This is a genomic window from Staphylococcus sp. TCBT05, assembly GCF_055179755.1.
Map to the genome: position 1 here is coordinate 461,374 of NZ_JBUQDQ010000005.1, position 57,671 is coordinate 519,044.

Below are 57,671 nucleotides of genomic sequence, written 5' to 3' on the forward strand. Positions count from 1 at the left end.
GAATTTTGTGCTTAGTGCAGCTTTAGCTACGAGCAATGATGGCAAGAACATTTCGATAATAGATATTGCTGAAGCTTTAGCGAGTAGTGCTTGATCTGGCGTTGGGAATATATAGATAAATGGATAGAATATATAACTTAGCCAATCAATCACTGGTGTAAAGTTTGCCAGTATTAATCCTAGGAATCCAATTGATAAAATAGAAGGCAAGATTGCAATCGTCATTTCTAATCCGTCTCGTAAGTTATCCCAAACATTTTTAGCTAACGAAGGTGTCGCAGCATTTTTCTTCAATGCTTCTGCATAAGCAGTTTTCAAACGACTACCCACAATTTCTACCTCTGGTTCACCTTCTTGTCCGTTATAATATTCCGTTGATTCATTGACAATAGGTGGTAACCAGGCAGTAATGGCAGTTACTATGAATGTGATAACTAATGTTCCCCAGAAATATAAATTCCAATGTGGCATTAAACCCAATGTGTTCGCCACAATAATCATAAATGTGGCAGAAACAGTTGAGAATCCAGTGGCAATGATTGTCGCTTCTCTTTTATTATATAATCCTTCTTTATACACTCGATTCGTAATTAATAATCCAAGCGAGTAACTTCCTACAAATGAAGCTACGGCATCTACTGCTGACTTTCCTGGTGTTTTAAAAATAGGACGCATCACTGGTTCCATAAACACACCTACAAATTCTAGCAATCCATAACTCACAAGTAATGAGAGTGCTATAGCACCAACAGGAATTAGCACGCTTAATGGCATCATGAGTTGTTCAAATAGGAACGGACCGTAATCCTTTTTGAATAATAATGCTGGACCAAAATGAAAAACGTACATCACACCAATGATAGCGCCAAGGACTTTAAATACGACAATGACAAAATCGGCAAATGAATTCTTAAAACTTTTCCTAATTAATGGTAAGATAGCACCAGCTAAAATCATAATTAAAGCAATATATGGCATGAGCCCACCAAATAATGCACGAATCGCTAAATGGACATGGTCTACAATTATAGAACTCGTCCCGGCAATTTCAATTGGTACGAAAAAACATAAAATCCCAATAAAACTAAAAACAAAAAATCTCCATGCGTTGTTACTTTGTGACTGAACATACCCCTTATTCATAATCTCACCCCAAAGTTTGAATTAAGATATCTAATTGAGCGTTATTAAAGTACTTGTGTACCATCCCCTATACATAAGTCTTTTAACAAACTCAAAGTATAAAATATTATGAAGATAACTTATTACTAATTATTTTATAGGGGTAAAATGTAAACAACCAATATAAATAAGTTAATTGTTTATAGTTTCAAACTATAATTATTGTTTATAGAAGGTGAAAATTAAAAGATACATAACACAAAAAAGCTAGTGATGAAGATTTTCACCACTAGCTTAATTTATTTATATCTTAAAATTTATCTTTTAAATCTTTCGCTTTGTCAGAAGCTTGGTCTTTTAATTGTTCTTTTTTCTCATCGTCATTTTTAATTTCTTCGGCTTTATCTTTCGCTTGATCTTTGAATTCATCAAATTTACTCATTATAAATGCCTCCTTTAAAAGTTATATTTATGTGATTCCACTTTTAAGAGAAGTTAAACATAATTATCAAAAGATATATTTAATTTAGAAAACCTATTTAGAAAAATAACAACTTAAATCTCAAAATTCATAATCAGTGGGTATAGGTGGTAGTTTTCTTTTTCGAGAATCGGGACAAAAGGTTTACGATATAGAGATGACAAATGTCATATGCAATTTATGACAAATGGGACTAATATATCATCATCTTTCTTGATAAAGTTAAGTCGAGTTAAGAAAGGGTGATTACACATGATTTGTGTTGAGAATATATCTAAGCGTTTTGGTAAGCGAGAAGTCTTGAAAGATATCACGCTCAATATTGAGCAAGGTATCTGTACAGCATTTATTGGTAAGAATGGTGCAGGAAAATCTACGCTAATAGATATAATTATTGGAAATAAACAGTTAGATACTGGAGAAATAGTAGATGAAGATAATTTATTAAATTCACAGCGTATGGCGATACTTTTCCAGAAAACACAGTTTCCAAAAATGTTAAAGGTGAGACAATTGTTGGAGTTACACCAGTCTTTTTATAAACAAGTTATTTCAATTGAGCGATTTCAAGAAATAACGCAATTTGATGAAGGGCAATTAGAACAAATGGCGGATAGTTTATCTGGAGGACAAAAGCGCATTTTAGATTTTGCTTTAACTTTAGTCGGGAGACCTGAGTTTTTGATTATGGATGAACCAACTACTGCAATGGATATAGAAACTCGAGAGCATTTTTGGCAAATAATTGCTGATTTAAAACGTAAAGGTATGACTATTTTATACACTTCACATTATATAGAAGAAGTAGAAAGAATGGCAGATCACGTGATATTACTAGACGAAGGTGTTATTCAAATTAGCGATTCTCCTGAAAATATAAGAACAAATGGTAGTCGTTCAGTAATAAACATTCCGAAATATTTTCATAAGACAATAGAAAGTATTGATATTGATAATGATTGTAAGGTTTTAGAAAAGGGTCATTATTATAAAATTGAAACAAATGATGTAGGTAAAATTGTTGATGATTTAATTCGACTAAATGTAAACCTGAATGAAATTGAAATTCATAAATCGTCACTATTGGATATTATGTTTAATAACAAGGATGGAGTGGTTGAGATATGATGTTAGCGTACTTGCAAACTGAAATAAAAGTATTGTTTCGTAAAAAGATGTATTTAATCATATCGATATTTTTACCGGTAGTATTCTATTTATTATTCACCTCATTGTTAGATTTACCATCAGCAGCTGCACAGAAATTTTATAAAGAGTATATGTATAGTATGACTGTATTTAGTTTAATGAACTTTTGTTTAATGTCATTTCCTTTAGATATGATAGAAGAGAGAACAAGTGGTTGGTTTAGACATTTAATGTCGACACCTTTAACAGCTACTAAATATTTTACAGTTAAAATATTTAGAGCGATGATTCAATTTGCATTAGCAATTATTGTTATTTTTACGGTAGGACACTTTTATAAAAATGTTACTATGGATTTACAAAGTTGGCTATTCTCAGGTTTAATATTATGGCTTGGTGCAAGTCTATTTTTAACTTTTGGTATAGTTATTGCACAATTTAAAGATGCTCAAAAGGCCAGTAGTTTTGCGAATATACTTAATTTAAGTTTAGCAATAATAGGTGGTTTGTGGTTCCCAGTGAATACTTTTCCAGAATGGTTACAAAATATTTCAACTAAAACTCCGACATATCATTTGAAATTAATTGCCTATGATTTAGGTAAGGGCGAAGGTGTTAACCTAGAATCTTTCGGTGTTTTAATTATCTATAGTATAATTTTTCTAGGTATAGCATTATATATAAATAAAAAAAGAGATGTGGAATAACTATGAAAAAAAGAGGTTGGGGTGTTCGTCTAGGTGAAATATCTACGTTAATTTATTTACTATTTCCTTTTCTTTCAATATTTGATGAAAAAAGAGGGTTTCAAGTAGTGTATATAAGTGTGCTATTAATATTTAGTATATCTTATTTAATCTTAGTATTATATCATGACAAATTAAATAGAAATAACATGTATATCATGTTAATTATTCACTATTTAGGAATTATATATTTTGTATATAGTGTCAATACGATGAACAGTTTATTCTTCTTTTTTAGTGCGTTTGCTTTACCTTTTATAATGGGAGTATCTGTGAAATCAAAAGAATTTTATACCTTTATAGCTACAATGATTATTTGTTTAGTTATAACTTATTTTGTAACTCCAACTTATTTTGTCCTAATAATTGTATTTTACTTAGTTATTTTAATAGTTACATTAGGTAATTTTAAAGCGAGAGAAGATCGGAAAGTTAGGGAAGAATTAGAAGAAAAGAACAAATATATTAATGTCTTAATCGCTGAACAAGAACGCAACCGTATAGGGCAAGATTTACACGATACTTTGGGTCATATATTTGCGAGCTTAACTTTAAAATCAGAATTAGCAGAAAAACTTATAGATAAGGACGTTGAAGCGGCCAAAAAAGAAATGAACTCTGTCACGGCACTCTCTAGAGATGCTTTGAAAAAGGTGAGAGCTATAGTTGAAGATTTGAAAGTTCAATCATTTGAGGAAGAAGTGAAATCGGTTGAAACAATTTTAAATAACGCTAATTTAAAATTTACTTTTCATAATAAAGGTGGAGTGAAATCACTTAATCCAGCAAAGCAATCGATATTATCTATGATTCTGAGGGAAGCAATTAATAATATTGTAAAACATGCACAAGCGACTAAAGTTGTTGGTGAATTGCAAGAGGAACAAAATACATTGAAAATGACAATTTCTGACAATGGTATTGGTATAAACACAAAAAAGGTACAAAAGTTACAGAGTATTGAGGAACGAGTGAATTATTTGAACGGGCATTTAGAATTTCACTCCAACAATGGTACAACTTTAGTGATAGAAATTCCTAGGGGTGATTTGAAATGATATCAATCGTAATCGCAGAAGATCAATTAATGCTTAGAGAAGCAATGGTTCAATTACTCAATTTAAATGATGATTTAAACGTACTGGCCGATGTTGATAATGGTAAAGCTGTTATGGAATATGTGGAAGATGAAGTACCGGATGTTATTATTTTGGATGTGGAAATGCCTCAAATGACAGGTCTTGAAGTATTGGCAGAGATTAGAGAACGACAAATTGAAACAAAAGTAATAATTGTCACAACATTTAAACGACCTGGCTACTTTGAAAGAGCTGTGGCGAATGATGTTGATGCATATGTATTAAAGGAGCGCTCGATTGAAGATTTAGCATCTACTATCCATAATGTTGTCGCAGGAGAAAAAGAATATAGTGCTTCGTTGATGACATCATTATTTTCAGATTCTAATCCACTAACACATAAGGAACAAATTGTTTTAAGAGAGATTGGTGAAGGTCTCAGCAGCAAAGAAATTGCAACGAAATTATATTTATCAAACGGAACAGTAAGAAACTATACTTCGATAATCATTGAAAAATTAGTTGCTGAAAATCGCTTTGATGCATGGAAAAAAGCAGTTGATAAAGGTTGGATATAATAATAAATTAAAGAATAAAAAGACTAAAACTTAACTATATATTTATCAGAGAGTACTATTTCGTAATTCATGGATTAGTACTCTTTTTCTATATTGGTTTATGTTTGTTGAATAGATAACATTTTATGTCTAAGCAAAATAATTAGCGAAGTTAAGTTTTGCTACTTTTAATATATTTATTAAAAAATAATGTAGTCATTTTCTGGTGTTAGTATTAAAATATGATTGATGATTTTAAATTTAAGTTTTTGCTAATTATAAGCAAATAATAGGGTGCTAAGATTACAATATTATATTTGATAACGTATTGTGTTCAGAGTCATAGATGGGGAGGTCATATACATATGAAATTTTGTTCGAATTGTGGAAATAAATTAGAGGAAAATCAATCATTTTGCAATAAGTGTGGTAAGCAAGTGAATGTTGGCACTAGTGAAGGTACTGAAAGTAGCAGTAATTCAAATGACAACAGTAGTACAAATAGTGAAAGCAGCATTAATCCTAATTACAGCAGTACTACAAGTAGTGAAAGTAATAGTGACTCAAAGTATGACGCTAGCATAAACAGTGAGTACAGTAAAAGTTCGCATTACAATACTAATTCATATAGTAAAAATAATAACTCAAACTATAGAACAAGTAATTATACACAACGAAATAATGATTATTTATATTCAAGTAAGAAGAAAAAGAAATCTGCAACAGTAATTATATTATCTATTGTTGCAGTACTATTATTGCTAGGTGCTTTGGTTGTTGCAGGGTACTTTTTATTTAAAAATTTGAATATTAATATAAATACCGGCGATAGTTCTGAAAGTAATGCTAACAACCAGAGAATTTCTATTAATGTTTTATCGGATCAATTTAGTTCAGATTTTATGAAGAGTGATAATTCAGATGGTTACGATGGCTTTAATATTGGTATGTCAAAAGATGATATTAAGGAAGAATTTGGAGAGCCAGAAAGTGTCGATAGCATGGACTTTGGCGAAGTAGAAAAGTATGGCGATATTGGTGTTACCTATGATAGTGATGATACCGTATCTAGTGTTTATGTATTACCACAAGATGTGTCCGTTAGTGCCTTCAAACAATTTCATGGTGAGCCAACGATGGAAAGTGATGGTCAGTTAATATATGACGATAATTCAGATAATGGCTTTACCATATTTATAAATGTGAAGGATGGGGAAGTTCAATCTATAGAAAATGGCTATCAAATGGATAGAAATTAAGTCTTAAATCAACTTTCAAAAGAGATAAGATTTATATATAGAGGAATAGCATTTTATTTCACATAAAGCATAATAAGCTGAGACATATTAAATAATGTCTCAGCTTATTTTTATAACTTAGCAAATAGATAACATTGTTTGGCAGTTATTCTGGGTCTCCGTTTTCATCGTATTTCGTTACGTTGCCATCCGAATCTATGATATAAGAACCTGCAAGTTCTCCATCTTTATCTGTGAATGAGAATCCCCAATCTCCGTTATCTTGCTGTTCCGGCTCTTTGTAAGTATATTCTGAGGTATCCAATGTGTGTCCTTCATAATCTTCGACTTTATCGATAACATTTTCTCTAGTTACACTGCCGCTATCGTTATCATCACTCGTTTCATCACTACTATCATCTGAGCTAGAGTTACTGCTCTCATTAGAACTGTTTGATTCTGAAATAACACTAGTCCACTCATTGATTTCATTTTGTGATAAATCTTGAAGTTTAACTGTTTTTGGATTATTTAGAATGCGGTTAGACTCACTTTGAGAATAATCATCTTCATCCCAACGCTTGTCATGGAAATGACTTGGGACATCGTATACATCAACGGTACCATCATTGTTATCTTTGTAAATGACTTGTCCAGATGTAGTTGGTGTACCGTATAAAGCTTGAGTTCCATTTGGATATTTAGCAGATGCACTTTCATTATATGGATTTAAAGCTTCACCAGATACATCATCATGGGTAACTTTCGTTTCTGAAGCATCTAAGTTATAATCTTTATCTTTAAGAACAGATACCCAAACTTTTGCAAAATGTTCTGGAGAGTTTATATTCTCATTACTGTTATTGTTGGTATGTGTTGATTTATTACTAGATGATTGACTACTGTTATTATTCTTTTTGCTATCATTCTTTTGACTTTGCTTGCTATCACTTTTGGAATCATCATTGGATCCTGTATTAATGTTAATGTCACAAGCGCCTAACAAAAGAGAAGCGGACACTGCCCCTATTGCTACATATTTCAATTTCACAAAATATCCCCCTTTAAAGTTTAATTGTCATTTCACTTATGTATTATACACAAAATATTGTGTCATATCTTATTTTTTGAAAAAAGATAAATTACCTTAGTAGCAGAATATTTTAAATTTTATATATGATATAGGGAAAATGCTCAATATTTGCAGTAATAAAGTTTTTCAGAAGTGGTAATGGTAAATGTATAAATAACTAATCATTCGAATTTATTTACGGTAGGTGTATCGATGGTGGAAGCTATAGAAATTTTTATCAAACAAATGAATGATATGGCACAAAAATTAAAAATGCACAATACAATGATTAAAAATCCTTCAGGCTTAAGTGCGAGAGGGCAATTGTCTACTGCATATGATATTGCACTATTAACTTTACATGCGAGCCAAAATCAGTGCATTTCAGAGATTTGGCGTAAGAAGGAATATCAAGTTGATATATTAGGAGAAGACGCCCGACAAACAACGATTAAAACAACAATCGAAAATAAATTTTTGTCGAATTATTATACGCTATTAGGAGGAAAAACAGGAACACTAGGCATTATAAAGAATTTGACTGCAATCGTCTATGAGCAAGGTAAGCCTTATATCGTTGTAACTATAGGGGCACAAGGAAATAGATTTCACCAAACAAGACTGATATTGGATTATGCATTAAAAGGTTCACTTGCAGAAGATATCCAAATTCAAGCTTATACTGTGATGCCATACCCGTCATTCCCGATACATCATTTAAATAATACTAGGTTGCAACAATTATTGGCATATAAAGAGCATGAAAAAGTGAATCCAGCAAGTATTATTAAATTACTCACTATATTAACAGCTTTAACCTATCCGATAACTATGGAAGATTCAATTGTAATAGAAGCAGAAGATATCGTAGAAGATGCATTAAATGCTCTGAAAATAGGTGATATCATTAGCGTGAATGATGCCTTGCACTTGATGTTATTAGCTTCTTCCAATATCGCAGCTCAAGCTTTGGCAAGGTTTGTTGGACAGAAAAGCATAAAATAATCCCCCTTTGTAAAAATCAATTATAGTCCGAGGTGATTTATACAAGGGAGATATGTGTTTAGCGTTTATGTCAAATTGCCAGAAATAGAAATAAAATGATGGATGATTAGTGCCAATGCATTTCCTGGGCAATATTTTTTGAGCTTTATAAAGAATGTCTCCAGTCAATTTCTGATTTAATAATGGTTGGTACATCAATTTTATTAGTAGGCGTGCCTTTTAGAATTAAATCGAGTAACTCTGCTACAGTTGATCCAATTAATTTAGAAGGTTGATTAATACTTGTAATTCCAGGCGAAATAATGTCTGTCACATTAAAATCATCAAATCCTGTTATGCCTATATCATTAGGAATTATTAAATTATTTTTATTAATCAATTTAATTATGTCCAAAAGTACTGTGCCATTTAATGCAAATATTGCAGTTTTCCCAGTCTTAGTGATTTCTGTAATTTGTTTAATATCAATATAATGTGCTTCATCAACCTCAATTAGATGAACATTTAACTTGTTTGCATTACTTATATCGGCAATTGTATTGTAGCGTTTTTCTCTAGTATTAACTTTATGGATAGGTTGTGAAACAACGATGATATTTTTATAACTTTTTTCAACGATTGACTGCATGAGCTTTGCCACAATTGCTTCATTGTCTGTGGTTACCGAGAGCCAAGGGCTATCCTCAATTTCACGGTCTACCAAAATCATAGGGATTTGATTATTTGCAATAAATTGATAATTAGAGGAGTTATCATTCGAAGGTTGAATAATAATCCCTTCAACATTTTGATCAACAAGTTTCTGTAATATCCTCTGTTCTTTTATTTCTGAGTTAGCGGCTTCCACAATTATTAGATGATAATTTGTATGTTCGAAATACTGACTAATACCTTTTAATAATAATGATGAATACATATTAGATATATCTGCAACCACTACACCAATTAAATTACTTTTTCGAGTTGTTAAAAATTGGGCTTGTTTACTCGGGCGATAATTTAACTTTTCAATTGCCTTTTTAATCTTTTCACGCGTATCAGCTGACATTTTTTGATGATTACCATTAATATATTGTGACACCGTTGATTTCGATACACCTACATACTTCGCCACATCAGAAATTGTTACTTTTTTCTCCATTTTATGTTCAATCCTTCCAATGGAATCTATCCTAATCATATTAAAGTTTAACATTGTTATTTATAAAAGACTAAATGTAAGCGTTGACATTTATAGTAAACCGGTTTACTATAATACGCAAGAACTTAGAAAACCGGTTTACCTAATTTGGTTGAAGGGATGATGTTATGAAAAATACTGATTTGGTTTTTAATACGTTAGTTGCACAAGAAAAAATTAATTCTGGATTAACACAATTAGAAATATTTGATTATATAGTCGATTTGGGCTTCAACAGTATAGAAGTAAGAAGAGAATATTTTAAAAATATTGATAGTGAAGTGGAAGCTATTGCGAAATACTCAAAAGAGCAAAACATCACTATTCTTTACAGTGTTCCAGAAGTTATTTTTCTAGAAAATGGAGAACTTAATCCAAATATTGAACATTATTTCACTGAAGCATGCAATCTTCAAGCGACACATGTAAAGATGACAATTGGTAATTACCAAAATAAAGAACAATTACAAAATTTAAAGATTATCAATGAACAACCATTTAGTTTTACGGTTGAAAATGATCAAACTGAACAATCAGGAACAATTAACCATATTCTAAAATTCTTAACTGAAGCTGAACAATCAGGAATTAATATTGGATACACATATGATTTAGGAAACTTTAGATATGTAGGGGAGAGTGAAATTGTTGGAGCAAAAGCGTTGAAGGAATATGTGAGATATATTCATTTGAAAAATGTTACGCGAGAAAATGATTTGTTAAGAGCAACTTCTCTTGAGCAAGGTGATATTAATTGGCGTAAAGTAATAACGCTTTTACCAACTGATGTACCCGTAGCATTAGAGTACCCATCGAATATTAAAGATGAAATTTTAACAGATAAACGAGCTATTGAGGTGTTAGGTTATGGAAATTAAAAAAACGAATGTAGATGCAGAAAAATTTGCGTATAAATTTATGGAATCTATACAAAGAGATATTAACAGTTCTGATGATATACAAAAATCAGCAAAAGAAGCATTGGCAGCGTATTTAACAGCATATTATGTTGCCCTAGATTTTAATAATCTTGAAAATTCATTTTTCTATGAAGAGAAGAAAAAGAAAAATGTATCAACTTATCAAAGAATTTTAAGTGAGCTAAACAAATATTAGGTGGTGAGGTTATGGGTGCAGCTATTACTGGTATATTGCTATTGTTAACATTTATTTTGTTTGTCATTTTTGTCATGCGTGGTGGGAATTTAACTTTAGGATTTTTAATTATGGCTATTCTTTGGACTATTATTGGATTGGTGCCATTAAATGTAGCCATTAAAGAGATCTATACAGAGCCTGTACTTAAGTATGGAAGTACTATTGTGAATATTATATTTGGGTCTTGGTTTGGTCGTGTACTAGTTGATACGGGTATTGCTGGTAGTATTAGTAGACGAACTCAAACAGTAGGTAATCGTTACCCTGTGGTAGCAACAATTCTAATTTCATGTGTACTTGCATTAATATTTTCAAGTTCTTATGGAGTTGGCTCAGCCATAGCGATTGGTGTAATTATTTTCCCAATTATGTATTCCATAGGTGTGCCAAAACACATCGCTGTGTCAGTTTTTACTTTATCGATTGGTGCAGCGATGTACATTAATAATGTCTTGTTTGTGCAGTTTCAAGTGTTTTTCCCGAAAATAGAGTGGGGCTTAAGATATCAAAAATTTGGTTTTACAGCAATGTTAGTACAGATGGGAATTACAATTGCATTTATTTTGTATAATCGCAAAAAAATTCAAAACGGTAAATCGAAATTGGTTGTTACAGAAGATGAAAATACTGAGATTAAAGAGGTTTCACCATGGACTTACATATTACCAATATTACCTGTAGCATTAAATATTATCTTAGGCTGGGATGCAGTTCCAGCACTATTCTTATCAATAATAGTTGCTTTATTTGCAACTGGAAATATGAAAACGTATACAGGACTCATTAAAATGATAAACAATACAGCATATAACGCAATTAGTGATATAGCAGGGTTAATTATTATGCTATTTGTACTGAATATGTTCCAAGCAGCTGCGGTTCATGCAATGGCTGACTTTAATGATGTATTTAAACATATAATTCCAGATAATACATTACTATTAACTGTGATTATGGTTTTTCTAGCTCCATTAGCATATTTTAGAGGACCATTATTCTTATATGGTGCGGGGGCAGCTACGGCAAGTATCTTTGTTAGTACAGGATTATTTGATCAATATTTCTTATATGGATTACTTGTCGTACCTTCCATGGTTGGAATTTCAGCGTGTATCACGCAATCTTGGAATTTATGGGCAGTTCAATATAATGAATTAGATACTAAAACCTTTTTAATAACAGGCCTACCGTGGATTTGGATAGCAACAGCAATTAACTTATTCTTAGCATACTTTATTTTATAAGGAGAGATAGCATATGAGTAAATTTCTAACCATTGGAGAACCAATTGCGTTATTTGGATCAGATGAAGTTGATAAAAGCTTAGTTGAAGCTAAAAAATTCACTAAATATTTAGCAGGTGCAGAAGTTAATGTAGCAGTCGGTGTATCGAGATTAGGGCATAGCACACAATATGTTACAAGACTTGGTGATGATCCATTCGGTAAATTTATTGAAAACGAACTAACTAGAAATAATATAGGTACAGATTATATTGAAAAGACAAATGATTTTTGGACAGCATATCAATTGAAAAATCGTGTCAGTCAAGGAGATCCAGATATTCATTACTTTAGAAAAGGCTCTGCAGCAGCGAACTTTAATGGAGAAATGTTAAACAAAATAGGTTGGGATGATATAGAACTTGTCCATTTATCAGGTATTTTTCCTGCTATTTCACAACAATCATTAGCTACATTTAATAAATTGATAGAGCTAATTAATCGTAAGCAGATCACGTCAACATTTGATCCAAATTTACGACCTCAGTTATGGCAGTCTGAAACAGAAATGAGAGATACACTTAATTACTTGGCTAAGCATGCTGATATAATTTTACCTGGTATTAATGAAGGGAAAATATTAGTAGGTAGTGACAATCCAGAAGAGATAGCAGACTTCTATTTAACTCAAAGTGAGAAAACGAGCATAGTAATTGTTAAATTAGGAGCACAAGGAGCATATATAAAGCAAAAAGGTGAAACAGTTGGAATGACAATTTCAGGACAACGAGTTGACCATGTTGTAGATACAGTAGGTGCTGGCGATGGATTTGCGGTAGGTGTTATTACTGGATTATTAGAAGGTATCGACATCAAGTCCGCAGTAGCAAGAGGTAATATAATTGGAGCGCTTGCAGTACAGTCCTCGGGAGATAATGATGGCTATCCAAACAGAACTGAACTAGAAGCAATAGAAAAGGAGTACGAATGATGAAATTACAAGTTGCGTTAGATCGAATTTCATTAGATGAAGCTATTAAATTATCCACTAAGCTAAATGGTAATGTAGATATTATAGAAATAGGAACATCATTAATCAAAGATTACGGAAATAGCGCTATTGAAAAAATAGCTGAGGTTACACTAGATAGTAAAATTTTGGTTGATAGTAAAACGATTGATGAGGGTGCGTATGAGTTTAATCAAGCATTTCGACACGGTGCAGATATTGTGACAGTAATGGGTGCAGCAAGTTATCAAACGTTAACAGCTTGTTATGAAGTAGCCCAGCAATATAATGGCACGATGATGATTGATTTACTTAATTTAAATCATAAACAAATAGCAGCAATTGATAATTTTTCAGAAGCAGTCTATTTGATTCATCATTCTGTGGATGCAAATGAAAAGGTGTCAGCTATTGCAGAAATAGAAGAATTCAAATCTTTACATGAACATGTTGAACACATAGCTATTGCAGGTGGTATAGATTACAAAGCAATATCAGAAATATCACAGCAAAATTTTGCAGACATTGTTGTAGTGGGTTCTAAAATAACTACATCAAAAAATATCGTTGAGACAGCAAAAAAATTTATGGAGGTATTAAAAGCATGAGTACGATTACTACTGTTATGAATGAAATTCAAGAAGTGATGAATTTAGTAGATGAAAATGAAATAGATAATGTGGTTAAAAAGTTAACAAAAAATCAGAGAATATTCGTTGTTGGTGCTGGAAGAAGTGGTTTCCAAGGTAAAGGATTTGCAATGAGATTAATGCATATCGGATATCAAAGTTATGTAGTTGGAGAAACGATTACACCTTCCGTTCAAGCAGGCGATATTTGGGTAGCTATTTCTGGCTCTGGTACAACTGAGAGTATAGTCACTCAAACAGAGAAAGTTAAGAAACTAGGACTTACCATAATTGCATTAACAAGCGATGAGAATTCTAAATTGGCACAATTAGCAGACGAAACCATAATTGTTCCAGGAGCTACAAAAGTAAATACAGGTGTGAAATCATCACAACTACTATCTTCCTTATTTGATCAAACTGTACACATCACATTAGATGTATTAAATCAAAAATTAGCAGAACGTGACAATACAACAAATCAAAGCGCCAATGCACAACATACAAACGTTGAGTAGACTTTTAAAATAAAAAAATTGGTAGGTGCTATAAATTGAAATCAGTACAAGTTTTGAATGAAATACAAAGTAACAAATTAATCGCAGTTTATAGAACCACAGATAAACAAAAATACATTGATATTGCTCAAATCTTAATTAAAAATGGATTAAAAATTATAGAAGTTACGGCAACAACACCACAAGCAAATGAAATTATTAGAGAATTATCACAATATGAGGGCGTTGTAGTTGGCGCAGGTACTATATTAGATAGTGAGTCGGCAAAATCGGCAATAGAAGCGGGTGCGACATTTATAGTAAGTCCAGGGTTTGATAAGTATACAGCTAAATTAGCAAACAGTTATGATGTGCCTTATATTCCAGGATGTATGACTGTAACAGAAATGATAAATGCGAGTCAGTATGGGTGTAATATCATTAAATTATTTCCAGCGAATCAATTTAGTCCGAAATCAATTAAAGACTTTCAAGGGCCATTACCTCAACTAGAGTTTATCCCAACAGGTGGTGTGGATAGAGCTAATGCACAAGATTGGTTAGATGCAGGTAGCTTTGCAATTGGTATAGGTAGTGAAATTACAAAAATTTATGAAAAAGAAGGTTCTAGCGGATTGAGTAAATATGTACAAGAATTACTAAATTAAAAATAGATTGTGGAATGGGTAGTGATTGATAATTCGGTATGATTTGCAATGCCGTTGAAAAGCTAATAAAATTTTTAAAATAGTAATTTAAGGAGTTATTCGTTTGAAAATATTAAAATCATAAAAGTTATGTTCTTTCTGATTATTTATTGTGTTAAAATATATTTATAAATCATAGACAATAGGGGACAATGTAAATGAATATTGACGAAAGAGCTTATATTGAACAGAGAGTAGCAAATAATTCAAAATCTACAGGTGTAGCATATCTATTGTGGTTCTTTTTAGGTGGTTTTGGCGCCCATAGATTTTATTTAGGCAAAACAGGATCAGCTGTAGGCTTATTAGTATTAACATTATTAACATCTTGGTGGACCTTTGGCATTCCTACTATAATTTGGGTTATTATAGATGCATTTCTTATTCCAAGTATAATTAGAGAGCATGCACAAGCAGAACGAAACCTTGCTACAACAGAAGTTCAACTGATGAAAAATAAGTAACTATCAGCATAGATATATGAATCTATAGTAAGAACTAATATAAACTTTCCTAAACGTTAATTGTTGTGATCAACGATTAACGTTTATTTTTTACAAATAATAAGCGGAATAATTTATAACAACAATATATTCACTATAAAAATATTTAAGTTTTTGTGTTGTAACTTTACTATATAATTGAAAATATAAAAACAGTGGCGTACCATTAAATTATAAAGAATAAGGAGGTAATACGATGAAAGCTGCAGTATGGTATGGTCAAAAGGATGTTCGAGTTGAAGAGCGTGCACAAAATGAATTAAAGGATGGGGAAGTTAAGGTTAAAGTATCTTGGGCTGGTATTTGTGGAACGGATTTGCATGAATACTTAGAAGGACCTATTTTTATTTCAACTGATAAACCTGATCCATTTCTTGGTGGTAAAGCACCTGTAACTTTAGGGCATGAATTTGCTGGTGTCGTTGAAGAAGTAGGCGCAAATGTTAATAAATTTGCTAAAGGTGATAGAGTCGTAGTTAACCCAACTGTTTCAAAGCGTGAAAAGGAAGAAAATATTGATTTGTATGATGGCTATTCATTTGTAGGTTTAGGTTCTGATGGTGGCTTTGCGGAATTTACCAATGTTCCGGAAGAAAATGTTTATAAATTACCGGATAATGTTTCTGACAAAGAGGGCGCATTAGTTGAGCCAACTGCAGTTGCTGTGCAAGCTATCAAAGAAGGGGAAGTATTATTTGGAGATACAGTAGCTATTTTTGGTGCTGGACCAATCGGCTTGCTAACAGTTGTAGCCGCTAAAGCTGCGGGTGCAAGTAAAATATTTGTCGTCGATTTATCACCAGAAAGATTAGCGAAAGCGAAAGATTTAGGTGCTACACATGTCATTAATTCTGGTGAAGATGATCCGGTTGAAATAATTAAAAATAATACTGACAGTGGTGTTGATGTAGCATTTGAAGTTGCAGGAGTAGCGCCAACACTCAAACTTTCTATTGATGTGACTAAAGCACGTGGAACGGTCGTGATTGTCTCAATCTTCGGTCATCCAATTGAGTGGCATCCAATGCAATTAACGAATACAGGTGTTAAATTAACATCTACGATTGCGTATACACCTACTACCTTCCAACAAACAATTGATTTGATTAATGAAGGTAATTTACAAGTAAAAGATGTGATTACTGATGAAATTCAACTAGAGGATATTGTGGAGTCTGGTTTTGAACAATTAGTAAATGATAAATCACAAGCTAAAATTTTAGTGAAGATTTAACAAGTTTAGGTAACTTAATTACCAAATTCAATATATTTAATAGCTCAAGTGTGCTAATCGAATAAGAAGGCAATTTCTGTTGAGATTGCCTTCTTTATTTTAGTTTCCATTGGTAGAGTTAATTGAGACATGTTTAAATTTTTATACACCAGACACCTCGTTAATTTAGTTTAGTGGAAGTTATTAAATGATACGAAAGTGTCTTATTTTTTATAATAATAGTATCAATGCACTTCGTATGGTTTGCTAGACACCTGAGGGAGCAGGATGCGTGTCGAGACCAAGGCTCGACCCAGCCCCCTAGGTAAGCGAGCAATAACAATACTGAGTATCGATAACAATAACAAAGCCCATCAAAAATCTTTGATGAGCTTAATGCAAAGTATTTATGTCCCAGATTCTGTATTTTATACAAATTGACCATTTTCAAAAATAACGCGTTGCTTTTCTCCTTTAATAAAGGCATTATAATTATCATTTTGGAAATCAGCTAATAGCGCTCTGGAAGTTCCAAATTTCAAAGTTTGTTCTCCACTTTTTATATACATCTTTCTAAATAATAAGGCGTCCTTTAATGTGATTTTATCAATCATATCGTAGTCTAATTGTACTGCTTCACGATATTCAAAAGTGTTAAATTTCGTAACTACATTTGCCAAGAAATCTTCGCCTAAATAGAAAATAGATAAGTCAGATCTTCTTTGTTGCCCAATCAACAACCGACCTTTTTCAAATTTTTGTTGTGGGAAATTCAACTCCAAATATTCTAAAATATCCGCTTCTTTCAATTTAAATTGCATAGTAAGCACCCCTATATGTATGATTTTAAGTTAATAAATCTTTATAAATAAAATATACCCAAATATTGTACTATTTGAATATTTACATTTTTTTATATTAAATAAACAAGTGTATAATACTATGTATCATAAATATACATTTAAAAAATTTTAAAAATACAAGGGGATGTACCATTTGTTAGTAGATAGAAAAATACCTGCAAATAGTCAAATATATAAGGAATTTAATAAAAAATATTATCATCAAATTAAGCAATTTAAATACTACTTGGATGAAATAAATAAGAAAGAAAATGGAGAAGAGAGTAAAAGTGGAAAAAATGATTCTTATAGTAGATATTTAATAAGACTAATAATTCTCTATTATGAAGAAAGTAATGAATATATAGAAGACATTAATAATTTCGATTCAGTTAAGAAGATAGAAACAGTTGTTAATAATAGTAATTTCAAAGAATTAAACAAAAGAGAAAATCATTTTTACAGTGCAACATTTAATTGTTATAAAGCATATGTGGCATATAAATCCAAGACATCAAAAGTAAGTATAGAAAACACACTTGATTTAATTAAACCTGTTGATAAAAATTTGTCTTTCACTACATTTAAAAAACCCATAGAAATACAAACGAGTATTACTAAATACAAAAGGAGTTCACAAGAAGTTTTAACTGCAAAGAAAAAAAGTTTATGGCGTTGTGAATATAACCCAAATCATGAAACTTTTATAAGTGAAACTAATCAAAAACCATATGTGGAAGCACACCATTTAATACCAATGCAGGTACAAAGTTACTATAAACAATCAATTGATTTTGCGGATAATATAGTGGTACTGTGTCCCAATTGTCACAGAAAAATTCATAATGGTTTATCAAAAGAGAGAAAAGAAATGTTAGAAGTACTTTATTATAAAAGAGAGCATGTTTATAGAAATCATGAAATTGATTTAAATTTGAAGGAACTTCTATTATATTATTCTATTTTTGATTAAATAATATAATATTTAATGAATCAGCCTATATTTAGAATGAAAAAGCATAAAATCCAATTCCTAAAATCAATTTTATACTATACAATTTAAATACATTTTAGATTGGGTGATAATTGTGGAATTTATAAAAATATTTGGAATGCTTATTTTAGGGTTATTGATTATGGGGATAACTCAAGGCTTAGCTTCGATTTTTGAGGACTTAATACCGTTTTGGGGAATTGGAGTTATTGTATTTGCGGTAATTTATATTCTTTTAGCGTATTTCGTAGTGAAGTGGGTTATTGTAAACCTATTTAAAGAAAGTTTATATGTTTATAGGATTACTAAACCACTATTTAATAAATTGTTCGTTTTATGTGCGATATTATTACCTGTTTTAGTTTATGGTGTTTATATATTATGTATACCCGGTGAATTTTTCACTCCAAATTTCACTTCTCAAAATGAATATTTTAGAAGTGTTTTTTGGGTAGTATTTGTGAATGGAGTTGCAGCAGCAATTGTTGAGGAAATGATTTGTCGTGGTTTACTTATGCGTTATATTCAGCGAAAGACTAATATTTTTGTAGCAATATCAATAACGTCAATATTTTTTGCAGTTATACATATCTTTAATGGTGCGCTTTCTATGTGGAGTTTGGTCATGTTATTAGTCAGTGGCATATTAGTTGGAATCATGTTTGGTTTGGCAACATATATATTTAATTCGATTTGGGCAAGCATTTCTATACATTTATGTTGGAATGTTAGCCAATTAATATGGATAACTGACCATAAGGTAGATGATCAACCGTTACAATATGTTTTAACTTCGAATAATATGTTGATAACGGGTGGTGAATTTGGTTTTGAATCATCACTGATTAGTATAATAGGATATAGTGTGATTATATTGATATTAATAGTAATACATAAACAGAAACTAAAGGATTTAAAGATAAATTGAACTAATTTGCCGTGAAAATACTCAATTTGAATCAATCGGTGTTTTGGTGATGATTTTGAGAGAGATGCATATTGAATTCGAAGGTGGAAGAAGTACTTAATTAAAATGAATCAAGAATTCGAAATTATAGTAAATAAAAAGCTAGTAAATGAATTTGTAGAAACTCATTTACTAGCTATATTTATAGCTTTATTTTTGTCATCATTGCTTATTCTTTACGATTTTTGGATTTTTTTAAGTCTATTTGTGCGACGAGTGGGTCATGGTCACTTGCGCGTCCAGACATGTCGGTGAAGTCGCTATTTACATGTACTGGGTCAAGTTTTGTACTATCTACTAAATTATTTGATACTAGTACATGATCAAGTGCTTGAGAATTCCCTTGATAAACATATGAGTAACGGTATTTTTCAGGAACTTTATTCATCATATCTGTCATGTTAAAGCTTTCTAGTGTTTTGATTGGTTTTGACCATTGGAAATCATTGTAATCACCAACGGATATAATGTTTGCTTGTGGATTATCTTTTTGTACTTGTTCTACGAAGCGGCCAACTGCTTTAGCGATTTCTACTCGTTGGTTTTCACTTTGTAATACGGGTGGTTGTTGACTACCAAATAACGGCATATCGCCATTTTTTGAATTCCAATGATTTGCTAGCATAATAACTTGTTCACCATGAAATTTAAATTGAGCTGCTAATGGTTTCCTTGAATCATCAAATGCTGGATTATGTGGGTCTATACGTCCAGGATTATGTGAGAGGTTGCCATCTTTATATGATACGGCTGTATCCGCGTCCCCTGGCTTAATTGATTTATCATAATGTACACGTTTTGGATTATATAGGAATCCAACTCTAATGTTGGCGTTAGGCTGACCGCCGTCTTCATTCATATCTGGATCAATATTTAAATATTTGTACGTAGGGCCTCCAGCTTCTTCGATTTTTTTAATCAAGCGTTCATATGATTCGTTGGCTTCTGGTCCGCCGGCATTGGGGCCGTCATTATCTTGAACTTCTGTCACTCCGATAATATCTGGATTCTTCATATTTGTTGTAATGCCTTTAGCAATTTTTTCTGCTTTATCTTCGGTAGTGGATTGTTGATTATTAGAAAAATTTTCTAGATTGTAAGATGCAACATTTAGTTTTTGTTTGTTTGCATCTAACGTTGTGGGCTTTGGTTGAGTGTTGCCTTTAACGTGTGCTTTTTTCATATTATCCAAGTCTACATTAATTTTATAATTAGAGTACCCGTAGTTTACATAACCAATAATTGGTCCTTTAAAATAATCTCCTGTGGCAACATCAAAATCACGTGCAGTATCATTATCATACATTTTAAAAGGGATGCGCTCCCCATGTGAATTATTTTCGGTCAATCGTACGCCACCATTTTTAGTTTCAGCAGGTTGATTGTCTAATACGGTAAAGAGTTCTCCGTGTTCCTGTGGTCCAACGCTTCTAACATCTCCAGTTTCTACACGCATACCTTCTAACGATTCCCAGTAATCTATTGCATATTGATTACGATCAAATGTATTGAACTGGTCATTTGCTGAGACTTTCGTTGGTACATTTTTTATTTTATAAGGTTTTGGTAATGATTGGTTTGAAGATTTTACAGTAATTTTACCGCCTTTATCATCACGCGCATTAATTTGTGTTACAGGTAAGTCAGTTTTCTTCTTTTCACTATAACCATCGATATAATATTCGTCGACTGTACCGTTCACTTTTACTAAATCTCCAATTTTTGTATTGTAATCTTGATTACCTGTATAAACGATAAGACCTTCAGAAGTGTTTGGATTATTATCCTTTTTATTATCTGGAGTTTGAATATGTAAGTAGTGGCCACCATTCAATTTATATTTATAGGTTACTATGCCTTCTACGTTTTCTACTTTTTTGTCATCATAAGGTGATGTATGACCTTCCCCTTGGATATCATGAATCGCTATGTTTTTAGTAGCTTCTTTTTGTGTGTTTTCTGTTGCTGCTTGTGTAGTTGTCGTTGCAATGGCTGACATGGCTAAGATTGAAATGAAACTAAATGCAGTTTTAAACAAAATAATACCCCCTTCAGTGATAATACATTAATAGTGTAACAAAGGAGAGTAAGCAATATTGTAAAATTTTGATAAATTTATGTTAAATGAAAAATAATGATGACTTATAATTCAGTTTAATCTTTTTAGTTGAATTGTATTATTTTGTAAATACTTAAAAGCGAGTAGAAAAAAGTAGCTGATTTTATTAAAATTGATATATACATATTTTGAAAATTGTTACATAAACTATTTATTAATTGAAGGAGCGTTTGATATGATTAGTCGAACTGCGGAAAGAGTACTTACGTGGATTGGAATTGTCCTACATGCACTATATTTCTTAATATTTGCTGGACTTTTAGTTGCATTAAATCTAAATGCGACAGAATTTAAGCAAAGTATGTTAGATAATGAAACGACAATGGAAGATGCAAGTGGAGCCTTTATTATTATTAATGTATTTTTGATTGTAATAGTAATTATCGCTTTAATAATGTTAGTATTGGGAATTTTATCTGCTTTATGGATTGGGAAAAAGAATAAACCAGCTGGTGTTATTTTAATCGTCATTGGGGCCTTTTCACTTTTTGGTAGTCCATTAATCGGAGTGTTATGGATTGTAGCAGGCATCATGTTATTAGTTAGAAAGCCTAAACCTGAAGATTATCATAATAAGCAAAATTCATTTGAAACATTTGAGCACCAGGAAGAATCAGATTTTGAATCTAAAGATGAATTACAGAGCATAAATAATAATGCTAACAATAATCAAAAACAAGAAGATCCTTATAAGTATTAAAAAATTATATAGATATGGTTTGAACATTCACTTGCCAGTGAAAAGGGCAGTTTCTATTGAAAGTAAGATAGAAATTGCCTTTTTATTTTATTAAATAATACGAAATTTCTTCGCTTTTTTTTGAGTTCTTAATTTATAAGAAATCAGTTTTGTTTGTAAGAGGAATGGTTGTCTTAGAACAGATACTTCAAGCTGACTGTCTAGATAAATATGGAACTATTCATGAACTCTAGGTGAGTGAGTAACACCAATACGATGTAATAATATAATGAGAGCCACCTCAAAATGATTTAATTTTTTGGGGTGGCATTTTTAGGATGTATATCTGCAATTATATTTATAAGCTATGATAATAGTTGCTTTTTATTTTCTTTTAATAGTAAGGAAGAAATAAGACCGATGATGAGTAAAGCCCCAGCTAAATAGAATCCGGTAGCCATTTTTCCTGTCATATCTGTTAAGTAACCTGTTAGATAGGGTGCTAAAATCGAGGCAGTCATTCCGATAAAGTTATAAACACTAAATGAAGTTCCAAGCGCATTTTTCGGGGCATTGTCTGCAACTACAGCGATTAGTACTGGATTGGTACTTATTTTGCCTACAATTCCGTAACCGATTAAGGCAAGGTATAATATCCATATATTATCGAACAAAACGATAGAGATGGTGAATAGAAATGCTAATGGTAACATAATAAGTAACACTGGACGTCGTCTACCTAATCTATCTGATAACCAACTAAAGAACAGTGATCCAGGTATTGCTGCCCATGGTACTAGTGAAGCAACAAACGCAACTTGTGCACCGTTAATACCACGTTCAGTTTCTAAATAGAATGGCAGCCAAGTGATAATCATAAAGAAGCCGTAAATCGAACAGAATATGATGACATACGCAAGAAGTAGATTTCGATTTTTAAAGAGACTACTGAACTGAAATTTTGTTTCTGTAGTGGTTGGGTCGACTAATTGTGTTTTTGGTCGTTCCTTAATCACGGTATACATTAGAAAGGCTAGGATAAGAATAGGTATGGCAATTATAAAGAATGGTATATGCCAACTCATACCAAATTAATGCACGGTATAGCTAGAAATAAAGTATCCGATAGATGTACCAAAGGACATCCCACTATTAATAAGTGCGCTACCCAATGTTATGTGTTGTTTAGGTATTGCTTCTGATGATAGTGCGTATTGTGGACCATAAAACATGCCTTGGGCAAGGCCGACAATGAGCCAAGCAATCATAAATAATAAGAATGTAGGCATGATCCCTGTAATTGCTGTAGCTATGCCGAAAATAATCATACTAGGGATCAGTATTTTTTTACGTCCAATTTTGTCGCCTAATATCCCAGAAGGAATTTGGGTCACTGTATAGCCGATGAAAAAGATACTCATAATGAGTCCGAGCTGGGCATTATTTAATGTAAATGTAACTTTAATATTTCCCATTATAGGATTAAGTATAGTACGGGCAGCGTAGATAACGAGCCAACCCAACGTGAAAATGGATACCAATTTAATCCAATAATATTTACTAATTGGTGTTGATTCTTGATGCATAATTTAAATACTCCTCTCAAATTTTCAAACTACTATGTTTAATCATACCTTTTTATGTTGTGTGTAACCTTGTATGAAATGACAAAAAGTATTGATGATTTTGAGTGGAATTAACATGAAATAGTATTAAATATTTGAACATAAATAGTATGGCGTTACGTTGGATAGAATTTAATTTGTAAGGATAATAATGGTTGGAAATGTTGATATATCAATAGTTTGTTACTACCCTCAGTGTTCGGACAGACAAACCGAAGACTTACCAATATGTACTTAATGTAAGTTGTGTCAGGAAATTAGAATTATATTTTGGAAAGTCCTCAAACCTGTTGTATTTTAGGTTAAATCATAAAATATCTGACTTGATATAAAGCAATCCTTAAAAATGTTTATGTGTTATTTTTGTAAGTCCCTCGTTAACTTTAAAAATTTTGTGCTTGCTATCTGTAATACCGAGTTGAATTAATCTTTGGGTATGCATTGTTAAATAGTTTTGAGCATCTTGTTCTGTTGTAAATGCGTAAATTCCCCCAGCTTCTTGTGCATTTTCATTTTCTGTCCAAATTTTCCAAAGAAACCCTGGTTCTTTAGTGATTGACCTCGCTAATTCTGAAAAAGTTTCAGTCATTTCTATACCGAATGGACCTGTTATAGGGAAATCTATTTGTAGAATATAAGTCATCGTAATGAGCTCCTTTATTAAAATTTTCAACTACTTGTTCATGTGTAATTAAATGGTTAATAAGCATTAGTAAATGCTAATCATACATTAAATAATGACTCTTTTAGAAACATGAATATTGATTCATCTCTTTAAAATATCGAAAATCATATTTCTACAATAAATAATGAAAAATTTTTAATAATTCAACAGCTAATTTTAATGAAATATTTTCTTAAAAATATCATTTAGTATTTAGATATTAAAAATTAATGTTATATTAACAATTCTATGAAAGAAATTTACAAATTATTAAACCTCCTTATATATAATAGGATTCATTACGATTAAGGAGGTTAATTTATGAAAAAAGAAAAGTCGATGTTGAAGCTATTTACTACAGGGGCAGCAAGTGTAGTATTGATGATGTCCTTGGGAAGTAGCAATTTTGCTGAGGCGAGTGCACCAGGACAGGGAATGCAAGAACAATCTACAACGGATAAAGCAAATAATAATGAGCAAGGTATCAAGGTTACACAAGATAAACCAAAGGTTGCTCCGGTGCCTGTAAAGAATGAACCTAACCGTATAATCACTAATTTCAATGGAGATACAAAGTCTGAAATGGCATTCAATTGGTATACAACGGATGAATTTAAAGATGCTAAGGTATGGGTCTCTGAAAAGGGGGATTTTAGTGATGCTAAATCATTTGATGCCTCTACGAAAAAAGTAATTTCTAAATACATAGAAAGGGACAAAAACGGTAATTTTATTTTTGCAGATGTTGAAAAAGATGATGAAGGAAAAGCTATAAAAAATAAAAATGGGAAAGAAAAAATAAATGGTTATTATACAGATGAACACGCAAGTGGTCCTGAATGGACAAGGGGAGATTTGCAAGGGAAGACTGAGATGACTAACGTAAAAGAATTTAATTATAAAGCAAAAGCGACAGGACTTAAGCCAAATACAAAATACTATTACAAAGTTGGAAGTGACAGTGGTGCTAAAAGTCCAGTAGGTCAATTCCAAACATCTGGTGGCAAAGGAGATCCTTTTAAATTTGTACAGTATACAGATACGCAAAACGCATTTTGGAATGAACATGTTAGAAATGAGGCGCAATTTGGTGCAGATACATTAAATCAAGCAATTCAAACTGCGGGTAATCCAAATTTTGCATTGCATACAGGAGATTATGTTGAAACGGCAGAAGTGGAAGATGAGTGGTTAGACTTATATGAGCAATCGCGACCATCATTTATGTCATTGCCCGTTGCAACAGCTGCAGGTAACCATGATGAGTATGCTTTAAGTGAGGAAGATGGAAAATTGTTAGATTCATTTAACAAGCATGTAAATGTACCTAAAGAAAATAATGCGGTTAATGGGGGCTCATATTATTCGTTTGATTATAATGGCGCGCATATGGTCGTAGCCAATACGAATGATAATAAAAAATCTAAAGATAATCCGGATGAAAAAGCAATTGGCAAAGAGCAGATGGAATGGATTAAATCAGATATTAAAAAAGCTAAAGCAAATGGAGCCAATTGGATCGTGTTAAATCTACACAAACCGATGTATTCAAAATCATATCATGCATTATCGGATGAGGATGTGCGTAAAATTCGTGACGAGTTAACAAAACAAATTGATGAACTTGACGTGGATTTAGTATTGCAAGGTCATGACCATGTGTTATCGCGCACACATCCTTTAGAGCATACATCAACGAAAAATAGCTTTGTAAATGCGAAGAAAGAGGATGCGAAACAAGTACTTGGAGATGATAATGTAGAGTACTATGATAATCCTAAGGGTTCTGTATATGTTTTACCTAATACTGGTGGAACTAAGGCATATGACAATATTTACGATAGATCCTTAGAACATATTAAGAAAGTACGTCCAGAATTAGGTGACTTAACACAAGATAAGTTAGATCACTATAATAGCTTGTTTGCATTAGGAAAACAGCCACATAAATCTAAGGCCTTTGAAAAGAGTCATGAAAATGATCGTAATGCATCTGAACAAAATTTCTCTGTTTATGAAGTTGAAGGAGATAAGTTAAAAGTAAAAATTTATCAATTATATGGTGATATCAGTAAAGGAGAACAGCGCCAAGTTAAATTGGTAGATGAATTTGGAATATTGAAAGATGACAAAGCTAAAAAGTAAAGTTTGTTATAACAGAGGAAGTGACGACTTTACAGTGATAAGGTCAGTCTTGTTAGTGATTGTAAGTTAGGAGTTTTTGAATGCATAAATTCATTTATAGTCTTTTATTTATTATTATGATGATTACTATGGCAGGTTGCCAAGGACAACAAGGATCAGCTAAGACTGATATGAAAGATAAAGCAACACAAAATAAAAATTTAACGCAACATGATAAAGATAAATTAAATAAAGCGATAACGAATAAAGTCGTTGCATATGCTAAAGAACAAAAATTATCAGTTTCGAATCGTTATGTAGGAAATGGCAGTTATAGTGAAAGTGATTTTTATGCTACAACGACTGATGGTGAGATTCAAGTTATAAATAATGACAAACCGGGCGCTAAACACTATAAACTGCATAATGTAACTGGACTGTCAGTTTATACATCTAAAACTGGAAACATCGGTTTAGATGATACAGCAAAAAAACTGACTAATATTGAAGGTTATAAATCTGTAGCTAATACGACATATCCTATTAAGAAATACTTATTTGCAGATAACGGTAAGGTATATGAGTATACCTTTGAAGGTGATGACCATACAACCTTATCGACTGGATTTGCATATAAGGATAGTAATGACAAAGATCCCAATTTAAAGCCTAATGTCATATTTAAAGAAACAAAGAATGATACAATTCGTAAAATGTGGGCGAATGTATTGAGAGAATATGATTAGACGATAAAAATATAAAGTGTAGTGGAATATATTTAATTAAGAAAAAGTTGATCTATGCAGAAATGTGTAGATAGTAAAGTTGTAATAATGAGTTTTCGATATTTGCTTTTACTTTAGTATTGTTCTCTCGTTAAATATTGCTAAAACTACAGTATAAGGCTGAAATATAAACATTAGAAAAATAGCCATGGAATAAGTTATTTAACTCATTTCATGGCTATTTGATTTATCATATTTTTTATTGTTTGCTCGCGTTCCTAGGATGCTGTTTAACTGACAATGTTCCTCGCAGAGTCTTGTAAAAATGCGTCATAAATAGCTATGAATATACATTGAAACTGCATAATGCATGCTATTTAAAAGTGCATAGAGTTAACAATTATATTATTTGCTAATATTTTGAGGTTAGATAGTTATTTATAGTTTTTGTTATTTTATTATAATTAATGTATCACATAACTTATTGTTTTATATAAGCTATAGCTTCAATTTCAATTTGTGCGTTTTTAGGAAGTTTGTTAACTTCAATAGCTGCTCGGGCGGGTTTGTGATCATTTAAGAATGTACCGTAGGCATCATTAATTTCGTTAAAGTGTGCTAAGTTAACTACATAGATATTAGTTTTGACGATGTTCTTAATAGATAAACCTTGACTAGTTAAAATGGCGATAATATTTTTCATAACTTGTGTTGTTTGTTCAACAATGTTATCTGAGATAAATTTGCCTGTGTTAGGATTGATCGGTAACTGTCCAGAAATATAAAGGAAATCTCCTGCTTGAACTGCCTGTGAATAAGGTCCTATTGCTTGAGGTGCTTCATTTGTAGTAATAAATTTCATAAATGTTACTCCTTTTAAAATAGTTTGTTGTGTATAATATCGTCGTAATTTTTAGGGTTTGTATTGCCTTCAGTATTAATAAGTAAAATATTTGATGAATTATCTAGTTTGAGTGAATCTTTCGCGTTAAATAGCTCTTTTGAAGTCATAATTTCTATAAGGACACCTAATGGTAAGGCGCCTGATTCCCCTGAAATTATTGAGCGGTCATTGTTTAATGGATTAGCATATTGTTTCATACCAATGGAACTAATAACATCCTTACATGAGAATGTAGCTTGTATGGTTGGCTTTAATATTTCCCAGGCAATAGTGCTGGGTTCGCCACAGGCTAGACCAGCCATCATTGAATCTAAGGGACCGTTAACACGTATAGGAATACCTTCATTACTTTTTATTGAAGCAAAGATACAATCAGCTTTATTAGGTTCGACAATAATAAACTTTGGTGGATCAGGTACAGTTTGATTATAAATACTAGCTATAACTGCAGCAGCAAAGGATCCTACGCCAGCTTGTAAAATAACATGTGTATATTGAGAAATATGCTTTCTATCTAGTTGCTTAATTAATTCTGCAACAATAGTTGAATAACCTTGCATTATAGCTAATGGCAGTGTTTCATAATCTACCCAGGCAGTATCTTGTAATAATATCCACCCTTGTTCATCTGACTGTTTAGCAATTTCCACTACAGCATCATCATAATTTAAATCTGATATATAGGCTTCTGCACCTAAATCTTGGATTGCTGTCAAACGTTCAACAGAGGCTCCTTTTGGTAATACTACTTTCACTTTTTGACCGAATGTTTTTGCTGCCCATGCGACACCTTTACCGTGATTTCCTGCCGTGACAGTTGCAAAAGTAACAGGTTCTAAATCTTTAATGGCTTCCATAAGCTTATTAAAGGTAATATTGCCTAAATCTAAGTTTAATTTTTGGGCAAAATAGCTTGCCATCGCATATGCGCCACCCAACCCTTTGAATGCATTTAAATCAAATCTTTTTGATTCATCTTTTACGTCAATTGATGCTACACCAAGGTGTTTAGCTAAATTATCCAAATGATATAAAGGTGTTTGACTATAGTTGGGCAAAGTACTTTGAAAATTTAAAACTTGTTCTAAATTTGATGGTTTAAACGAATTAAATACTGTTGTTGGTATAGATGTAGATTGAAATTGATTGGATTGCCATACAATATTCATGAATTTACTCCTTTCATATTTTTTATTCTCAATTTAAAACTTTATCAATTAAGCGTAAGTATGCACGGATTCCAGTGGTTAATTGATTAATAGGTGTGTCTTCGTCTTTATCATGAGAAATCCCATTTTTAGACATGACGAACATCATCACAGTGGGTATAAGCTTGTTCATTTCAACAGCATCATGTAAGGGTCCCGAATACATTTGATTACTTTCTCCTATTTCTTCTGCTACTGCTGTTTTACAAATATCTACTAAATTGCTATCAAATATTTGAGGGGAGACACTGTAAATTCTTCTCCAAGAGACGGTACAATCAAATTGCTGAGCAGAAGTTTGAGATATATTTTGTGCTTCCGATAACATTGCAGCTAAATCATCCTTGTTAATACTTCTCATATCAATGGAAATGGTACATTGACCAGGGACAATGGTTACGACGCCGGGTGTAACGTTTACTTCGCCAACCGTACAAACAGCATTATATTTGAGTGCTAAATCACGAAATTTTAACGAAGCAGTTGCTGCAGCTAAAAATGCATCTTGACGCATTTCAGTTGGAAATGAACCGGCGTGTGCAGACTGCCCATAAAAGTCTATATAATAACGTTCAACACCAGCTGCACCATAAACAGCAGCGACATCTTTATTAGTTTGTTCAAGTACCGGGCCTTGTTCAATATGAAATTCTAAATATGCAATTAGTTCATTTATTTTATTCTGAAAGGTTTTGTGAGCGTCTGTAAATGTGTCTATGTTTAATCCATGTTTGCTAATTGCCATTTTAAAGGGAATGCCTTCATTATCGACTCTGTTAGTAAATTCAGAGATATTGACTGACCCACTTGCTGCTGATGAACCCAAACAGCTATATCCATATCTAGCACCTTCTTCATCAGCCCAATCTACAATGTAAATGGAATGTTGTGGCACGATTTGTGCCTCACTAAAATGACGTAAGACCTCTAAACCTGAAATGACACCTAAAGCACCATCTAACCATCCTCCATTTGGCACACTATCTAGATGACTACCTATAATAATTGACTTGTCAGATTTACCTTGAAGTTTAAACCACATGTTACCAGCGCTATCTTTAAATATGTCAGTAGTATGAGGTTTAATTTTTTCTAAAAACCAATTTCTGGCCTCTTCCCATATGGGTGTCCATGCTACTCTTTGTGCACCATTTTCGTCAGACGTTAAAGTAGCTAATTCTTGTAAATCAGCAATAATTCGTTGACTATTCTTATTTAAATCAAAATTCATTTAAATACCCCCTTTGTTTTTATAAATGAATAATTAATGACTACTTATGTGGCTATCATAAAGCTTTAGACATGATAAAACTATAAGCATCCATTCCATTTTTATCGTTATTGATTTTATAGAAAAGCAAAATTTAAGCGTTGTGTATATATATTTAGGTGAGAATATTGTTATAATAAGCTTTAATTCAAGGTGTAAAAATACTTGTTTTGATTTTGTGTCGAAATTGATTTGAAGGGGGCGAAGGGAATGAATAGAGACTTACCCATCAATATAAATGAGAGTTTAGAAGAGCATGTTGCTTATCATTCTGTTGGTTTTTCTATAATTCCATACATTATTGAATTTGACTTTGAAAGACATGATTTTATGCCGTTGCATTGGCATAATGATTTACAAATAAGCTGGGTTTATGAAGGGGAGTTGGAATTTTTAATTGATGGACAGGTACTAACAGTTGATAGTCGAGATATTGTTTTCATAAATAGAAATAAGTTGCATAGTTCATATTCAACTAAAGAAGATGCCAAAACACTGTGTATCAATTTTGAATTGGAATTTTTAAATGCTCAAATTATCGAAGATTATATTGATCCTATATTAAATAATGAATCATTTACATATTATAAATTACCTATCACGAGCCAATTTTCACGTTATTTTAGTGCCATTTTAAATGAAATACCTACAGATAATGATTTTTTAGTTAAGGAATCGACATCGACGAATTATTTTGATGCGGTAAACTTAATTAACCAAGTAATAGAGGGTATTGTATATGAATTTGAAGGGGCAAATTATTTATCGAATGCTGAAGACTTTAATAACATGAATAGTTTATTAACCTATATACATGAACATTACGGTGAAAAAATCACAATTTCGGATTTAACTGCTCATGCACATATTAGTAAATCATTTTGTAATCAATTATTTAGAAAATACACTAAGCAATCGCCTATGAAATATTTATTATTATATCGATTACAAATCGCACAAGAATTACTTGTTCACACAGACAAATCAATTACTTCAATTAGTGATATTTGTGGATTTGGTACTATAAGTTACTTTATTGAGCGTTTTCGAATACATTATAAAATGTCTCCATTAAAGTTTCGACAAACTTACCAAAAGCAGAAAAATTTTACATTGAGAGAATATGATTAGACGATAAAAAGGTCATACAAGAATTGTCATATTCTCCCTTATTAATTAATTATTATTTCCCAAGCAATAATATAAAAACCGTACGCCATGCAAACTTCAATTAATTGAAATAGCAGTGGAAGTACGGTTTTTTATTCGTGAAAGTAAGTATGGGAGAAAGTAATAATATTTGAGTTTATTCATGCGTAACAATCATGTGACATTTAATTTATGATAATGTTCCACAGAATGACTAAGCTGTACTTTATCAATATTATGGCCAATGACTACTATGTAATCATCAATGTTGAGATGGGACGATACAAGATTTAAATGGTTGTTTGTATACTGGATTAAATTTTTTACATTACTGTCATCAAAGGTTAGAAAGCCTTTGACTCTGTAAATATGATCTGGTAAGTTTTGAAGCCAATTTATAAAAGATTGTTTATGCCAGGAGTGTGAAAAATAAAATATTGAGTGACCCAGTGTACTATGGATTATTTTTCCACCGTTAAAGCGTTCGTCTTTTGTTAATTTATTGCTCTTTATATGATCAAGTGTTACCTCACCATGACTTGTAATAAAGTAAGGAATATCTGGATGACGCGTAGTTATAGTTTCAATCACTTTTAATAATTGGTCGGAAGTAATTAAATCACTCTTATTTAGCACAAAGTTTGAGCAATGTGCCATTTGGGCGATAATTAAATTTTGTATATCTTCGGGTAAGTGAGGTAATTTACTATACAACTCCACATCAATGACACTTGTTAGGCTGACTACATTGCTAAATGGTGTTAATACAGGTGTTAAACATGCGTCTAGAACTTCAAGGGGATGCGCAATACCACTACATTCAATAAAGACAATATCTGGTTGATAATCAATATAAATATCGTGTAGTTGCTCAGTAACATTGGATTTCATTTCACAACAGATACAACCATTAATAATTTCACGCAAGCCGATTGAGTTATCAATAAGGTGACTATCTACACTTTGAGTACCAAATTCATTCATAATTACAGCTGGTGTTTGATTTTGAGATCTTGCACTTTCGATAAATTGATTCAGGGTGGTAGTCTTCCCTCCTCCTAGAAAGCCACTAATAATGACAATATCCATTTGCTTTACACCTCCTTTGCTTCGATATCTTTAAAGCTCATACTGCCTGTTGTTGTGTGTTGACCTTGGTATTTACCATTATACTGTCGGGTGCTAGGTGTTAGTGTTTGGGCGATAACAATTTGGCAGATTCTTATATTCTCTTGAATTATTAAGTCAAAATCATTGGCATTGTACAGCTCTAGAGTGATATTTCCGTGAAATCCTGGATCAACCCATCCAGCATTTTGTATAAATAATCCTGCACGTCCAATAGAACTACGTCCTTCAACAAATGCTGCTAGTTCGTTGTTTAATTTTATATATTCATTGGTTGTAGCTAATATGAATGATTTTGCAGGAATTGTTATTTTATGTGCATTAATCTCTTTATAGTAAACGGGTTCCAAAATATTTTGTTTTAAATCTTGAGGTTGTTGTGGAAACAGGTAATGGTTACCTAATGTTAAATCAATAGATGCTGATTCAATATGGTGTGTTTGAAGCGGAGTGATTTCTATTTTTCCTTGTTGTAAGAACTGTTTAATGTCAGTATCTGAAAGTATCATATGTATAACTCCTTTTTATAAATAGTTTATTGCGAAATGTTATAAGAATGCGTGTTTTAGCTAACTAAATATAATGTATGACTTGTTGTTAATGACCTAATTTAGTACATATATAAAGCAATTGCTATTGAGGCAATAAATGTTAAAGTTGTCGCATTGCTTATTTTGGTTGAACGGATGAATTGGTAATTGGTAGGAAATAAATATAAAATCGTAGACCCGCGTAAAGATCTACGATTTTATTGAACTAAATTATCCCTAGAGGGAAATGTATAAAAATGAATGTAACAACCCTAATTTACAAATAGGAATGATTCCTATTTGTATTTTGATTATAGAGTTTTAAATGATATAAGTCAATAAATAATTTCTGCTAAATTGAAAGAGTTATTAATAAAGTTGGGATTTTACGTAATAGAATGTACTTATAGTAAAATGATATTTTTTCTATAACTTTCAAACGTCTAAGTTAACCTAATATTTTAAAGAGATTCATTTTTACTTAATAATTATTTTGTACAATATATAGTGAAGGTAGCTTGTAAGTTTGAAAACAGTTATAGAAAGGCTTGAAGATTTCAGATGAGACAAAATAAATATAGTATCCGAAAAGGCACTATGGGTGTATCATCAGTAGTTATATCAACTATAATATTGGCTTTTAGTGGAAGTATTGCTAGTGCAAATGAGAATTTTGATAATAAAAATAGACAAAATAACAACTTGAATATTAAGAGTGCGACACAGAATAAACAACCCTTCATTAAGGACAATGGAAATAAACAGCATCTTAATGCGCAATACGCTGCTATACATAACCATACCAAGTCATTGAATCAACAGAATGAAACGACAACAAAAGACACAACTATGCACTTAAACGATTGTGTAAATAAAGAAAACATACAAAATATCTCTTTAGAACAGAATAAAAACTCAAAAAGTAACAAGGATAATGCATTTTCCAGCGATAAACAGTCTCTGACTACTAATAATAAAGATGCAAATGAATCTGTATCGAAAATTGAAAATAACCAGCAAACTGATAACACAGCGAAGGAAGACAAAGGTAATGAGGAGAGACAATCAACACGAACAACATCCACGACTCAAGATAATATTGCACTCGCGAATCGACTGAAAGCAAATGAGTATATTACAGATTATAACCCGGTGTTTACACATGTAAACAAAAGAAAATATCCCCAAAGGTATAGGCGTATTCAAGATATAGAGGCACAACAGTATAAAAATAATCAGCATAAAGCACAACAATTTATAAGTAATCAAACAAGTAGTGAATTATCAAATAATCAAAATAGAACGAAATACGCTACCGAAAGTTACCATTATATGCAACCAAGAACTCAACAAAACGATTGCAATGATAACTATGAGCAGCATCATTCATCGAGCCAGTTAGAAGATAGTTCGATGAAGATTAATGCGCATGCGACAAATACTAATCATAATAGTCATGACGAACAGGCCAATATACAAAGGGAGATTAGTAATCGACGCAATGAACAGTCACTAATGAACAATACTGCACCCATAGTTGAACAGAGTAACAGTGTAGCTAAACAAACTCGGTACAAGAATACAGATCCTATTATATTAGTACATGGATTCAATGGGTTTACAGGTGACAATAATCCGGATTCGAATGATTTATATTGGGGAGGAAAAAGGTTAGATATTCACCAAGATTTAACAAATAATGGATATGAAAACTATGTTGCAAGTATTAGTGCGTTTGGTAGTAATTATGATCGTGCTGTGGAATTGTATTATTATATTAAAGGCGGTACCGTAGATTATGGCGCTGTACATGCAGCTAAATATGGGCATGCACGATACGGTAAAACATACGAAGGTGTATATAAGGACTGGCAGCCTGGTCAAAAGATACATCTTGTCGGTCATAGTATGGGAGGGCAAACGGTTCGGCAACTAGAATCTTTATTACGAAATGGAAGTCAGGAAGAGATTGATTATCAGCGGCAGCACGGTGGTAAAATTGCGCCCCTTTATCAAGGTGATCACGACAATATGATAACTTCAATTACAACTGTAGCTTCGCCTCATAATGGTACATATGCAGCAGACTTATTAGGAAATGAAGCGCTAATTCGACAATTTGTATATGATTATAGCAAGTTTCAGGGAAATAAATATTCAGATATTGACTTTGGATTAAGTCAATGGGGGCTAAAGCAACGTGAAAATGAAACGTATATCGATTATGTTGAAAGAGTTAAAAATGAAAGTAAAATATGGCAGACAGATGATAATGGATTTTATGATTTAACACGTGCAGGGGCAACTAAGTTAAATCAACAAACGTCACTCAATCCAAATATTATTTATAAATCGTATAGTGGCGAATCAACAAGACCAACGTTTGACGGTAAGCAAAAAGCCGACATCAATATGACATTGAGACATACCGTACCTGGAAATGTAATTGGGAAGGTTGAGGATAAGGCGTGGAGAGAGAATGATGGCCTAGTTTCAGTCATTTCTGCACAATATCCATTTGGACAAAGAAGTATGATGGCAACAGATGAAGTAAAAAGGGGAATTTGGCAAGTTATGCCTGTAAAACATGACTGGGATCATGGTGATTTTGTCGGCACAGATGCTACGGAAACGCAAATAACGACAGATGAAATAAGACAAATGTGGATGGGAATCGCTAATGATTTGGTTAAGAATGAAACAGTCGTTTCTTAGAAATTTAAACGCGAAGTAGCGCTAAAATATAATAATAAATTTTAGCGTAAAATAGACATAATGCATTCATTATGAGGCTTTAGTATTATGCCACAAAGATTAAGCATTATGGGCAACTAATTGAAACAGTAAAATAAGACTCTCCTTAATTAAGGGAGTCTTATTTTTGTGTATTTTTTATTGATAGTCAACCCACTGTGACCCTTTGTCAGCTGAGGCAACACAATTTTCAATCCAGCGTACACCTTCAATCCCGGAATTAATATCTGGGTAGATAATTTGATCAAGAGCTGTTTCATCACCACGATTTTTGGCATCAATTGCTAGCGCAATATTTAAGTAAATATTACCCCAAGCTTCGGTTAAACCTTCTTGGTGTAATATGCCGAGTCTTTCATTTTGTAACGCTGAATCATCTAAGTATTCGGCACCACGATAAAGAATTTGAGTTGGAGCACCTTGTGGTTGATATTGTAATTCATTCGGAGCACTATCCCACCATTCTAGACTTCCCTTAGACCCCACGATGCGAATACGTTGCCCATCCATTTGACCAGCATCAACTGCAGAGGTCCACATACGTCCGACAGCACCATTGTCATAATGCATCATAATATAAGCATTGTCTTCTAATGGATAACGGCTACCTACAAAGCTTTGGCGATCACACAATAATCTTTTAATATTTAAGTTTGGCATGATTAATTTAGAAATATAGTATGTGTGTATGGATAGATCGCCAATAACAAATGTTGGACCTGCAATCTTAGGGTCAACACGCCATTTTTGGGCTGCATTATCCTTATCTCCTTGTGCGTTTCCTGCATAGCCGTGGGTATATTGCATTTCGACTAAATTTATATCGCCAATTTGACCCTGTTCTATCATGGCTTTCATTTGAAGAATGATTGAATTGCCAGAATATCCATATGTGACTCCGACAATTAGTCCTTGCTTTTCAGCAAAGGCTTTAATATCTTCGGCTTCTTGTGTAGTAAATACAAGTGGTTTCTCGCAAATCACATGTAATCCTGCTTCTAAGGCAGCCATAGTTATTTCATAGTGTGTTCCATTTGGTGTTGCGATTGAGACAACTTCTACACCATCATCACGTTTGGCTTCTTCTGCTAATAAAGTTTGATAATCATCATAACATCGCTCTGGGTCTACACCTAGGTTTATACCGAATGATTTTCCGCGTTCGGTATCGATATCAAATGCACCTGCAACAAGTTCATAAGTTCGATCTCGAAGTGCACCGCTACGGTGTTTATATCCAACTTGGCTTGTTCTTCCTCCACCAATCATACCCCAACGTAAAGCGTTCTCCATTTTCTTTTCACCATTATTCATATACAAGACTCCTCTCATACTCTAATTATTAAATTTGTTATACGACAACTTGTTGTAATGCTTTAATGGAAATATCTACACCGTCTTCTGGAGACATAGTAAAGTCTTCCATTTCTAAGGAGACGAAGTCGTCATAACCACACATCTGAACAACTGAGAAAAATGACTTCCACCATTGCAAATCATGACCATGACCAACAGCAACATAGTTCCAAGCCCTATTTTTTGTATCATAAATGTCTTTAGTTTCTAATATTGTATTTAAAGCAGCAGGTTCCTCTTCAATTCTTAAATCTTTGCCATGCATGTGATGAATTGCACCTGTTAATTTACGTGCAGATTGGATGGGATCTCCGCCCATCCAAAACATATGACTTGGATCCAAATTCATGCCGATGATAGGGTCTACAGCATGTCGTAATTTAAGTAAAGTTTCGGGATTGTATACGAGCTGTGTGCCATGGTTTTCAAGTGCGATTTTCTCAATGCCATGTTGTTTAGCAATTGGAACAAGTTCTCGCCAATAAGGTATCGCGATTTCTTCCCATTGATAGGTAAGTGCTTCTTTCAATTCGGGTGGCCAACTCATCGTAGTGGTAATCCAGTTCGGCATTGTATCTCCGGGTGTAGCAGGAGGTAATCCACTCATCATTACTATTTTTTTAACGCCTAGTATTTCTGCTAACTTAAACGTATTAATAGTGATTTCACGATGTTGTTTACCTATGTCTCTAGGGTCTAACGGATTGCCAGAACAGTTTAATGCCACAATTTCTACTTGGTAAGTGGCTAACAGATTTTGCAATTTTAAGACTGCGGTCTCACTAGTTAGTAATTCAGTGAGATTGAGATGTGGCGCGGGAGACCAACCACCAGTTGCTAATTCAATATGATAGACACCTTGTTGGGTAATTCTTTGCAAGACTTCTTCTAATGAAAGGTGAGCGAGACTGTCAGTGTAATATGAAAGTTTCATTTAACTCCTCCTTTTATAATTTGGGCTCTTTTGCAATTTTTTTAGTACGCTGTGATTTTGTTGTAATCTGAGATTTAAAGTAGTCTTCAATTTCTTCGAGCGACTTGCCTTTAGTTTCTGGTAAGAATATTTTTACGAAAATAATGGACATGATATTTAATAATGCAAAGATGATAAATGTATTAGACAGTCCAAGGTGACCTAGTAATATTGGAAAAACAAGACTGACTGTGAAATTGGCCATCCATAAGAAAAAGACGCTAGCACCCATGCCAAAGCCACGAACCTTTAGTGGGAATATCTCTGATAACATGAGCCAGGTTACTGGTGCTATTGCGCCTTGCATAAAGGCTAAAAATGTTACAGTTAAAGATAATACGATAAATGGAAATGCAGGACTGTTCTGTAAAAATATTGGAAATATACCAAGTAAGACTAACGTGACTATTACCCCAGCTTGACCGACGAGTAGCATTGGCTTTCTGCCTACTTTTCCTAATAGCCAAATACCGACGAAAACAGCTAATACTGAGACAATTCCATTAGCGATATTTCCAATAAGTGCTGCCTTTGTTGCTAAACCTGCATTACGTAAAATTTCAGTACCGTAATACATGATTGAATTCACTCCGGTAACTTGTTGTACAATCCCAATACCGATACCAATGTAAAGAATGCGTCGAACCCATGCTTGTTTAAATGATATGTTTGAATCTGATTTTAAGCGACGTTCATTATCGATATGTGTTTTGATTTCGCGTACTTCTGACTCAGCTGTCTGCTCATCTCTTAAAGAACGTAAAATGTTATATGCGGGCCAATATTTGTGTTTACTTGCATACCATCTAGGACTTTCTGGGACAGTCAACATACCAAACCAAAGAAAAACAGCCGGTAAAGTTGCAACGAGTAACATAACACGCCAAATACCTGGATTGTCGATTGCATTACCCAAAACGGCATTAATGACATAAGCTGATAGTTGGCCAGTCACTATCATGAGTTCATTTTGAGTAACCATTCTGCCTCGTTGTTCCTTTGCTGCCATTTCTGATAAGAAAGTCGGAACAATGACCGAAGCACCACCCACTGCTAAACCAAGAATGATTCGAAACGTGACCATAGAAAAGACATTGGGAGATAAACCACAACCTAATGTGGCAAAGAAGAAAATAATGGCCAAACACATTATCATTTTCTTTCTACCAAATGTATCTGCCAGCTTTCCTCCTGATATTGCCCCAAAAGCAGCTCCAAAAATTAATGAACTTGAGACTAATCCTTCAGTAGCCGGTGATAAATTTAATTGGCTAGAGAGTGACATATAAGGTAATGCGCCATTGATGACACCTGTATCGAATCCAAATAGCAGACCACCTAATGTAGAAATCACTGTGATTTTGAGCATCTTCCTGTTTTTTCTATCAATATCTGAGTGTTTTATAATAAAAACCTCCATTCTTTATAAGAAAAATCAATAAATAACTAAAAAATAATCAACAGTTGATATTAGAGATAACTATAATTGTAAACGCTTTCCTAGTCAATCGTTTTCTTATGAAGATAATATTTTTGGAATTATTAACAACCTAGAAATGTTGTTAAATCAAGCATAATAGCTAATTAAAAAAATGCTAAAAAGAGTAATATTACTTTTTGAGATAGGCAGGATTTTCTGTGAATGGATAAGTGTTGATTATTTCTTGATTTTTTGTATAGTTTCATCATTGAAGTCATAGCAATTATTTTTAAATATGATGTGTTATGAGGTAGTGATAAACAAAAAGACTGGACATTAATCATGTCGCAGTCTGTAAATGGTGTTCTGAAGTGTGTTGGAGGTTTGATTGTATACGTAGTTGATTAAAGTAGTTAGTTTATTGTTGTCTTGTTATTTCATTGAGGTTAAACTCTATCGGCTTAGAACCTAGAATCTGTTCACTAATTTTGAATGTTCAGGTCGCTGTATATATTTAATCTTTGACGATATAATGATGGTCGTTTAAATCTCTTACAGCATTGTCCAAAATCTTTTCAGTATGGGCAGAAATGGTGTGAAGATGTAGACCATCAGTAAGGTTCGCCAACATCTTTCCCTGATATTTTTCCATTTGTTGTATAAATTGATGTAAATCTTCATGACTTTCGATCATTAAATCTTTCTTGATAGTGCCGTATAAGGGATGTTCAATAGAGACGTCATCTACCATAGCACCATTATCAAGAATAATTGTTAATTCTTCTTCCATTTGTTCTTGAGTATGTTGGCACTTGATGATGCGTTTAAAATGTTTACCTTGTGTTTCATATTCTATGACATATCCTCTACTAGTTGAATGAATCGTATGGTTATGTGATTTTAATATTGAGATATCTTTGACGATGATTTGTCTGGAAACATTAAACTTATCACTTAAATGTTTACCACTGATAGGTTGTTTAGATGATTTAAGTAATTGTAGAATTTGTGACCTACGATAATCTGGAGTGTCCATATTTTAATTCCTCCTTAAATTTAAGGCATATTCCATTCCATATCAGCTGTGTATATTGGAAAGTTGATATCAGTTTCTGTAGATGGCTAATGAATTTATTTTAACCTGTAAAGTGCTTGTTAACAATAAATTTGAAAAAATGATTTATAAATTAGGTTAATATTTCCAAACACAATTTATTAGCATGGCGTAAATTTCCAAACATTACATGTGTAAAATTATGAATGGGGATGAAATGCTATATAGTGGTGATAAAGAAATATAAATAATACACAGTCGATAAACGGCTTGATATAAAGGTTTTTTAGTTGTTTACATATGTAAAACTAAGACTTGTAACTATTGGGATGTGTGAGGGGTTTAAAGTACGATATGAATGTTGTTGTATACAGGGGGCTATTAGAAACACATTGATGAGTAGATAAAAAACGTAAATAACTACCTATAATTTAGGAAGTATTTACGTTTTAGTATGGAATCAATATATTAATATTACTTATTTAGCAATTGGTAAATCTTATAGAAGAAAGGGCGAACAGGTTTTACAAAATCACCGATAAATTCTTCGACATGTGCGTTAAATCCTTTTTTAAATTGCTGCACACCATAGTCTTCTGCATTATCACTGAAATCTCCTGTAATACCATAAAAATTATAACGGGGGATATTGTGTTTTTTAGCATATTCAATCATTTCCCATTGTAGTCGATATGCTCCCATAAATTGATTATATTTAGGATTTGAACCACTTGATAAGTAGTACACTTCGTCTTTTGTACAGATGTAAAGTGCGGCAGCAAGATTAAGCATCTTACCTTCGCTATCGATTAGTGATTGAGTTTCTGTTAATTTTTTCAAATTACTATCTTTTTGTTGATTAAGTTGCGTTAATTTTGATTTGTTTTTCTTAGAATTGGGAGATTCTGCTAGTTTATTTTCTAGTTCTGTCACTTGATTAGACAGTGATACATCTTTATCTGTTAGTTTCTGTAGATATTTTTCAAGGTCTATGTATGCCATTTTTAGCATTGCGCTTTGTGGATACATATTTTGCATATCTCGGAAATAGGTGTTGGGATCTTGCTTAAATGTAAATCCATGTTTTTCTTCAGCCATTTTAAATAGTTCGTAAAATGTATCTGTTTCTGAATAATCAAGAGTGCGAACTTCTACGCCCATTTCAAATGTTTTTTTAATGTTTCTACGTGTTTGGTAGTCCATAGATTTTAATAGCTGTTCTGCAGTTTGCTCTTGTAAATCCAATACTGACATCCAGCGAATCTGACTTTTATCGGAATAGCCGATGGAATAGCCTTGATGTTGATAACCTAAGTTGTGTAGTTGTTTTATTAAACCTTGATTATCAAATGCTTCAATGATTTCGCCTTCAGCTGTTCGCTTATTCTCCAAAATGTAAGGGTCAACCATAACGAATAAAGTGTTTTGTTGTTTTAAGTATTTTGTTAATCCATTGAAAAAGCAATCTACTAGCTTTGAATTGCTATAGTCTAATACAGGACCCTTGTGAGAATAAAAATATTTGAAAAATTTCAGTGCTTTAGCTTCTGTTAGTAAACAAGCAGCTAATACTTTGTTGTTGTCTTTTACTCCTACCAAATGAACATCATTTTTCTTTTGGTGTCTATATTGATATTGTTCGACTGATTGAGTGTAATGTACAAAGTTGTCTTCTATAAAGCTTTTGTACTCAGACTCAGTTAGTTTGGTAAAATTCATGAAAAATTACTCCTGTCCAATTTAAAGTATGTATTATATCCTATTACATATTCGTATTGTATTCAATTTAAAAGAATGAAGTAAAATTACATAATCTTGAATTGTGCAAATCCAAATTACTTTAATATAGGGAAATGTTTCACGAAAAACATTTAATAATTTTAACTAATTGTTAGTCGTGTAAAAGGGGTTTAAATGCTGTTATGATGGTAGATATAGAGAAGCTATATTTATAATATGACAAAATAAAATACACATAATCATATGACACTGAAGATAATCAACATCATTTGTTAACAGTATCAATTTAACTATGTGTATTTTTATTATGACTTATACAATTGCTCACTAACTAAGAATCTGATGGTTCGATTTTTTGTCCTTCTTGTAAATTAGCATTAGGCTTTTTGATGATTTTCTCTCCAACCTTTACACCTTGTTTAACGATGATATTACCTTTTGAATGACCGGTAATAATAGGTCGTTTGTGTACTCTGTTTTGTTGATCAACAATGAATACGCAATTATCCTTTGTCAGTGCACTTTCAGGTAATTGTGCCGTATTTACATGTATTTTGGTTTTAACAGTAAAGCCATCTTTAATTGATGAAGATAAATTTCCAATTGTAACTTCATATTGGGAGGGCTTGTTAGTATTGTTAATTGGAGTGGATTTATCTTTGCTAGCTTGATCTACGTTCTTTTGTCCTGCTGTAGATAAATCAGCGATTTGAATTACCTTACCCTTTGTTTTGGTTCCACCATTATTGGCATCAACATCGACTAAATCGCCTTGCTTAATTTTATCAATATCATATTCAGAAACAGTTGTCTTAATCTCAGGTTTGTTAGAAACAAGTTGTAAGATATTGCCGTTTTTATCTACATCTTTGTTAATATAGTTTACCGTACCATCAAAGGTTGCATAAATATCTTTGCTAGACTGATTATCATGTAAATTTAATACATGCTGGGCCTGATTTAACTGTTGCTGATCTTTCGTTAAGCGCTGTTGTATCTTACTATCGTTTGGTTTTTTATTTAACGCAGTATAATCTTTTTCAACGTAATTTTGAAATTTTTTAACATCGCTGACCAGTTTAGGTCTAATACTACTGTTCGTATCGTAGTATATAAGTGGTGTGCCTTTTTTTACAAATTGGTTATCTTGAATTTGAGGACGTATGTATGATCCAATATCACGATTCTCTTGATACACTTTAATCGTTTGAGGAGAGGCTTTTCCTGTTTGATTTAATGCCTTTGCTTTTTTAATTGTATAAGTTTGATATGAGTCGTGCTTGTTGCTATCTATAATGTCCATTTGTCTTAATATAAAATAAGTGATTAATATAATTAAGATAATAAGTACTATAATAGATAGCCATAATTTTTTATTTTTCATTTTATAACACCTGCCAACTTGTCAGTACCCATAGAATGTTTGTCAAAACGTTGTTTGCAACTGGTTTTAGCACTTGTTTTAGAGGAAAAAGGCTTGAATAAGCTTGATGGATAATATAAATGCGGAAAAATATTTTTAAATTTATTATTATAAGTAATATTAATTTCTGGGAAATTAATGATTTAACAGTTAATATTATTAGAGATAGTAGTTATACATAGATGAAATAAATGTAGTGAAAACAAATTTACAAATTGATTTAAAAAGTAGGAGTTTTTAAAGTGAATTGCATTATTTAGGGAGTGGATGTATGTATTTAGCATGGAATGAAATGCGCAGAAATAAATTGAAGTTTGGGCTTATCATAGGTGTGCTTGTTATGATTAGTTATTTATTATTCTTTTTATCTGGGTTAGCCAGTGGCTTGATAAATATGAATAGAGAAGGCATTGATAAGTGGCATGCAGATGCTATTATCTTAAACAAAGATGCTAATAAGACAGTGGCACAATCAGTTATTGATAAGAAAGATATTGAGCATAAATATGCTAAGCAGACACCATTGAAACAGACGGGTATTATTGCATCAAATGGCAAGGAAAAGGAAAACGCATTATTGTTCGGTGTGACCCAAAAACCGTTTTTAATGCCGAAAATAATTTCCGGTCATAAATTCAAGCATGATAATGAAGTTGTAGCAGATGCCACATTAAAAGAAAAAGGGTTTAAATTAGGGGATCGCTTATCATTATCACAATCAGATGAAAAATTAAAAATAGTAGGGTTTAGTGAGAGTGCTAAATATAATGCTTCTCCTGTTGTCTTTGCGAATGAGGCAACTATCGCAAAAATTAATCCAATGTTGAGTAAAGATAAGGTCAATGCATTAGTGGTGAAAGATAGTAAATGGAAACAACAAAAGCTCAATCATAATTTAGAGGCAGTATCTATAGAGAATTTCGTTAAACAATTACCAGGATATAAGGCGCAGAATTTAACGTTAAACTTCATGATTGTTTTTTTATTTATTATATCAGCTTCTGTAATTGGCATTTTCTTATATGTGATGACATTGCAAAAGCAAAGTTTATTTGGTGTGCTTAAGGCTCAAGGTTTTACAAATGGCTACTTGGCTAAAGTTGTGCTAGCACAAACATTTATTATTTCATTAATAGGCACAGTGTTAGGCCTTGTATTAACGTTGATAACCGGCGCTTGTTTACCATCAGCAGTACCAGTCTCCTTTAACATTATTACATTAGTAATATTTGGCATTGCTTTAATCATTGTTTCAATCGTTGGCAGTCTTTTCTCAATATTAACTGTTCGAAAAGTAGATCCATTAAAGGCTATAGGATAAGGGAGTGACATAAATGTTGGAATTTAAACAAGTAACAAAGTCCTTTAAGGATGGCAATAGGACAATTGAAGCGGTTAAAGATACGACGATAACCTTCAATAAGGGTGAAGTGATTGGCATTGTAGGCCCATCTGGTTCAGGGAAGAGTACGTTTCTAACTATGGCGGGTGCTTTACAAACACCATCATCAGGTGAAATTTCTATAAATGGTAAAAAGATTACACATATGAAGCAACCGGAGTTAGCTAAAGTGCGTATGAATGAAATTGGTTTTGTCTTACAAGCGACCAATCTTGTACCTTTTTTGACAGTGAAGCAACAATTTGCTCTGTTAAAAAAGCAAAAAATCAATGTGCTTGCTGAGCAAGACTTTCAAAATTTATTAGAAAAGCTGGGGCTTACATCGATTGCCAATAAATTACCAAATGAAATTTCTGGTGGTCAAAAGCAGCGTGTAGCAATTGCTAAAGCACTTTATACAAATCCGAGTATCATATTAGCAGATGAACCTACTGCTTCATTAGATACAGATAATGCATTAGAAGTAATGAATATTTTACAACAACAGACACAAGCATTAAATAAGGTTTGTATTGTAGTAACACATGATGAACGATTGAAAGCATATTGCGATAAAGTATATTATATGCATGACGGCATACTTAAACTTGATAAATAATACGAAAAACCACCATTTTGCTCATTTTTGTACTGAATCTCAAAGGTTGGATTAAAAATCTAACTTTTTTGGGTCAGACATTATTTAGAGGGCAAGATGGTGGTTTTTGTATATAGTTAAAATTGCTTAACGGTGCATGCGTCAAAATAGGTGAGTCTAAGGTTAGTCTTAAGGGGTGAAGATTACTTTGTCGAAAGCGCGTTTTTTATTTACTAAAGCATCAAATGTCTCTGGTCCTTGTTCTAAAGGTAATACATCGGATATGATAGGTTCGATTTTCAGCTCACCTGTAGACATATAATGTAAAGTTGATGACCATTCTTTACCTGGGAATGGTGCGGAAAGTCCATTCCATGATCCTATGACGTTAAGTTCGTTACGTAATATTTTTTCGAATTGTTTGCGGGATAGTTGAATATCGGCGTAGGGAATACCTAGCAGTAGTACCTCTCCGCCTTTCTTAGGCAGTGTTAATACTGGTCCGATTGTAGCCAATGCGCCGGCTGATTCGACTGCTACATCAATATGATGTGGAATGGTGTCTAAGGTGGTTGCTATATCATCAGTTTGGCTATTAATACAAAAATCTGCGCCTAAGTTTTGAGCAATATCTAATTTATGATTGTCGATATCGATTGCTATGACGTGGCTTGCACCAAAGATTCGTGCCCATTGGATAGCTAACAGACCTATGCTGCCACATCCCATAATTGCCACTGTAGCACCTGGTTTCATGTTGGTCTTGTAGAAACCATGTGCAACTACTGCTGAAGGTTCGACCATTGCTGCAGTAGTGAAATCGACATTGTCTGGTAATTTTAAAACGTTACTGATTGGTAGTTTAACAAATTCTGCAAAGCAACCAGGTTCTAGTGAGCCTATGACATAAAGTGATTCACATCTAGAATAGTTGCCTTGTTCGCATTGTGCGCATTGATGACATACGATAGCAGGACAGCCGGTTACGCGGTCTCCTACTGTTAATGACGTGACTTGTGAACCGATATTTTCTACGATACCTGAAAATTCATGACCGAATGTCATACCTTTTTGATAAGGTCCTAATTTTTTATAACGAGAAGTATCTGACCCGCAAATACCTGTTGCTTTCACTTTAATAATAACGTCTGTAGGCGATGTAATCACTGGTTTGTCAATTTCTTCAAAACGTAAATCTTCGATGTCATATAAATTAAGTGATTTCAATTGTCACATCTCCATTTCATATAATTATTCGGCAGTAGCTTTGCGTTTTTTAAATAATCTAGCTATGAAATACAAGGACAGTACAATGACGTTATTTACTAATAAATGTTCCATATAAAAATCGGTGATACCTCGCATTGGTCCAAGCATGAAATCTAAGAGTGTTTCAGTCATTTTCTCAACTCCTTTATACTGGATGAGCAATATTTTAGTATGTTATCTTGTTAAAAACTTCCTTATTATATAGCTAAATTGTTGTGATAGCTTTAACTAGTAGTTACTAATCTATAGGACGTAGTAAGACTTTAATGCCGTCTCCACCTTTAATATGCTGGTAGCCTTCCTCCCATTGGCTAATATCGAGTTCTGTTGTAACTAGTGTTTCGGCATTGACTGCGCCAGAACTTAATAATTGCAATGAAGGTTCCCAGTCTGCTGGTTTTTGACTTCTGCTACCTACAACACGGATTTCTTTTTGAATAATTTTATCTAAATCGAATGGTATTTCAGAGTCTTTAAATATACCGACCTGAACATAAGCGCCTTTCTTCCGAAGTATGTCTAAACCTTGTTTTGCTGCTGGTACAGCACCTGAACATTCTAAAACGATATTTGCGCCATATCCATTTGTAATGTTGTCTACATATTGCTTTAAATCATTATGCTGGATGTTCACGACATGATTGAGGTGAAGTGCTTTGGCTTTATCTAATCTTTCTTGATCATTATCTAATCCAGTTATAATAACAGTTGCACCTTTACTTTTAACGACTTGGGCTACTAATAGTCCGATAGGGCCAGGTCCCATGACGACTGCAATATCTCCTTGAGATACTTTGATTTTTGAAACTGCATGGTAGGCACACGCCAATGGTTCAGTCATGGCAGCGGCTCGATAGCTGACATTGTCAGGTAATGTGTGAACGCTATCTGCTCTCGCAACTAGGTACTTGGTGAATCCGCCATTTTGTTGAGTACCTAATCCTTTTCTATGTTTGCAAAGGTTATAATCTTTAGTTTGACAATATTCACATTCTCCACAGATATAGAATGTCGTTTCAGATGTAACGCGGTCACCGATTTTGAAGTTTTGTACATTATCGCCAATTTCTACGATTTCACCTGAAAATTCATGGCCTAACGTGACTGGAAAGTTTACTTTATAATGGCCTTCATATGTGTGGACGTCTGTACCACAAATACCAGCATAGTGGACCTTTATTTTTACTTCATTTGAGTTAGGGCTAGGGATAGGTCGATCTAACAATTCTAAGTTACCAAATCCAGGTTTTGTTTTAACGAGTGCTTTCATAGTTATATCAACTCCGAATTTATTTAATTAAATAAGCTAAAGAACTTGAATATTATATAGTTTAGGATGTTCCCACCTTGGTCTAAACTTGAAATTTGTGAAGAGCCAGATGGCATTTTCACGTTAGTACCATCTGCCATACTTGTGAAAATAGGAGCTATGTCTGTAGCAATATAGAGTGAAATCGCAATCATGATAGCACCGACAATGACAGAGTGAATGATGTTACCTTTTGCAGCACCAACAATAAATGCAACGATAAACGGAATGGTCGCTAAGTCACCAAATGGTAATACTTTATTGCCTGGTAATATAACAGCCAATAATACTGTGACTGGTACTAGAATTAATGCAGTAGCGATCACTGCTGGATGACCTAGTGCAACAGCAGCATCGAGACCAATGTGTATTTCTCTATCTCCAAAGCGTTTGTTTAACCAATTTCGAGCAGATTCAGATACTGGCATAAGCCCTTCCATTAGAATTTTTACCATTCTAGGCATTAACACCATAACCGCTGCCATAGACATACCTAAGTTAATAACTTTACCTGCATCATAACCGGCTAATATACCGATAAGTAATCCGAGTACTAGGCCGACAAATATTGATTCACCAAAGGCTCCGAAACGTTTTTGAATGGTATCTGGATCGGCATGTAATTTATTTAAGCCGGGAATCTTTTGTATACCTTTTACTAAAAAGATACCTGGCACATATGAGATCGTACTACCAGTTGCTATCGAAACACCTGGTAAGTCATAAAATTCACTCATCATTGGTGCAGTCCAGTCTGCTACCTTTAAGCAAACAATTTGGAATATTGCGGCTGCTACTAATGCTTGCCAAATACTACCAGAAATGGCATAAACCATCGCACCACAGAATGTATAATGCCAGAAATTCCAAATATCTACGTTCATTGTTTTCGTCGTTTTAGTAACTAACATGACTATGTTGATAATAATGCCTAAAGGAATGATAAATGCTGCAATCACTGAAGCCCATGCGATAGACGATGTTGCTGGCCAACCTACATCAATAACATGAAGACTTACTCCTAAGTTTTTCACCATAGCTTGAGCTGCAGGACCCAAATTCTTAACGAGTAGGTCGATAACTAAGAATATTCCTACAAATGCAACACCAATCGTTAAGCCGGATCTAAATGCGGCTCCAATTTTTTGTCTGAAAAATAAGCCCAATAAAAATATGACGATTGGGAGTATAACTGTCGCTCCTAAATCGAGAAATGCTTTTATAAAATCTACAAATCCACTCATCTTTACACCATCCTCTTTGGTTTGAAATGACGTGAAGATAAAGACTATAGTAATGCAGTAGATTTTATCTTCACGGATTATTTAAATCGTATTGATCTTGTTAGCTCTTTAAAGCAGCTAAAATTTCTTGCTTAGTATCTTCAACACCAATGCCAGTTAAAAAGTTTCTTGCATTGATAACTGGGAAATCGTATTCTTTTTGAGTCATTGCAGTCGTTACTAATAAATCTGCTGTGTCAACATATGCACCGACTTCAGAAATTTTAATTTGCTTTAGATCTACTTTAATGTTGTGTTCCTTTGCCATTTCCTCAATTGCGTTATTGACTACAGTTGACGTTGCAATACCTGCACCACATGCTACTAATACTTGTTTCATAATAAATTCCTCCTGATTTGCGTACATCATACGCTATTTTAATTTTTGATATATTTAGTCACTTAATTCTGATTTGATTAATGTCACAATATCTTGCTCGTTTTTTGCGTTGACTAGTGTGGTTAATGTTTGTTGATTTTGAAAAATACCCATTAATTTTTGTAATAAGGATAACTGCGCTGCCTCTTTATCCATAGCAAGCATGAAAATTAACTTTACCTCGGTTGTTTCCTCTAACTCTCCCATGATGACAAATGGCACGGTATCCTTCAGTACAGCTATGCCAATCGATTTATCATTTACATGTTGAATGTCTGTATGTGGTATTGCTACAGCATAGGGTACAGTTGGTAAACCAGTAGCAAAGGATTTTTCTCTTTCTATAATGGCGTTTGGATAAGATGACTTTACGTCACCGTTGTCATACATTAAATTAGATAACTTCTTTAATGCTTCTTCACTTTGACTGGCTTCTAAATCAATGATGATATTAGCGGCATCAATCTTTATATCTTGCATCATAGTCATCACCTCTCTATCAATCTATATTTGAAAAACTGTGTATTATTTCAGTCACAGCTTTTTTAGTACTAGAATTTAAAATTTGTTCAATACTTGTCTGATCTTGTGCCAAATCACGAAGTTGTAATAATGGACGTAAATGCTTGAATTTATCAGTTGCTGCAATCACAACAAAGATATGAACCTCATGATTCGTGCTGAGTTTGATAGGCTCTTCTAATATCAACATGCTCATACAGGTTCGATGAACATTACTTTTGTTTTCAGCATGAGGAATAGCAATGCTTTGATTAATGACCATATAAGTATCATCAAAGCTTTCTATCATCTGTTTGATATAACTTGGATCTACATAACCGTATTCAATTAATGGAGAAGCGGTTAACTGTATTGCTTCGTTAACATCGTCGACATGTGGCATAAATTGGATATGCTTATGTGTGATTAAATCTTCTAAATTTATCAAGTTATTTATTGAAACAGATGAGGCATTAATTGATGAATAGGTATTCATTTCGTTAAATTGCGCCTTCATATCATCGATAAGTGCAGATTCATCATGAATCTCAGTGTGTTTTCTAATAGTAGATAACAATCGATCGATTTGAACGTCGGTCTCAAATGAATTATTGAGTTGCCCTAAAACATGTTGCCGTAGTTCTTGCTTTTCTCGAGTTGTTAACATGGCTTTTGTAATATGCAATTTTTTATCAGTGTCGATATGCATTGGAGAAAATACAATGTCAAAATCTAATGCATAATGGTTAAATTCACGTAAAGATAAAGCATCAAGGAAAATAAATTCAGGAAATACATTACGCAACTCTTGTAACATCAATTGGGAGATTGAAGTACCTTGAGTACAAACTACAACCGCCTTTACTTTGCTATCAATATCTTCATCTTGGTTTCTAAGTGTCCCACCAATCAATATGGTCAGATAGGCAATTTCATTATCCGGAATAGGTTGCTTTAATATCGCTTCCATAGGTTTTGATGAAATTTTTACAAGATGAAACAATTCTTTATAATCCTCTTTCAGATTATTCTGTAAACTATCGATATCAGAAAGTGAATATTTGATTCTGTAAAATGCTGGCTTCATATGCAACATTAGACGATTAATGAGACCTTGTTTGTCTTCGAAAGTGATAAATGTAAGTTTTTCAAATTGAGCTATCATTTCTTGTAATGCATTTTTTAAATCTGGCAAATAGGCTGCATCATTTACATCCGACCACTGTACGCTTGTAGACAATAATTGTAAGGTGATAAATAACTTTTCTTGCCTTGGAATATCATGTTGTTCTGAAATGAGAATTTCTGTAGCTTGATATTCTTCTGTATCCGAAAGTGCCTCATATTCTATAGAGAATGGGTGAACCACTTTGTTATGTTGGATTCGATTAATGATCAAAAACAGTTTGTAACGCAATGTTGCAGTACTTTGATCGATAAATTTATTTTCCAAATATTGTTCAATCTTACTTATTTGCTCATCAATTGTTACCAAATCGTTTTCAGATAAATTAAGGCACTTTAGAATCATTTCTTTAGAAATATTTAATTGAAACACTTTGTCAATAAGTGCAGTAAGTAAATTCCTAAGTTCGAATTCCTGCCCTTTTAAGTAATAACCATCCTGCCTAGTATATTTCAGTTCAATATTATAGGAAGTGAGTAGTTGCTTTGTTCGTTTCAAATCATTGAGAACTGTGTTTTTGCTAACTTGTAAATCTATTGAAAAATGATTTAACGAAAGTAATTCATCTTCTCTAAATAGTATTAATAAAATGAGATAAGCACGTTGTTCAGAAGTGTAAAAGTGGTCCTCGTTTGTAGACTTAATTGTTGTGGGGACATTAATCCACTGTTTTACCTTTTCATCTACGATAAAAAAACCTTGGCTCGTACGTTCAATTTCAGGATAATCTTGTTCAATTAACCAATCGTTTATCTTTTGTATGCGATAACCAAGTTGTCTCCGAGAAATATTAAATTTTTGTTCTAATTCTTTGCCTTTAACATTCGGATTATTGGCCATTTCAGTTATAAGGCTTAAATTTTCGGATTGAATATTCGACACCTCCTACGTTGTGATTGGTTTAAATTTAGCACAGGTCATCCAAGAGTTGTACAAGTGTTAGGCACAAAAGAATGCGGAGTTAATGTACATTATTGTGATGAATGTAATTAGAAGTTGGTATATAAAGGTTTAGGTAATAAATATTGTAATTATAAAATATCTAATATTCGCTATAATTTTTTAAGTTTAATATTGAAATTATTTATTTCATCCAAAATATAAGATGTGGAATTGTATACAATTACAATTAATTTTAAAGAGAATGTTAAACTAATGTAAATAAATGTTAGTTACTATTTTAATTTTTTTCTATTATTCTAAATTTAGATTGCGCAAAATTTAGTTTGATGATATCTTATTCTCAAAGGGTAATTATTCTTTTTAAAACAAGTGATTAGGGAGGATTTTTGATAAGTGAGAAAGTCGAAAAGATATGATTTTTTGCCGAACATCAATAACAAATACTCAATTCGAAAATTTACAGTAGGGACAGCATCAATTTTAGTTGGTGCAACACTAATCTTTGGCGCAGCGCATGATGAAGCGAAAGCAGCTGAAGATGCTAAAACAGAAGAAGGAGCTACAAGTAGCTCAAACGAATCTGATCAGCCTTCTTCTGAAACAGCAAACACAGGGGTAGAAACTACAGAACAAGCAACAGCTGAACAACCAACAACAGAAGAGTCAAGTACTGAAGAAAGTACAAAAGAAGAAGCAACGACAGAAGCACCAAGTACTGAAGAAAGCGCAAAAGAAGAAGTAACAACAGAAACACCAAGTACTGAAGAAAGTACAAAAGAAGAAGCAACAACAGAAGCACCAAGTACTGAAGAAAGCACAAAAGAAGAAACAACAACAGAAGCACCAAGTACTGAAGAAAGCACAAAAGAAGAAACAACAACAGAAGCACCAAGTACTGAAGAAAGCACAAAAGAAGAAACAACAACAGAAGCACCAAGTACTGAAGAAAGTACAAAAGAAGAAACAACAACAGAAGCACCAAGTACTGAAGAAAGTACAAAAGAAGAAGTAACAACAGAAGCACCAAAAGCTGAAGAAAGTACAAAAGAAGAAGTAACAACAGAAGCACCAGCTTCACAAAAAACTACTGCAGACAGTGTAAATGTAACTTCAAATGATGCTGATATCACAAAGGTTACTGACGAAAAATCAGCAGTAGAATATTATGCACAAGCTGCTAATGTATCAGAAAGTGATGCAGAACAAGCAGTTAGCAATTTGAACTTAGATTCAGACAACTTAACTTCACAAGAATTACAATTTGCATTGATTAATCAATTAGCTAACGCGCAAGATGCAAATACTACATTAGCAACTGCTGCTAGAGTTGCTCCTCAAAATGAAGAAGCAATTACATTAGCTGCAAATGACCAAATGACAACATTAGCTACAACTAATAATTCACAAATTATTGAAGCAGATGCAATAGCGAATGGTTACATTAATTCAGCAACTGACGCTACAAATGCTGCAAATACTTTGTCAGGTCGTGCATGGATTGTAGATAAAGGGACACCTTCTACAATGTCTAACGGTTTAACAGCAGTGCCAGAAGGTACTAATGTTTACTTACAATGGATTGATAAAGACGGTGCAGTATCACCAACTTATGTAGCTAAAACGACTAACCAATTAAGTGATTTAGACGGTTCTCAAGTAGGCCCAGGTGCATATGCATTTGACTTAAGAGATGGATGGACAGATGCTTACGGTACACATCATTTATATACTGCTAATGATGGACAATATTACCGTTTATGGATTGAAGATTTCCAAACAGCAAATGGTAATACGGCGACTATGATTCGTCAAGCTGGTGGATTCTTCCCAGGTTCATATGTTAACTCTGTGACAAGCTCAAACTTAGGACAATTCCCATTAATTGGTGTCAACATGCAACGTACAGGTATCTATATGGGTATTGAACCTGAAGGTGGATACATGACGACTGACCGTTCAGAGTGGATTCATGATACAGAAGGTCCATTAAGCGCGCCATCAGTATCATTAAGTGCGAAAAACAGTATTTCAGGTCAAGTTTGGTTCGAGACAGGTGCTGGGGATAGAGCAAACTCAGGTACTGGACCAAATAATAATATCGATGATCCAGAAGCAGCTGGTTATACAGTTGTAATGTCATCATTAACTGCAGAAGGTGCGCAAGCATATAAAGATCAAGTTGAGAGCTTACCAGAATCAGAAAGAGCAGATGCTGCAAAAACATTATTAACTGATCATCCGGAATATATTTCAGCTACAGTTTATGGTGAAACTGATGAAGATGGTAGATATACATTACGTTTCCCATCAGGTACTTTGGATGACGATTACATCTATGGTTATGTTATGAATCCAGATGGTGAAGTAGTAAGTTCATACTCATCATATACTAGTCCTGAATTTAGAAAACCAAATAGTAATTTATCATGGACACCACAAACAGCTCCAGCGCAAAACTTAGTTCAAAATCCAATGTGGTATAACGTGAACTTTGCATTAGTACCTACAACTGATTTAGGTATTGAAATTATAGATTTCAATAATACTGATAAACCAGCAATTGCTGGCGACGAAGTTCATATTGATTTAACAGGTACAAAATTATCACCATTACCAACACACATTGAGTGGAGAGATAAAGATGGTAATGTTGTTCAACAAACTGGCGATATCACATCACTTGAAGATGGGGAACAACAAGCTACATTTGTAGTACCAGATACTGCTCAAGAAGGTGACATTTACACTGCCGTTATCGTTTCAGGTGGTAATGATGTTGCAGCAGATTCTTTCGTAGTAAAAGTATTAGAAACACGTAACTACGATCCAACAACAACAGGTGTAGAAAAACCATATGGTGAAGCAACAACTTCAGACGATGTAACAGGTGCAGTAACAGTTCCTGGATATCCAACAGATGGACAACAACCAACAATCACAGTGGATGATCCAACACAATTACCAGATGGCACAACACCAGGTACATCACAAGTAGATGTAACAGTAACATATCCAGATGGCTCAACAGATCACATCCAAGTACCAGTAACAGTGGGTGAACAAGCAGATAATGATGCTTATGAACCAACATCACCAGGTGTAGAAAAACCATACGGTGAAGCTACTACTTCAGAAGATGTGACAGGATCAGTAACAGTTCCTGGATACCCAGCGGATGAAGAACAACCAACAATCACAGTGGATGATCCAACACAATTACCAGATGGCACAACACCAGGTACATCACAAGTAGATGTAACGGTAACATATCCAGATGGCACAACAGATCATATCCAAGTACCAGTAACAGTGGGTGAACAAGCAGATAATGATGCTTATGAACCAACATCACCAGGTGTAGAAAAACCATACGGTGAAGCAACAACTTCAGACGATGTGACAGGATCAGTAACAGTTCCTGGATACCCAGCGGATGAAGAACAACCAACAATTACAGTGGATGATCCAACACAATTACCAGATGGCACAACACCAGGTACATCACAAGTAGATGTAACGGTAACATATCCAGATGGCACAACAGATCACATCCAAGTGCCAGTAACAGTGGGAGCAGATACAGTAGCACCAGATGCACCAACAGTGAATGTTCCAGAAGCAGGAGCAGATACAGTAACTGGAACAGGAGATGAACCAGGAAATACAATCACTGTAACATTCCCAGATGGCACAACAGGAACAGGAACAGTAGGTGAAGATGGAAGCTGGAGTGTAGAGGTACCAGAAGGTACAGAATTAAATAACGGTGATGAAGTCACAGCAGTTGAAACAGACGACGCAGGCAATGTATCAAACGAAGGTACAGCAACAGTTGTGGATACAACAGCACCAGAAGCACCAACAGTGAATGTCCCAGAAGCAGGAGCAGATACAGTAACTGGAACAGGAGATGAACCAGGAAATACAATCACTGTAACATTCCCAGATGGCACAACAGGAACAGGAACAGTAGGTGAAGATGGAAGCTGGAGCGTAGACGTACCAGAAGGTACAGAATTAAATAATGGTGATGAAGTCACAGCAGTTGAAACAGACGACGCAGGTAATGTATCAGACGAAGGTACAGCAACGGTTGTAGACACAACAGCACCAGAAGCACCAACAGTAAACGTCCCAGAAGCAGGATCAGATACAGTAACTGGAACTGGAAGTGAACCTGGAAATACAATTACTGTAACATTCCCAGATGGCACAACAGGAACAGGTACAGTCGGTGAAGATGGAAGCTGGAGCGTAGACGTACCAGAAGGTACAGAATTAAATAATGGTGATGAAGTCACAGCAGTTGAAACAGATGACGCAGGTAATGTATCAGACGAAGGATCAGCAATAGTTGTTGATGATAGTGACGCAGATGCCGATGCTGATGCAGACTCTGACTCAGACGCAGACAGTGACTCAGATGCAGACTCTGACTCAGACGCAGACAGTGACTCAGATGCAGACTCTGACTCAGACGCAGACAGTGACTCAGATGCGGACTCTGATTCAGATGCGGACAGCGACTCAGATGCAGACTCTGACTCAGATGCAGACAGTGACTCAGATGCGGACTCAGATTCAGATGCGGACAGTGACTCAGACGCAGACAGTGACTCAGATGCGGACGCTGATTCAGATGCGGA

Annotated in this window: 50 protein-coding genes and 1 pseudogene (2 of these 51 only partly in view); 25 read left to right on the forward strand and 26 right to left on the reverse strand. The window is 33.4% G+C overall.

Annotation, left to right across the window (positions count from 1 at the left end; genetic code table 11):
- Both ACY191_RS02135 and ACY191_RS02140 read right to left on the reverse strand, forming a co-directional pair.
- Positions 1 to 1,143 carry the 5' portion of a YjiH family protein gene (locus ACY191_RS02135; protein WP_229366705.1) on the reverse strand. Its footprint begins 168 nt before the window's first position, so the window shows 1,143 of its 1,311 coding nt (coding positions 1-1,143); its start codon is at positions 1,141 to 1,143; the stop codon falls past the left edge of the window.
- A 289-nt stretch (positions 1,144 to 1,432) separates the two neighbouring features.
- Positions 1,433 to 1,564, reverse strand: a complete 132-nt coding sequence (locus tag ACY191_RS02140; protein ID WP_257044044.1) for a hypothetical protein — start codon at positions 1,562 to 1,564, stop codon at positions 1,433 to 1,435.
- Positions 1,565 to 1,855: 291 nt separating this feature from the next.
- On the opposite strand from ACY191_RS02140, the gene ACY191_RS02145 reads away from it, so the two are divergent.
- The 5 genes from ACY191_RS02145 (at position 1,856) to ACY191_RS02165 (ending at position 6,393) form a co-directional block, all read left to right on the forward strand.
- The gene (locus ACY191_RS02145) at positions 1,856 to 2,731 is read left to right on the forward strand and encodes an ABC transporter ATP-binding protein (protein ID WP_463269891.1); all 876 of its coding nucleotides are present in this window, start codon (positions 1,856 to 1,858) and stop codon (positions 2,729 to 2,731) included.
- Positions 2,728 to 3,459, forward strand: coding sequence for an ABC transporter permease (locus ACY191_RS02150; RefSeq protein WP_042737869.1), 732 nt, complete (start codon positions 2,728 to 2,730; stop codon positions 3,457 to 3,459). The genes ACY191_RS02145 and ACY191_RS02150 overlap by 4 nt, the downstream gene beginning before the upstream one ends.
- 2 nt (positions 3,460 to 3,461) lie before the next feature.
- Positions 3,462 to 4,556 carry a sensor histidine kinase gene (locus ACY191_RS02155; protein WP_229366703.1) on the forward strand — a complete coding sequence of 365 codons (1,095 nt, stop codon included), beginning with the start codon at positions 3,462 to 3,464 and terminating at the stop codon, positions 4,554 to 4,556.
- Positions 4,553 to 5,155 carry a response regulator transcription factor gene (locus ACY191_RS02160; RefSeq protein ID WP_042737871.1) on the forward strand — a complete coding sequence of 201 codons (603 nt, stop codon included), beginning with the start codon at positions 4,553 to 4,555 and terminating at the stop codon, positions 5,153 to 5,155. The genes ACY191_RS02155 and ACY191_RS02160 overlap by 4 nt, the downstream gene beginning before the upstream one ends.
- A gap of 344 nt (positions 5,156 to 5,499) precedes the next feature.
- A complete protein-coding gene (locus tag ACY191_RS02165; protein WP_229366702.1) occupies positions 5,500 to 6,393 on the forward strand; it encodes a zinc ribbon domain-containing protein in 894 nt (297 codons plus the stop codon).
- 145 nt (positions 6,394 to 6,538) lie between these two features.
- On the opposite strand, the gene ACY191_RS02170 is transcribed toward ACY191_RS02165, so the two are convergent.
- Positions 6,539 to 7,423, reverse strand: coding sequence for a hypothetical protein (locus ACY191_RS02170; protein WP_229366701.1), 885 nt, complete (start codon positions 7,421 to 7,423; stop codon positions 6,539 to 6,541).
- A gap of 234 nt (positions 7,424 to 7,657) precedes the next feature.
- Here ACY191_RS02170 and ACY191_RS02175 point away from each other — a divergent pair, with 234 nt between their 5' ends.
- Complete coding sequence (locus tag ACY191_RS02175) at positions 7,658 to 8,449, forward strand: serine hydrolase (protein ID WP_229366700.1); 792 nt, start codon at positions 7,658 to 7,660, stop codon at positions 8,447 to 8,449.
- A 145-nt stretch (positions 8,450 to 8,594) separates the two neighbouring features.
- Here ACY191_RS02175 and ACY191_RS02180 read toward each other — a convergent pair whose 3' ends face one another.
- Positions 8,595 to 9,590: a LacI family DNA-binding transcriptional regulator gene (locus ACY191_RS02180; protein ID WP_042737874.1), complete on the reverse strand. Its 996-nt coding sequence runs from the start codon at positions 9,588 to 9,590 to the stop codon at positions 8,595 to 8,597.
- Between the two features lie 167 nt (positions 9,591 to 9,757).
- Here ACY191_RS02180 and ACY191_RS02185 point away from each other — a divergent pair, with 167 nt between their 5' ends.
- The 9 genes from ACY191_RS02185 to ACY191_RS02225 all read left to right on the forward strand — a co-directional run bounded on the left by ACY191_RS02185 (position 9,758) and on the right by ACY191_RS02225 (position 16,589).
- On the forward strand, positions 9,758 to 10,507 hold the full coding sequence (locus ACY191_RS02185; RefSeq protein ID WP_229366699.1) for a sugar phosphate isomerase/epimerase family protein: 750 nt from the start codon (positions 9,758 to 9,760) through the stop codon (positions 10,505 to 10,507).
- Complete coding sequence (locus tag ACY191_RS02190; RefSeq protein ID WP_042737876.1) at positions 10,497 to 10,745, forward strand: hypothetical protein; 249 nt, start codon at positions 10,497 to 10,499, stop codon at positions 10,743 to 10,745. Before ACY191_RS02185 ends, ACY191_RS02190 begins: the two co-directional genes overlap by 11 nt.
- Before the next feature lie 11 nt (positions 10,746 to 10,756).
- A complete protein-coding gene (locus tag ACY191_RS02195; protein ID WP_107642065.1) occupies positions 10,757 to 12,031 on the forward strand; it encodes a gluconate:proton symporter in 1,275 nt (424 codons plus the stop codon).
- Between the two features lie 13 nt (positions 12,032 to 12,044).
- On the forward strand, positions 12,045 to 13,001 hold the full coding sequence (locus ACY191_RS02200; protein ID WP_229366698.1) for a sugar kinase: 957 nt from the start codon (positions 12,045 to 12,047) through the stop codon (positions 12,999 to 13,001).
- A complete protein-coding gene (locus tag ACY191_RS02205; RefSeq protein WP_229366697.1) occupies positions 13,001 to 13,627 on the forward strand; it encodes an orotidine 5'-phosphate decarboxylase / HUMPS family protein in 627 nt (208 codons plus the stop codon). The genes ACY191_RS02200 and ACY191_RS02205 overlap by 1 nt, the downstream gene beginning before the upstream one ends.
- Complete coding sequence (gene hxlB / locus ACY191_RS02210) at positions 13,624 to 14,166, forward strand: 6-phospho-3-hexuloisomerase (RefSeq protein WP_229366696.1); 543 nt, start codon at positions 13,624 to 13,626, stop codon at positions 14,164 to 14,166. The genes ACY191_RS02205 and hxlB overlap by 4 nt, the downstream gene beginning before the upstream one ends.
- Before the next feature lie 35 nt (positions 14,167 to 14,201).
- Entirely contained in the window at positions 14,202 to 14,813 is a 612-nt protein-coding gene (eda, locus tag ACY191_RS02215; protein WP_229366695.1) for a bifunctional 4-hydroxy-2-oxoglutarate aldolase/2-dehydro-3-deoxy-phosphogluconate aldolase, read from the forward strand.
- A 197-nt stretch (positions 14,814 to 15,010) separates the two neighbouring features.
- Positions 15,011 to 15,316 carry a TM2 domain-containing protein gene (locus ACY191_RS02220; protein WP_042737882.1) on the forward strand — a complete coding sequence of 102 codons (306 nt, stop codon included), beginning with the start codon at positions 15,011 to 15,013 and terminating at the stop codon, positions 15,314 to 15,316.
- Between the two features lie 235 nt (positions 15,317 to 15,551).
- Entirely contained in the window at positions 15,552 to 16,589 is a 1,038-nt protein-coding gene (locus ACY191_RS02225; protein ID WP_107579672.1) for a 2,3-butanediol dehydrogenase, read from the forward strand.
- 407 nt (positions 16,590 to 16,996) lie between these two features.
- Here ACY191_RS02225 and ACY191_RS02230 read toward each other — a convergent pair whose 3' ends face one another.
- Entirely contained in the window at positions 16,997 to 17,389 is a 393-nt protein-coding gene (locus ACY191_RS02230) for a hypothetical protein (RefSeq protein ID WP_042737884.1), read from the reverse strand.
- A 175-nt stretch (positions 17,390 to 17,564) separates the two neighbouring features.
- Here ACY191_RS02230 and ACY191_RS02235 point away from each other — a divergent pair, with 175 nt between their 5' ends.
- Together ACY191_RS02235 and ACY191_RS02240 are read left to right on the forward strand one after the other, a co-directional pair.
- Entirely contained in the window at positions 17,565 to 18,383 is an 819-nt protein-coding gene (locus ACY191_RS02235) for an HNH endonuclease (RefSeq protein ID WP_229366694.1), read from the forward strand.
- A 115-nt stretch (positions 18,384 to 18,498) separates the two neighbouring features.
- The gene (locus tag ACY191_RS02240; protein WP_229366693.1) at positions 18,499 to 19,332 is read left to right on the forward strand and encodes a CPBP family intramembrane glutamic endopeptidase; all 834 of its coding nucleotides are present in this window, start codon (positions 18,499 to 18,501) and stop codon (positions 19,330 to 19,332) included.
- Positions 19,333 to 19,540: 208 nt separating this feature from the next.
- On the opposite strand, the gene ACY191_RS02245 is transcribed toward ACY191_RS02240, so the two are convergent.
- Positions 19,541 to 21,370, reverse strand: a complete 1,830-nt coding sequence (locus ACY191_RS02245) for an endonuclease/exonuclease/phosphatase family protein (RefSeq protein ID WP_463269917.1) — start codon at positions 21,368 to 21,370, stop codon at positions 19,541 to 19,543.
- Between the two features lie 295 nt (positions 21,371 to 21,665).
- Between ACY191_RS02245 and ACY191_RS02250 the strand changes: the two genes are divergently transcribed.
- Complete coding sequence (locus ACY191_RS02250) at positions 21,666 to 22,190, forward strand: DUF4064 domain-containing protein (RefSeq protein WP_229366692.1); 525 nt, start codon at positions 21,666 to 21,668, stop codon at positions 22,188 to 22,190.
- Between the two features lie 344 nt (positions 22,191 to 22,534).
- Here the strand turns inward: ACY191_RS02250 and ACY191_RS02255 are convergent.
- Positions 22,535 to 23,755, reverse strand: a pseudogene (locus ACY191_RS02255) (MFS transporter).
- Positions 23,756 to 24,134: 379 nt separating this feature from the next.
- The gene (locus ACY191_RS02260; protein ID WP_042737893.1) at positions 24,135 to 24,437 is read right to left on the reverse strand and encodes a monooxygenase; all 303 of its coding nucleotides are present in this window, start codon (positions 24,435 to 24,437) and stop codon (positions 24,135 to 24,137) included.
- A 342-nt stretch (positions 24,438 to 24,779) separates the two neighbouring features.
- Here ACY191_RS02260 and ACY191_RS02265 point away from each other — a divergent pair, with 342 nt between their 5' ends.
- Positions 24,780 to 26,603, forward strand: coding sequence for a purple acid phosphatase family protein (locus ACY191_RS02265; RefSeq protein ID WP_229366691.1), 1,824 nt, complete (start codon positions 24,780 to 24,782; stop codon positions 26,601 to 26,603).
- An 80-nt stretch (positions 26,604 to 26,683) separates the two neighbouring features.
- Positions 26,684 to 27,328, forward strand: a complete 645-nt coding sequence (locus ACY191_RS02270) for a hypothetical protein (RefSeq protein ID WP_229366690.1) — start codon at positions 26,684 to 26,686, stop codon at positions 27,326 to 27,328.
- Between the two features lie 460 nt (positions 27,329 to 27,788).
- On the opposite strand, the gene ACY191_RS02275 is transcribed toward ACY191_RS02270, so the two are convergent.
- The 3 genes from ACY191_RS02275 to ACY191_RS02285 are packed head-to-tail and all read right to left on the reverse strand — an operon-like array spanning position 27,789 to position 30,650.
- The gene (locus tag ACY191_RS02275; RefSeq protein WP_042737896.1) at positions 27,789 to 28,169 is read right to left on the reverse strand and encodes a RidA family protein; all 381 of its coding nucleotides are present in this window, start codon (positions 28,167 to 28,169) and stop codon (positions 27,789 to 27,791) included.
- 14 nt (positions 28,170 to 28,183) lie between these two features.
- On the reverse strand, positions 28,184 to 29,380 hold the full coding sequence (locus ACY191_RS02280; protein ID WP_229366689.1) for a diaminopropionate ammonia-lyase: 1,197 nt from the start codon (positions 29,378 to 29,380) through the stop codon (positions 28,184 to 28,186).
- 28 nt (positions 29,381 to 29,408) lie between these two features.
- Positions 29,409 to 30,650, reverse strand: a complete 1,242-nt coding sequence (locus tag ACY191_RS02285) for a hydantoinase/carbamoylase family amidase (RefSeq protein WP_229366688.1) — start codon at positions 30,648 to 30,650, stop codon at positions 29,409 to 29,411.
- Between the two features lie 249 nt (positions 30,651 to 30,899).
- Between ACY191_RS02285 and ACY191_RS02290 the strand changes: the two genes are divergently transcribed.
- Positions 30,900 to 31,820: an AraC family transcriptional regulator gene (locus ACY191_RS02290; RefSeq protein ID WP_229366687.1), complete on the forward strand. Its 921-nt coding sequence runs from the start codon at positions 30,900 to 30,902 to the stop codon at positions 31,818 to 31,820.
- A 192-nt stretch (positions 31,821 to 32,012) separates the two neighbouring features.
- On the opposite strand, the gene ACY191_RS02295 is transcribed toward ACY191_RS02290, so the two are convergent.
- Both ACY191_RS02295 and dcd read right to left on the reverse strand, forming a co-directional pair.
- Positions 32,013 to 32,927, reverse strand: a complete 915-nt coding sequence (locus ACY191_RS02295) for a CobW family GTP-binding protein (RefSeq protein ID WP_229366686.1) — start codon at positions 32,925 to 32,927, stop codon at positions 32,013 to 32,015.
- Positions 32,928 to 32,932: 5 nt separating this feature from the next.
- A complete protein-coding gene (dcd, locus tag ACY191_RS02300) occupies positions 32,933 to 33,475 on the reverse strand; it encodes a dCTP deaminase (RefSeq protein WP_042737899.1) in 543 nt (180 codons plus the stop codon).
- Between the two features lie 582 nt (positions 33,476 to 34,057).
- On the opposite strand from dcd, the gene lip reads away from it, so the two are divergent.
- Positions 34,058 to 36,211 (forward strand): YSIRK-targeted triacylglycerol lipase, encoded by a 2,154-nt coding sequence (lip, locus tag ACY191_RS02305; RefSeq protein ID WP_042737900.1) that lies wholly within the window; start codon positions 34,058 to 34,060, stop codon positions 36,209 to 36,211.
- A gap of 177 nt (positions 36,212 to 36,388) precedes the next feature.
- Here the strand turns inward: lip and ACY191_RS02310 are convergent, their stop codons facing one another.
- From ACY191_RS02310 to ACY191_RS02335, 6 genes are all read right to left on the reverse strand, one after another.
- Positions 36,389 to 37,564 carry a Gfo/Idh/MocA family protein gene (locus ACY191_RS02310; RefSeq protein WP_042737901.1) on the reverse strand — a complete coding sequence of 392 codons (1,176 nt, stop codon included), beginning with the start codon at positions 37,562 to 37,564 and terminating at the stop codon, positions 36,389 to 36,391.
- Positions 37,565 to 37,601: 37 nt separating this feature from the next.
- On the reverse strand, positions 37,602 to 38,540 hold the full coding sequence (locus ACY191_RS02315) for a sugar phosphate isomerase/epimerase family protein (protein WP_229366685.1): 939 nt from the start codon (positions 38,538 to 38,540) through the stop codon (positions 37,602 to 37,604).
- Positions 38,541 to 38,553: 13 nt separating this feature from the next.
- Positions 38,554 to 39,948 carry a sugar porter family MFS transporter gene (locus tag ACY191_RS02320; protein WP_158001712.1) on the reverse strand — a complete coding sequence of 465 codons (1,395 nt, stop codon included), beginning with the start codon at positions 39,946 to 39,948 and terminating at the stop codon, positions 38,554 to 38,556.
- 565 nt (positions 39,949 to 40,513) lie between these two features.
- Positions 40,514 to 41,035 (reverse strand): transcription repressor NadR, encoded by a 522-nt coding sequence (locus ACY191_RS02325; protein WP_229366684.1) that lies wholly within the window; start codon positions 41,033 to 41,035, stop codon positions 40,514 to 40,516.
- Positions 41,036 to 41,527: 492 nt separating this feature from the next.
- Positions 41,528 to 42,772, reverse strand: coding sequence for an aminoacyltransferase (locus ACY191_RS02330; protein WP_042737904.1), 1,245 nt, complete (start codon positions 42,770 to 42,772; stop codon positions 41,528 to 41,530).
- A gap of 352 nt (positions 42,773 to 43,124) precedes the next feature.
- Positions 43,125 to 44,177 carry an efflux RND transporter periplasmic adaptor subunit gene (locus ACY191_RS02335; protein ID WP_042737905.1) on the reverse strand — a complete coding sequence of 351 codons (1,053 nt, stop codon included), beginning with the start codon at positions 44,175 to 44,177 and terminating at the stop codon, positions 43,125 to 43,127.
- A gap of 310 nt (positions 44,178 to 44,487) precedes the next feature.
- Here ACY191_RS02335 and ACY191_RS02340 point away from each other — a divergent pair, with 310 nt between their 5' ends.
- Together ACY191_RS02340 and ACY191_RS02345 are read left to right on the forward strand one after the other, a co-directional pair.
- Positions 44,488 to 45,537, forward strand: coding sequence for an ABC transporter permease (locus ACY191_RS02340; protein ID WP_325960927.1), 1,050 nt, complete (start codon positions 44,488 to 44,490; stop codon positions 45,535 to 45,537).
- A gap of 13 nt (positions 45,538 to 45,550) precedes the next feature.
- Positions 45,551 to 46,216, forward strand: a complete 666-nt coding sequence (locus ACY191_RS02345) for an ABC transporter ATP-binding protein (protein WP_107512219.1) — start codon at positions 45,551 to 45,553, stop codon at positions 46,214 to 46,216.
- Between the two features lie 168 nt (positions 46,217 to 46,384).
- Here the strand turns inward: ACY191_RS02345 and ACY191_RS02350 are convergent, their stop codons facing one another.
- The 7 genes from ACY191_RS02350 to ACY191_RS02380 all read right to left on the reverse strand — a co-directional run bounded on the left by ACY191_RS02350 (position 46,385) and on the right by ACY191_RS02380 (position 53,004).
- Positions 46,385 to 47,422 (reverse strand): galactitol-1-phosphate 5-dehydrogenase, encoded by a 1,038-nt coding sequence (locus tag ACY191_RS02350; RefSeq protein WP_229366682.1) that lies wholly within the window; start codon positions 47,420 to 47,422, stop codon positions 46,385 to 46,387.
- Between the two features lie 24 nt (positions 47,423 to 47,446).
- Entirely contained in the window at positions 47,447 to 47,596 is a 150-nt protein-coding gene (locus ACY191_RS02355; RefSeq protein ID WP_162846349.1) for a hypothetical protein, read from the reverse strand.
- A gap of 106 nt (positions 47,597 to 47,702) precedes the next feature.
- Complete coding sequence (locus ACY191_RS02360) at positions 47,703 to 48,734, reverse strand: zinc-binding dehydrogenase (RefSeq protein ID WP_229366681.1); 1,032 nt, start codon at positions 48,732 to 48,734, stop codon at positions 47,703 to 47,705.
- 23 nt (positions 48,735 to 48,757) lie between these two features.
- Positions 48,758 to 50,017 (reverse strand): galactitol-specific PTS transporter subunit IIC, encoded by a 1,260-nt coding sequence (locus ACY191_RS02365; RefSeq protein WP_229366680.1) that lies wholly within the window; start codon positions 50,015 to 50,017, stop codon positions 48,758 to 48,760.
- A gap of 100 nt (positions 50,018 to 50,117) precedes the next feature.
- Positions 50,118 to 50,396 carry a PTS sugar transporter subunit IIB gene (locus ACY191_RS02370; RefSeq protein ID WP_042737911.1) on the reverse strand — a complete coding sequence of 93 codons (279 nt, stop codon included), beginning with the start codon at positions 50,394 to 50,396 and terminating at the stop codon, positions 50,118 to 50,120.
- 54 nt (positions 50,397 to 50,450) lie between these two features.
- A complete protein-coding gene (locus ACY191_RS02375; protein WP_042737912.1) occupies positions 50,451 to 50,915 on the reverse strand; it encodes a PTS sugar transporter subunit IIA in 465 nt (154 codons plus the stop codon).
- A gap of 19 nt (positions 50,916 to 50,934) precedes the next feature.
- On the reverse strand, positions 50,935 to 53,004 hold the full coding sequence (locus tag ACY191_RS02380) for a BglG family transcription antiterminator (protein ID WP_229366679.1): 2,070 nt from the start codon (positions 53,002 to 53,004) through the stop codon (positions 50,935 to 50,937).
- 414 nt (positions 53,005 to 53,418) lie between these two features.
- On the opposite strand from ACY191_RS02380, the gene ACY191_RS02385 reads away from it, so the two are divergent.
- Positions 53,419 to 57,671, forward strand: the 5' portion of a protein-coding gene (locus ACY191_RS02385; RefSeq protein WP_463269893.1) for an Ig-like domain-containing protein. 1,156 nt of this gene lie beyond the right edge of the window; the window shows 4,253 of its 5,409 coding nt (coding positions 1-4,253); it begins with the start codon at positions 53,419 to 53,421; the stop codon falls past the right edge of the window.

Excerpts from the sequence above, each read along its gene's own strand:
- ACY191_RS02185 (WP_229366699.1), top strand. The coding sequence starts at position 9,758 with ATGAAAAATACTGATTTGGTTTTTAATACGTTAGTTGCACAAGAAAAA.
- ACY191_RS02320 (WP_158001712.1), bottom strand. The coding sequence starts at position 39,948 with ATGCTCAAAATCACAGTGATTTCTACATTAGGTGGTCTGCTATTTGGA.
- ACY191_RS02160 (WP_042737871.1), top strand. The coding sequence starts at position 4,553 with ATGATATCAATCGTAATCGCAGAAGATCAATTAATGCTTAGAGAAGCA.
- ACY191_RS02330 (WP_042737904.1), bottom strand. The coding sequence starts at position 42,772 with ATGAATTTTACCAAACTAACTGAGTCTGAGTACAAAAGCTTTATAGAA.
- ACY191_RS02285 (WP_229366688.1), bottom strand. The coding sequence starts at position 30,650 with ATGAATTTTGATTTAAATAAGAATAGTCAACGAATTATTGCTGATTTA.
- ACY191_RS02365 (WP_229366680.1), bottom strand. The coding sequence starts at position 50,017 with ATGAGTGGATTTGTAGATTTTATAAAAGCATTTCTCGATTTAGGAGCG.
- ACY191_RS02220 (WP_042737882.1), top strand. The coding sequence starts at position 15,011 with ATGAATATTGACGAAAGAGCTTATATTGAACAGAGAGTAGCAAATAAT.
- hxlB (WP_229366696.1), top strand. The coding sequence starts at position 13,624 with ATGAGTACGATTACTACTGTTATGAATGAAATTCAAGAAGTGATGAAT.
- ACY191_RS02315 (WP_229366685.1), bottom strand. The coding sequence starts at position 38,540 with ATGAAACTTTCATATTACACTGACAGTCTCGCTCACCTTTCATTAGAA.
- lip (WP_042737900.1), top strand. The coding sequence starts at position 34,058 with ATGAGACAAAATAAATATAGTATCCGAAAAGGCACTATGGGTGTATCA.
- ACY191_RS02230 (WP_042737884.1), bottom strand. The coding sequence starts at position 17,389 with ATGCAATTTAAATTGAAAGAAGCGGATATTTTAGAATATTTGGAGTTG.
- ACY191_RS02225 (WP_107579672.1), top strand. The coding sequence starts at position 15,552 with ATGAAAGCTGCAGTATGGTATGGTCAAAAGGATGTTCGAGTTGAAGAG.
- ACY191_RS02195 (WP_107642065.1), top strand. The coding sequence starts at position 10,757 with ATGGGTGCAGCTATTACTGGTATATTGCTATTGTTAACATTTATTTTG.
- ACY191_RS02310 (WP_042737901.1), bottom strand. The coding sequence starts at position 37,564 with ATGAATAATGGTGAAAAGAAAATGGAGAACGCTTTACGTTGGGGTATG.
- ACY191_RS02335 (WP_042737905.1), bottom strand. The coding sequence starts at position 44,177 with ATGAAAAATAAAAAATTATGGCTATCTATTATAGTACTTATTATCTTA.
- ACY191_RS02200 (WP_229366698.1), top strand. The coding sequence starts at position 12,045 with ATGAGTAAATTTCTAACCATTGGAGAACCAATTGCGTTATTTGGATCA.
- ACY191_RS02265 (WP_229366691.1), top strand. The coding sequence starts at position 24,780 with ATGAAAAAAGAAAAGTCGATGTTGAAGCTATTTACTACAGGGGCAGCA.
- ACY191_RS02205 (WP_229366697.1), top strand. The coding sequence starts at position 13,001 with ATGAAATTACAAGTTGCGTTAGATCGAATTTCATTAGATGAAGCTATT.
- ACY191_RS02295 (WP_229366686.1), bottom strand. The coding sequence starts at position 32,927 with ATGGATATTGTCATTATTAGTGGCTTTCTAGGAGGAGGGAAGACTACC.
- ACY191_RS02155 (WP_229366703.1), top strand. The coding sequence starts at position 3,462 with ATGAAAAAAAGAGGTTGGGGTGTTCGTCTAGGTGAAATATCTACGTTA.
- ACY191_RS02175 (WP_229366700.1), top strand. The coding sequence starts at position 7,658 with ATGGTGGAAGCTATAGAAATTTTTATCAAACAAATGAATGATATGGCA.
- ACY191_RS02270 (WP_229366690.1), top strand. The coding sequence starts at position 26,684 with ATGCATAAATTCATTTATAGTCTTTTATTTATTATTATGATGATTACT.
- ACY191_RS02375 (WP_042737912.1), bottom strand. The coding sequence starts at position 50,915 with ATGCAAGATATAAAGATTGATGCCGCTAATATCATCATTGATTTAGAA.
- ACY191_RS02370 (WP_042737911.1), bottom strand. The coding sequence starts at position 50,396 with ATGAAACAAGTATTAGTAGCATGTGGTGCAGGTATTGCAACGTCAACT.
- ACY191_RS02290 (WP_229366687.1), top strand. The coding sequence starts at position 30,900 with ATGAATAGAGACTTACCCATCAATATAAATGAGAGTTTAGAAGAGCAT.
- ACY191_RS02260 (WP_042737893.1), bottom strand. The coding sequence starts at position 24,437 with ATGACTTATATTCTACAAATAGATTTCCCTATAACAGGTCCATTCGGT.
- ACY191_RS02165 (WP_229366702.1), top strand. The coding sequence starts at position 5,500 with ATGAAATTTTGTTCGAATTGTGGAAATAAATTAGAGGAAAATCAATCA.
- ACY191_RS02150 (WP_042737869.1), top strand. The coding sequence starts at position 2,728 with ATGATGTTAGCGTACTTGCAAACTGAAATAAAAGTATTGTTTCGTAAA.
- ACY191_RS02280 (WP_229366689.1), bottom strand. The coding sequence starts at position 29,380 with ATGAATATTGTATGGCAATCCAATCAATTTCAATCTACATCTATACCA.
- ACY191_RS02190 (WP_042737876.1), top strand. The coding sequence starts at position 10,497 with ATGGAAATTAAAAAAACGAATGTAGATGCAGAAAAATTTGCGTATAAA.
- ACY191_RS02355 (WP_162846349.1), bottom strand. The coding sequence starts at position 47,596 with ATGACTGAAACACTCTTAGATTTCATGCTTGGACCAATGCGAGGTATC.
- ACY191_RS02345 (WP_107512219.1), top strand. The coding sequence starts at position 45,551 with ATGTTGGAATTTAAACAAGTAACAAAGTCCTTTAAGGATGGCAATAGG.
- ACY191_RS02325 (WP_229366684.1), bottom strand. The coding sequence starts at position 41,035 with ATGGACACTCCAGATTATCGTAGGTCACAAATTCTACAATTACTTAAA.
- ACY191_RS02145 (WP_463269891.1), top strand. The coding sequence starts at position 1,856 with ATGATTTGTGTTGAGAATATATCTAAGCGTTTTGGTAAGCGAGAAGTC.
- ACY191_RS02340 (WP_325960927.1), top strand. The coding sequence starts at position 44,488 with ATGTATTTAGCATGGAATGAAATGCGCAGAAATAAATTGAAGTTTGGG.
- ACY191_RS02360 (WP_229366681.1), bottom strand. The coding sequence starts at position 48,734 with ATGAAAGCACTCGTTAAAACAAAACCTGGATTTGGTAACTTAGAATTG.
- dcd (WP_042737899.1), bottom strand. The coding sequence starts at position 33,475 with ATGATACTTTCAGATACTGACATTAAACAGTTCTTACAACAAGGAAAA.
- ACY191_RS02180 (WP_042737874.1), bottom strand. The coding sequence starts at position 9,590 with ATGGAGAAAAAAGTAACAATTTCTGATGTGGCGAAGTATGTAGGTGTA.
- ACY191_RS02250 (WP_229366692.1), top strand. The coding sequence starts at position 21,666 with ATGATTAGTCGAACTGCGGAAAGAGTACTTACGTGGATTGGAATTGTC.
- ACY191_RS02140 (WP_257044044.1), bottom strand. The coding sequence starts at position 1,564 with ATGAGTAAATTTGATGAATTCAAAGATCAAGCGAAAGATAAAGCCGAA.
- ACY191_RS02245 (WP_463269917.1), bottom strand. The coding sequence starts at position 21,370 with ATGTCAGCCATTGCAACGACAACTACACAAGCAGCAACAGAAAACACA.
- ACY191_RS02275 (WP_042737896.1), bottom strand. The coding sequence starts at position 28,169 with ATGAAATTTATTACTACAAATGAAGCACCTCAAGCAATAGGACCTTAT.